This is a genomic window from Stutzerimonas zhaodongensis (assembly GCF_003696365.1).
Lineage (GTDB): Bacteria > Pseudomonadota > Gammaproteobacteria > Pseudomonadales > Pseudomonadaceae > Stutzerimonas > Stutzerimonas zhaodongensis.
In genome coordinates this window covers 1-57,118 of record NZ_RFFM01000001.1, presented here as the reverse complement: position 1 = coordinate 57,118, position 57,118 = coordinate 1, and the positions used below count along the sequence as shown (strand labels likewise).

Sequence of the window (57,118 nt, the reverse complement as noted above, 5' to 3'; positions counted from 1 at the left end):
CGTAGGTCGGCAGGATCAATTCGATGGCGGCCGTGTTGAAACCGATGCCGTGGTTGAGCGACTGCACCTTGTGTTTTTCGTAGATGCCGCGGATCGCCATCATCGCCATCAGCACGTGCACCGGCTTGATGTGGCGCGGGTCGCGGGTGAACAGCGGTTCGATGTAGAACGGCTTGTCGGCCACTACGACGAAGTCGACCCAGCTCGCCGGGATATCCACACGCGGCAGCTCGTCGACGATCTCGTTGACCTGAAAGATGACGATGCCATCGCTAAAGGCCGTTGGTTCAACAAGGGCTGGGGTGTCTTCGGTGCTCGGCCCGGTGTAGATGTTGCCGTGGCGGTCGGCCTGGAAGCCGGCGACCAGCGCGACATTGGGGATCAGGTCCACCAACAGACGTGAATAGAGTTCGATGTAGGTGTGGATGGCGCCGACTTCCAGCAGCCCGTCTTCTAGCAACTGGCTGATGCGCAGGCTCTGCGGGCCGGCAAAGGAGAAGTCGAGCTTGCGCGCGATCTGGCGCTCGAACAGATCCAGATGCTCGGCGCGACTGACGCTCGGCATGATCATGTGCAGATCGTGGAGTTTGCCGGGATCAACCTGGGCCAGGGAGCGCGAGAGGAAGTCCGCCTGCTTCTGGTTGTTGCCTTCGAGCACGACCCGATCACCGGGAGCGATCAGCGCTTCGAGCGCCGCAACGATCTTGTCAGTGGGCAACACGACGCCATCGGCGAGGTCGCGCACCTGATCGAGGCGCCGGGCTTTTTCAGCGCGACGACGCGACCACTGCGGCGGTGGGGATATTGTTGTTGTCATGCTGACTCCACAGTTTTCCGCTATGTGGAGCGCACAGTAGGGACCTGATCATGTGGTCATCAATCAAGCAGAGGGGCGCTTTGTTACGCTGAAGTTAACGATGCTGCTGCACTGCGTCACAACCAGCCGAGCGTGAGGCCGGCAAGAATCAGATAGCGTGCGCCCTTGGCCAGGGTAACCAGCAGCAGGAAGCTCCAGAGCGGCTCCCGCAATGTGCCAGCAATTACGGTCAGCGGATCGCCTATGATCGGCACCCAGCTCAGCAGCAGCGACCAGCGTCCGTACCGGTGGTAACGTCGCTGGGCGCGCTCCAACTGCTGATCGCTGACCGGGAACCAGCGTTTATGCCGCAACCGCTCGACGGAACGGCCCAGCAGCCAGTTGACCAGCGACCCCAGCACATTGCCCAGGGTTGCCAGGAACAGCAGAACGGCTGGCGAGTAGGCGCCATGCAGCAGCAACCCGACCAGCACGGCCTCGGATTGCGCCGGCACCAGCGTCGCCGCTGCGAATGCCGCGATGAACAGGCCGAAATAGGCAGACACGTCGAGCATGGAGGCTCTACTGGCGGATGGAAAACACGTCGGATTGAAGCGCTTTGTGCGCCGTCGAGCGGAAGCAAGGCTCAGCGAACGAAACGGTAACAGAGGATTTTGATGAAAGGCAGGTTGATCTATCTCATCGGCCCATCCGGCTCAGGCAAGGACAGCCTGCTCGATGCTGCTCGCGAGCGGCTGACCGCGCGCGGGGTGCGCATCGCACGGCGAGTCATCACGCGCTCTGCTGAGGCCGTGGGCGAGTCCGCCGAGGCCGTCAGCCATGACGAGTTCGACCGGCTTGAGCGCAGCGGTGCCTTTGCCATGAGCTGGCGGGCTAACGAACTGGCTTATGGCATTCCACTGCAGATCGACCAGTGGCTGGCAGCGGGCGAGGACGTGCTGGTCAATGGCTCACGCGCTTACTTCGAACAGGCGCGTCAGCGTTATCCAGATATGCTGACGGTGTTGCTCAGCGTTCGCCCCGAGGTGCTGCGCCAGCGCCTGCTCAAGCGCAACCGCGAAACGCCGGAGCAGATCGAGGCCCGTCTGGCGCGCAACGCCCGCTTCGAGGACTCACTCGACGAACTGTTCCTGCTGGACAACTCAGGCGATCTGCAGGAATCGGTGGATAAACTGTTGCGGCTCATCGACCGCTAGGCGTCAGCGCCCAGGCTGCGGATGAAACCCTGGCACGGCGCTCGGGCGCTCGATACGCGCAGCCGGCATGGTGCAGTTGAGGTCCCGGAAGGGCTGGCCGTTGAGCAGTTCCCAGCCATGTCCAGGCGACGTCTGCCGGCAGATTACCGTACCGTCAGCCTTGCTCTGCCACTGGTAATACGGCGCCGGCGCGGCTGAGGCCAGCAGGGGCAGGAGCAGGCTGAACGCAATGAGGACGTCACGCATAGGTCGGGCTTCGATGAAAGGCTGGCGCCACTTTAGCCGGATCGATTTACGACGCAAGCGCGTCCGGTCGGACGCTGTCACCGTCTTGGGCTTTATTACCCGACGAAGTGGGGGCAGTCGAAGGCAGGACGGTAAACTCGCCAGGAAGCTCTTATCTGCACAGCCGCCCCTGACTGCGCTGAAGACAGTCGCCAGATACTGGCTTTGCCCTTGAGCTGTCTGTCAAAACCAGACTTTCTGCGCCTCACGCATGAAGATCTCTACGGTTTTTGGCCCAACGCCCTCGAATTGCGCCAGACGCTTCTCCAGCTCCCTGCGATCCTCGCTCCGCTCGCGAATGGCACCGAGCGCTCCACCGTATTCACGATCGAGCCTCTCGCACAGCTTGATCAACCGGTCGGCAGTGGACTCGTCATAACGCACGTAACGCGCTTCGCCAAGCATGCCGACCAGTGCGCGTCGGCTACAGCTGCCAAGCTTTGTCGGTGTGTCACGACCATGCTTGTCGACGATGATGCGATAGGCCTCGGCGGCGATGTCACGCTGTATGCGCTTGCCGAACAGGAAGCTGGCGATGAACCATTTGAACAGCTCCTTTTCCCCTTTCTCGATCTCGATTCCCAAAGCCGTCGCGCCGATTTCCTCTGCCATACCCCACCCCTGCGATTAACCACTCCCTTGCGACGCCAGTCGAAGGCGCAGGTTTCATCAGGGAGTCGGCAAAAATCCGCCTACGCTATCTGCGGAGTAGGCGACTTTCCGCGCACGCACCGTGGTGCTCCGCAATGCGGCGCCGCGCCAGAGCCTTCATAAGCTGTGGCACGGCTCGTGCTATAGCGTCATAGCCCGATGCGATCAAAGACAAGAAAAGCCGCACAGCGCACCCCTGCTTTCCCAGCGAAAGCCATTCGTGTGTCTCCGTCCGTTCTTGTCCCGCTTGCAGCTCAACGGCTGCGACTGATCGTCTATCGTCAGTTCTGCAAAACCAATAACAATGAAATGGAGTGACACCATGAGAATGACCAAACGTTTCGCCCTGCTCGCTGCCGCAGCGGCCCTCACCGCCAGCACCGCAGCGGTGGCCGCGCCGACCTTCATCAACATCCTCACGGGCGGCACAAGCGGCGTGTACTACCCGATCGGCGTCGCTATCTCCCAGCTGTACAGCAAGGGCATCGAGGGGTCTAAGACTTCTGTACAGGCAACCAAGGCTTCGGTCGAAAACCTGAACCTGCTACAAGCAGGCCGTGGTGAGCTGGGCTTCGCCCTGGGCGATTCGGTCGCTGACGGCTGGAATGGCGTGGAAGAAGCCGGCTTCAAGGCGCCGCTGAAGAAACTGCGTGCCATCGGCGGCAGCTACCCGAACTACATCCAGATCGTTGCAAGTCAGGAATCTGGCATCAAGACCCTGGCTGACCTGAAAGGCAAATCGCTCTCCGTGGGCGCGCCGAAGTCCGGAACCGAGCTCAATGCTCGCGCCATCCTCAAGGCCGCGGGCCTGAGCTACGAAGATATGGGCAAGGTGGAATACCTTCCTTTCGCCGAGTCGGTCGAGCTGATCAAGAACCGTCAGCTGGACGCTACCCTGCAATCGGCCGGTCTGGGCATGGCTGCCATTCGCGACCTGGCTTCGACCATGCCGCTGAACTACGTCGAGATTCCGCAAGATGTAGTCGCCAAGATCAACAATGCCGCCTACCAGGCTGCGATGATCCCCGCAGGCACCTACGACGGCCAGGAAGCTGATGTCCCCACGGTCGCCATCACCAACATCCTCGTGACCCATGAAGGTGTGTCCGACGACGTTGCCTACCAGATGACCAAGTTGCTGTTCGAAAACCTGAATCAGCTGGGCAATGCTCACTCTGCGGCCAAGGACATCAAGCTGGAGAACGCTGCCAAGGATCTGCCGATCCCGCTGCATCCGGGTGCCGAGCGCTTCTACAAGGAAGCCGGCGCGCTGTGACGACGCCAGGGGCAGCGGCTGCGCTGCCCCTACTCTGACCAGTAGGCGCGCTCGCGCCACTGCTCCGCGAATCGAAATTGAAGAGGCGCTAGTAAAACCAGCGTGAACCCACGGCAGGTTTTGTTAGCGGCTCTACGCGACCACGCTTTCATCAGCTCGAGGCAATTCATGAGCGAACTACAACAAGAACAGGGCCTTGCAGGCAGTGCGGCCAATTGGCCAAAGGCGCTCTTCTACGTCGCCCTGCTGTTTTCCACCTATCAGATCATCATGGCGGCCTTCCATCCGGTATCGAGTCAGGTACTGCGTGCTGGTCACGTCGGCTTCCTGCTGATGGTGGTCTATCTGTGCTTTCCGGCGAAAGGCAATGGTCGCCCCTGGCAGCCGCTGGCGTGGGTCTTGGCGCTGGCAGGCATGGGCACTGCGTTCTACCAATGGTACTTCGAGGGCGATCTGATCCAACGCTCCGGCGACCTGACCACGCTGGACTTCTACGTCGGCATCGTGCTGATCGTGCTGGTGTTCGAGGCTGCCCGCCGCGTCATGGGCATCGCGCTCCCGATCATCTGTGCGCTGTTCCTGGCCTATGGTCTGCTCGGCCAGTATTTGCCAGGCGATCTGGCGCATCGCGGCTACGCTCTCGATCAGATGGTCAATCAGCTGGCATTTGGCACCGAGGGGCTTTACGGCACGCCAACCTATGTGTCGGCGACCTACATCTTCCTGTTCATCCTGTTCGGTGCATTTCTCGAACAGGCCGGCATGATCAAGCTGTTCACCGACTTCGCCATGGGCCTGTTCGGCCACAAGCTGGGCGGGCCGGCCAAGGTGTCGGTGGTGTCGTCGGCATTGATGGGCACCATCACCGGCTCCGGCGTGGCCAACGTGGTCACCACCGGGCAGTTCACCATCCCGCTCATGAAGCGTTTCGGCTATCGCCCCGCCTTTGCCGGTGGCGTCGAAGCCACCTCCTCGATGGGCAGCCAGATGATGCCGCCGGTGATGGGCGCCGTGGCCTTCATCATGGCTGAAACCATCAATGTCCCCTTCATCGAGATCGCCAAGGCGGCGCTGATTCCGGCCCTTCTCTACTTCGGCTCGGTATTCTGGATGGTCCATCTGGAAGCCAAGCGCGCCGACCTCAAGGGTCTGCCAAAGGAAGAGTGCCCAAGCGCCTGGGCCGCCGTGAGGCAACGCTGGTTCCTGCTGATTCCGTTGTTCGTGCTCGTTTACCTGCTGTTCTCGGGCCGCACACCGCTGTTCTCGGGAATGATCGGCCTTGCGCTGACAGCGATCGTCATCCTTGGCTCGGCGATCATTCTCAGGGTCTCGTCATTTGCGTTGCGCATTGCGTTCTGGATAGCCCTGGGTGTGCTCTGTGCCGGGTTCTTCCAGCTGGGCATCGGGGTGATTTTCGGAGTGATCGCCGCGCTGGTTGCAGTGTGCTGGTTCATCAAGGGCGGCCGGGACACGCTGGTGATCTGCCTGCATGCGCTGGTTGAAGGGGCACGCCACGCAGTCCCGGTTGGTATCGCCTGTACGCTGGTCGGCGTGATCATCGGTGTGGTCTCGCTGACGGGTGTGGCCTCGACCTTTGCCGGGTACATCCTGGCGGTCGGCGAGAACAACCTGTTCCTGTCGCTGATCCTGACGATGCTGACCTGCCTGGTGCTGGGCATGGGTATTCCAACCATTCCCAACTACATCATCACCAGCTCGATTGCAGCGCCGGCCCTGCTGGACCTGGGCGTGCCGCTGATCGTGTCGCACATGTTCGTCTTCTACTTCGGCATCCTCGCCGACCTTACGCCTCCCGTAGCGCTGGCCTGCTTTGCAGCGGCGCCCATAGCGAAAGAGACCGGGTTGAAGATCAGCATGTGGGCGGTGCGTATTGCCATTGCCGGGTTCGTGGTGCCCTTCATGGCGGTCTACAACCCGGCGCTGATGATGCAGGGCGACAGCCTGTGGATGACGGCTTACATGGTGCTCAAGGCAGGTTTCGCCATCTGCCTCTGGGGCGTCGCCACCATTGGCTACTTGCAACGCCCCTTGGCGTGGTGGGAGCGGATGCTGGCCTTTGCCGCCGGCGCGACGCTGATCATGGCGCTGCCGATCACCGATGAAATCGGCTTTGGCATCGGCATCCTGCTGCTTGCCCAGCACCTTATCCGCGCCCGCCGCGCGCGGCCAGCGCTGGCGTGATAGGCCTATGTCTGGGCTTGGCTGGGGTGGTGTGGGCAGAAGTGCCTACGGCCGAATTCACCCTGGCCTGGAACCACACGATCGAGAAGATCCGCTGGGAAGAAGATTACCGCGTGACGTCGGAGGGGCTGCTGCTCGGCGAAGCGCGGGTCAAGGGTTCAGGTGCCGGGATGGAAATTCCGGATGACGCCGAACTGCGTGACGGGGCCTGGCACTACCAGCGCCAGATGCCGCCGTTGCAACCGCTGCGCGTGGGGCGAACCCCCGAAGCAGGGGATTACCAACTGTGTTTCAACCAGCGTTGTCACGCCATGAGCGAATGGCTCGGTCCGCCAAAAGCGGAGCAGCCCGCGCTGGAACTCTGGAGCTGCGCCGCGCAAGCGGTCGGCTCCACCTAATTAATGATCGTGCAACCTGTGCTGAAGGCCTTGCCACGTACGGGATGCACAGGTCGCCTGGTGGATCGTTAAAGCGTGATCCACCCTACATGGCTCAGCGCCGAGAGCGGTTGTCAGATCGCCTGCAGCGCCTCTCTGCGTTTGCTCGCCGCCACGCGTCTGGCGCGCAGCTTGCGCCACCAGATCACCACGCCGGTCACCGACAGCCCTGCAATCACCACACCCAATAGCGCGATAAGAACGCGTCCCGGCATGCCGAGAATACGCCCGCCGTGTATAGCCGGCTGCAGCAGATGGAACCGCTCGCCCAAGGTGCCCTGCCCCGGAATCTCCTGCCCCAGCAGTTGCGTGCCGTCGCTGCCGTGGAAGAACAGCCAGGCGTTGCCCTGGTTGCTGTCGTGATCACCGAAACCGGCGCCGTAGAAGTTGTATTCGAAGCTGTAGTACAGCTCACCGATGGGTTCGCTCAAACCCAGGTCGGCGGCGTGCTGCATGGCGTAGTCGTAAGCTTGGTGGAAGTCATACCCAGTCACGCCCAGCTCATCCTTGGGCAACTTGCCACGTGCTGCGTAGACGCTCGGCTCGACCGCTGATACCAGCGACACTACCGGCTTGAACACCTGCTCAGGCAGGTTCATGGCGATGCTGCTGACCGCCACCGGGGTAAGCAGCAGCCACAACCACAAGCCACCGGCGCGATGCACGTCGTGGTTGAGCCGCTGGCGTTTGATCTTCCAGGCCGTCCTCCACTTGCCGAAGAAAGGTCGACCACGGGGGAACGTCAGCAGCAGCGAGACCAGGCAGTCCAGCACCCAGAAGATCGCAACGATGCCCATCAGCCAGATTCCCCAACTGCCCGGCAACGTCAGGTTGTAATGAAACTCCAGCAGGAAAGGCACCAGGTTCTGCCTGGAAAAACAGCACTCACCCCAGTGGCGTGTGCCGACCAGGTCACCCGTTACGGCATCGAGATACTGCACCACCGGCTTGTCTTCATAGGGTTTACCGGTAGCCGGGTCATTGCGCGGCACCAGCGCCAGCAGCGCGGCATGGCCGGGCTCGTCCGGGAACTCCATGTACCAGACCTGCATGCGCGGGTTGGCCTGCTGGACCCGCTCGACCAGCGTGCCCGGCGACAGCACCGCGCCCTCGCTGGAGGTGTGATAGAACACGGGGTTCAGCCACTCATCCAGCTCGTGATGAAAGGCCAGAACGCTGCCAGTGATGCCCGCCAGAAACAGGAACAGCGCCGTCGCCAGGCCAACGTAGCGGTGCAGAAGAACGAGGATGGGTCGCATCGCATCTACCAACTGTAAAAACACGAAAGCCGCCGGCATCGATGCCAGGCGGCTGGTAACAATTGCGAATCAGAACTCGTAGCTGACCGTCGCCGTTACGTTTCGCTCTTCTCCCATGTAGCAATAGCCGAGGCTGGCGCAGGACGCCACGTAGCGCTCATCGGTCAGATTGTTGGCGTTGAGGCGAACGTCCACACCGTGCAGGCCAACCCTGCCGAGGTCGTATCCCACTGACGCATCGAACAGCGTGTAGGACGGCACTCGAACGGTGTTTTCCGCATCGGCCCAGCCCTCACCTACGTAGCGAACCCCTGCCCCGCTGTTGAGCCCGTCCAGGCTGCCGCCTAGCACACGGTAATCTACCCAGAGCGAAGCCATGTGCTTTGCAGACTGCGGCGGGGTGTTACCCCGGTTGTCGAGGTTTTCCTGGCCGAACAGAGTGCTGAACGTAGTTTTCGAATATTCGATATCCGTATAGGTGTAGCTGCCAAGCAGGCGCAGGCTATCTGTCAGCTGCATGCGCGCTTCGAGCTCAAGACCTTGCGAACGCACCGCTCCGATGGGGCGATAGAAATCTTCCTGCGGCAGCTTGGAGGCCAGATTCTCCTGTTCGATGTGGAACAGCGATGCCGTGTAGAGATCGTCCGTCCCCACCGGTTGGTATTTCAGCCCCAGCTCCCATTGCTTGCCCTCCGTAGGTGCAAGCGGCTTGCCGTCGGCATCAGCGAAGGAATTTGGGTTGAACGACTCGGAATAGCTCAGGTACGGCGCCAAGCCGTTATCGAATAGATACAGCAGCCCGGCACGGCCAGTGAACTGGGTTGGGTCGGCCTCGGTCTTGCCACCATAGATCTCGTCCTCGTCACTGATCTCGACCCAGTCCTGACGCAGCCCAAGCGAAACGCGCCACCGGTCGATCTCCATGAGGTCCTGCAGGTAGAGCCCGGTCTGCTCGAGGCGCCGAGTGGAGCTGGACGACCACGCCGGGTTGAGCGTGACCGTTCCGCCGTAGACCGGATCGAAGGCGTCCAGGCTGCTCGCGGTGCCCGCGGTGTAATCGACCTTTGCCTTGCGTCTCTGGTAATCCAGACCCGTGACAACAGTATGCTGAGCGGCCCCGGTGTAGAACTCCGCCTGCAGCATGTTATCGATGATCCAGGAGTGGATGGCTTCGTCAGCGCCCGTGTAGGCACGGGCCAGCTCGGAAGCGCCTGAGCCCCAACCGGCGCTGTATACCTGCTCGCTCTCCACTGTGGAGTCCAGATAGCGGAAGTTCTGCCGCATCGACCAGACGTCATTGAAGCGATGCTGAAACTGATAACCCAGCATCTGCTGCGTACGCTCGAACTTCTCGGCGCCCGGCTCCCCCTCGAAGAAATCATCGGCGAGATAGCGACCGTTGCGTCGGTAGAGCGTGCCCTCGGCGGGCAGACCGCCGTGGTAGCCGCTTTCGGGGTCCTTCTGCAGATAGGCCTGCAGCGTCAACGAGGTATCGGGGCTGAACTCGATGCTCAGGGTTGGCGCCAGCGCATATCGCTTTTCTTCGACATGATCGAACTGAGTGTCAGCCTGATCCGCCAGGCCGATCAGGCGATAGCCGACACGTCCCTCTTCATCCAGCGGACCACTGAAGTCGAAACCCACGCCACGCTGATCGTTGTTTCCAACCGTCGCCTGCACCTGCCGGTACTGCTCCTGCGTAGGCTTCTTGCTGGTCAACGCAGCCAGGCCTCCCGGCAGGCTGCGGCCGTAGAGGACCGACGAGGGCCCTTTAAGGACATCGATGCGCTCCAGGAAATACGGGTCGATCTGCATGCTGCTGTAGGTGCCGCTGTCGCCCATCATCTTCAGCCCATCGAGGAAGATGTTGTCGACCGAGCCGTCATTGAAGCCACGTATCGCCAGGTAATCGTAGCGATGGGTGGCGCCGTACGGATTGGTCATGACACCAGGGGTGTAACGCATGGCCTGGGAAACGGTCTGCGCACCCTGGTCGTCCATCTGCTGACGCGTAACCACGGAGACCGACTGGGACGTTTCCAGCAAGGGCATACTGGTCTTGGTGGCTACGCTGCTGTGTGTTGCGTTGTAGCCTTCCATCGCACCCAATGCGTTACCCAGGGCAAAGCCTTCGACCACCATCGGCTTCAGCTCGACGGCTTGCGCCTGCTCGGCTGCACTGGTGGACGCCAGCGAATAGGCGCCGCGTGCGTCACGAACAGCCTGCAGACCACTGCCACGCAATAGGGTGTCGAAGCCGTCTTCCACACCATACTGGCCTCGCAACCCCTGTGACTGGCGGTCGCCGATGAGACTGCCATCGACTGACAGCATCACGCCCGCCTCACCAGCAAAACGGCTCAAGGCGCTGGAGAGCGGGCCTGCAGGTATCTCATAACTGCGCACCGCATGCTGGCTGGCAGTTTGAGCAAGCGCCACCGGTGCTGCGGCAATTGTGCCCAAAGGCAGACAGAACATGGCGGCGCGAATGGCCTGAGATAACGAGATATGACAGCGAAGCGGCAAAGCACTGGAGCGCATGATTCATCCTTTTTGCATGGGCAAAATCGTGATCGTTGCGGTTATGCCCAGCGATGCCGCTAAAAGGGGAACTGCAGATGAGAATATTTTCCGATTGATTTTTCAGACGCTCGCTTGCGCCGGCTCCAGGCTGACCCACCACGGCATCCGGCGGTTGACCCGCAGCCCCAGGGTGCTGGCAAGCACATCGAGCACGCGCTCAGTGTCGGCAAGTGGATAAGCCCCCACCACACGCAGGCCAGCAATGCGCGGATCACAGCCGAGATACCCTGGACGATAACGGCTGAGCTCCGCGACGAAATCGTCCAGCCGCAGGTTGTCTGCGAGCAGTACGCCGGTCGTCCAAGCCTGTCTTCCGGCCTGAGCCGGACGATCCAGCTGGACATCCCGACTGTCGAAACCAACCTGCTGCCCTTGTACCGCAATGCGCGGCCGCCCGGTGGTGGGCCGAACCTCGACCGTGCCCTCGAACACACTAAGCTGCGTGGCGCCGTCGCGCTGCATAACGGAAAAGTGCGCGGCATTACGGGTCTTGAGGCTGCCCTCGGCTGTTCGCAGAACCACTGGGCGTTGCTCATCCACTGCCTGGATCAGCAGTTCCCCGCGGTACAAGGCGATATTGCGAACGCCTGTTTCGAAGGCGACATCTACCGCGCTATCGGTGTTGAGCCAAAGCTGCGAGCCATCAGGCAGATGCCAGTCGCGCACCTCGCCAATAGCAGTACGCTGATCTGCCGTCCAGCTACGCCAGGGCGCGGCGCCCCCGGCCAGCGTCAGGACCCCTCCGCCCAACAGGACGGACAAGGCTTTCAATGCGCGGCGCCGACTCGGCTGGTGCTGAAGCAAGGCGCTGGCCTGGTGACCAAACGGATCACGAGCGATGGGCTCGAAGCGACCGCTGATCTGTTCCACGCGCTGCCAGGCTCGTGCGTGCTCAGGAACCTCGACCCAGCAGCGCCACGCCTGGCGGTCATCGTCAGAGACGCTTTCCGACTGCAGCACCGCGAACCACTGCGCCGCCGCCTGCAGGACTTGATAATCAAACCTCACCTATTCGTCCTCAAGCAGCGTCAGGCAGTGCAACATGGCTTGCGCCATGTACTTCTTGATCATCCTTTCAGACACGCCAAGTTCAATCGCGATGGTCGCATAGGTCATCCCGTGCAGCTGTGACAGCAGGAAAGCTTGGCGCACCTTGGCTGGCAGGCGCGCCAACATGGCATCGACCTGCATCAGCGTTTCGATGACCAGTGCCTGCTCCTCCGGCGAGGGCGCGACCGCTTCAGGTTGCAGAGCGATCACATCCAGATAAGCCTGCTCGATCTGCTTGCGGCGCCAATGGTTGATCAGCAAGCCTCGGGCAATGGTATGCAGATAGGCACGCGGCTCGTGGATGGCATCGAGCCCATTGCCCTTGGCCAGCAGACGTACGAATGTATCCTGAGCCAAATCCGCGGCCTTCTGGGTACAGCCGAGCTGCCGGCGAAACCAACCGTTCAGCCAGCCCTGATGATCGACATAAAGTCGATGCACCAGTTGGTGTTGCCGGACCACACCCTCGGTCGCCATCCATCATGCCCTTTGGTATTGCGAGTTGCTAATGCTAACGCTTCTCATAAACGCAAAGCTATGACCAGCAATCACGCCACTGCGTCAAACGCTGGCTGGGCTAGGCTGTGTTCAAATCGAATTGGAGCTTTGACATGAAATACACGATCTTCGCAGCTGCATTGCTGATTGCCTCAGCCCCTGCCTTTTCCTTGGAAATGCGACCCGGCCTCTGGGAAATCACCAGTGATGACATCCAGGTGAACGGCACCGAGATGCCAGGCATGGACGAAATGGTCGAACAAATGAAGGCGCTGCCGGCAGAGCAACGCAAGATGATGGAGGATATGCTCGCCGCACAAGGCGTTGAGCTGGGCACTGGCGGTATTCGTATGTGCCTGAGCGCTGCGCAGGTGAAATCGCGTCAGCTGCCATTTCAGGACGAAGCGGGCTGTCAGCAGGAGGTCACCAACCAGAAGGATGATCTATGGGAGTTCAGCTTCGACTGCCCTGATGCAACTGGCAAAGGCGAAACGCGACTGATCAGTGATCGCGAGGTCGTCAGTATCATCGATAGCCAATATCGCACCGGTACTCAGGAAGGCAGCAGCCGTATGCAATCACGCGGGAAGTGGATAAGCGATCACTGCGGTCAGCTGAAGCCGCTAAATCAATAGGGTTTCACGTGGAACCTCAGCAGGCACTACTCGACAGCCCATTCGCCTTTATTGGTCTGCTCGCACGCTGGCTGCAGAAAACGTGCATCCGACGCAATGCCGTAGTAATGGATATCCTGCCGGTAAGGCATGTTAGATACCTGCGCATTGCGGCACACACCGAAAGCGCCGGTGGGGCATTGATCGACGAAAGTGACTTCGACTTCCTGGCCTGGAAGCTCCGGCTGACAGAAGCCTGAGCGAAACAGCTCGGCGGGGATCGTACGGTTCTGCTGACAGAGCTTCACTTCGATACGTTCATCATGACTGTGGATGACGCAGCCCTCGGCCCACGCCTCTCCAGCCACGACTACAGCCAACAGCAAAATTCCACTAGCGCGCATCTTCAATCACCTTGACCTGTCCGCCGCGACTCTAGCATGCAGGACCTGAAATCGCTTTCATCTCACCGTCCGGATGCGCACCATAGCCAGATGCTGAATCAAATACCTACCCATATGATTAGCGGCCCGCTAGGGGCCGGCAAAACCAGCCTCATCCGTTCGTTGCTTGCACAAAAACCGGCAACCGAGCGCTGGGCTATTCTGATCAACGAGTTCGGCCAGATCGGGCTAGACGCCGCACTGTTGAGCACAGATGACACGGGGATCACCCTGGCTGAAGTGGCCGGGGGATGCCTGTGCTGCGTCAACGGTGTGCCCTTTCAGGTGGGCTTGAATCGGTTGCTGCGCAAAGCGCAACCGGATCGCCTGCTGATCGAACCCTCGGGGCTCGGCCACCCTGCGGAGCTGCTCTCTCAGCTGGACAGCCCACCCTGGCGCGGCATCCTGGCGTTGCGCCCCAGCGTGACGGTCCTTGACGCAGCGGCGTTGACGCGCGGCGAGCCCTTGCCAACCAGTCAGCTGCAAGCGCTCAAACACAGCGGGCTGTTGCTTTTGAACAAGAGCGAAAGCCTGACGCAGGCCGAACGCGATAGCGTAATCACCACCCTGCCGCCCTTACCGCTGCACTGGACCCGGCAAGGCGAGTTGCCGATCGTCCGACTGCCAGGTTTCGGAGCACCAGCCGGATTTGACCCAATACAGACGCCTCTACCGCCCACTACAGCCCCGGCGGCGTTGGGTGGCGTCTGGCTGGACCAGACCCAGCCATTCTGCATGAGCCAGGGAAATAGTGATGGCTGGAGCATCGGCTGGCGCTGGCACCCCAGTCAGCGTTTCGACCTGCAACGCATCGCAGACACCCTGAAGGGCATGGGCTGGAGGCGGGCGAAGATGGTCATGCATGGGGCCGAAGGCTGGCGTTCGGCCAACGCCCTGGCCAGCGATCCACTCTTGTTCAAGCCAAGCGAGTGGCGAAGAGATTCGCGCCTCGAACTGATATTCGACGATCCGCAGAACGAGAAGACGTTAGCGGCCGCGATCGGGACATGCCGACTTGGACCAGCAGCATCAGTCGTCGCGCCGACGCCAGTCATCCATCTGAATGATGCGACCTGAATCGAGTGGCTCCCGATAGGGATGTGCGTCCATTTCGATGGGCCCGGGGCGGCCGCCGAACATGACGACGCTGCCCTGATGCCGCTGTTCACCAGTCACGGTGAACTCGAACCCGTAGATACGCGCGAAACGGCGCTGCCCTCGCGTATCGCGGATCAAACCAAGGCGGCGGAATGCGACATTGCCGTCGAGGAGCTCGACATCCATCTTCTTGCAGTGGCGGCGTACTGCCGACAATGCGCGCTCACGTATGCCGTGTGAGTGCCAGAACCAGGCGGCAACCGCCATCAGCAGTAGGAATATGAACAGATTTCCGAGCGTTACCACGAGCGGTACTCCCCACCCGTAGCCTTTAAGTGCGGCAAGCACATAGCCGATACCTTGAGGATGTACCGGCAGACGCCTCCAAGCGAAGTGCTCAACTTTCCAGCCAGACGTCGCGCGCCCAATGCCAGACCGTCTCCCAGCTCTGGTCGGTCATCTCATGCTCACTGCCGTCGAACAGCTTGACCTCTCCCTCCAGATCAACGACGTAGTAGTCAGGGCCATCCTGACAGATTGGCAGCAGATCGCGCTCTACTCCGGCATCCCACGCGTTTGCGGCAACTTCCGGCAGGTAGGTATGAGATTGCGGATCCGCGGCGGTAACTGGCTCAAGGCGGCCGTACACGACATCGCTGACCGTCAGGAGAAATTCGCGCAGGCCAAACGGCAAGTTGATCAGCAGTTCCTCTTCGACCTCGACCAGTCGGTCGTCATCCGGTAATTCCAATGGCACAGGTACTGGCTCATTGAGTTCACGCAGTTGTTCGATCACTTCTTCCATGACTGCCCCCTTTCAATCGTCAGGAAATGCGCCGTTTATACAAGCCCCTGCATTGGCTAGCCAGTGGCAGTCGCGCTAAAGTGACTGCCGCTCGAAAATCCTGGTGTGCTATGCCTACCCAATGCAGCGCCTGACAGCCCCGCTGGCACCCGATGAGCGCGTGCAGGTCATACTGGCCGCTCGAGTTCGAAGCAGGAGTTATTTTGCAATCCATCGAAGAACACGACCGGCTAGAGGCGGCATTGGCACAGTGTGCCAGTGAGGCCATTCATATCCCCGGCGGCATTCAACCCCATGGCTTTCTGCTGGTGCTGCAGGAGCCACAGCTGACGGTTATCCAAGCCAGTGAGAATGTCGGGCAATGGCTGGGGGTCGAAGCGAACACGTTGCTTGGCCGCCCGCTGACTGAGCTGATTGGTCACTGCGGCTTTGCCGAAAGTCTGGCGCAGCTGGCTGACGACGACCACAACCCGTTCCACCTGAGCGATATCAAATTCAGCCTTCCGGAAAGCAGTGACCGCCCCTCGTTCGCGTTGTTAGCCCATCGTTACGACGGACAGCTGATCGTCGAATTCGAGACCGCCGGCAGTTCCAGCAAGGCATACGACACGCTCTACCCGTTGATGCGGACATTTGTCGTGCAGCTGCAGGAGGCCCAGGAGCTGGACCTGATCTGCCAGCTGGCCGTGCGCGAGGTCAAGCGCATCACCGGCTTTGGTCGGGTCAAGGCGTACCGATTCGATGCACAGGGCAACGGTCTGGTACTTGCCGAAGAGGCCGACGAGGGTTATCCGCGCTATCTCGGCTTGTGCTTCCCGGCTTCGGACATCCCTCCCCAGGCGCGGCAGTTGTACTGCAACAACCTGATCCGCGTGATTCAGGATGCCAACTACCGGGCCTCTCCGTTGGTCCCAGTGCTGAACCCAACGTCAGGTAAACCGCTGGATCTCAGCTTCGCCTCGCTGCGCAGCGTGTCGCCGATCCATCTGCAATACATGCGCAACATGGGCACCCTCGCGTCGATGTCCATCTCCATCGTGGTTCAGGGCAAGCTATGGGGGATGATTTCCTGCCATAACGCAGAGCCTAAAGCCGTGAGCTACCAGACCCGCACGGCCTGCGAACTGCTGGGTCGCATTCTTTCACTGCAGATCGAAGCCAAGGAAGCGGCTGTACTGGCTCAGCGCAAACTCGAGCTGCGTCGTCAGATCGTCGAACTGCTGTCGGCGATGGCCGACCGCGACAGCGTGATCGAGGGCTTTAAGACGTTACCCTCCGTCGTACTTGGTTTCGCTGGTGCCAATGGCGCGGCCATCGTTTCCGGCGAGCGTCATGAAGTGATCGGCGAGACACCACCTGCTGAATTGCTGACAAGACTGACGCAATGGTTGTCGCTTCAGCATGAGCGCGTGGTGTTCAGCAGTGATTGCGTTTCCCGTGACATCCCTGCTGTGCCAGAGCTGGCCGAGCATTGTGCTGGGCTGCTTGCAATCTCCATTTCACGGCTGCATCCGCATTACCTGTTGTGGTTTCGCCGCGAGCAGGTCAAGACGGTGGACTGGGCTGGGCACTCGGACAAACGAATCGATAGCCACGGTGCTCTGTCGCCACGCAACAGCTTCGAAAGCTGGCGTGAGACAGTGCGCGGTTACGCACCGCCCTGGCAGGAAGTGGAGCTGGATGGCGCCCTCGAGCTGCGCACCTCGGTCCTGGGTATCGTGTTGCGCAAGGCCGAGGAGATGGCACAGCTCGCCGGCGAATTGCGTGAGAGCAACAAAGAGCTCGAATCGTTCTCCTACAGCGTTTCCCACGACCTGCGTGCGCCGCTGAGGCATATCGCAGGCTACACCGAGCTGCTTGGGGAGCTTGAAGGCAGCAAACTGAGCGACAGAGGCCTGCGTTTTCTCGACAACATCGGCGATGCGGCGCGGTTCGCCGGCACCCTTGTCGACAACCTGCTGAGCTTCTCCCAGATGGGACGTGCGGCCTTGCGCCTCTCGGACGTCAATCTCCACGCCCTGGTCGAATCCATTCGTCAGGAAATGGCTCCGGATTGCGAAAACCGGGAGATAGAATGGCGAGTCTCCCCGATGCCAGTAGTAGTGGCCGATGCAGCCTTTATCCACATGGCGCTGCGTAACCTTATCTCGAACGCCATCAAGTACAGCCGCAAGCGCGAGCACGCGATCATCGAGATCGGCGCAGAGGAGCGGCCAGAGGAAATCATTGTCTTCATCCGGGACAACGGTGTGGGCTTCAACATGCAGTATGCCAACAAGCTGTTTGGTGTATTCCAGCGCCTGCACCGAATGGAGGAATTCGAAGGCACCGGTATCGGGCTGGCCAGCGTACGCCGCATCATCGAGCGGCATGACGGACAAGTCTGGGCCAACGGCGAGATCAACCAGGGCGCGACGTTCTTCTTTTCGCTGCCCAGACTGAGCTATGCGACATCCCTTTAGTACAGGACCCTAAATGCTCAAACCCATTCTGCTGGTCGAGGATAATCCTCGAGACCTGGAACTGACGCTGGTGGCGCTTGAACGCAGCCAGCTGGCCAACGACGTGATCGTCATGCGTGACGGCGCCGAGGCCCTGGATTATCTGCTGCGGCGGGGCGAGCATGCCGAGCGGGCGGACGGCAATCCAGCGGTCCTGCTGCTCGACCTCAAGCTGCCCAAGATTGATGGCCTGGAAGTTCTCAAGACCGTTCGCGAAACCACCGAGCTGCGCAGCATCCCTGTAGTGATGCTGACCTCTTCGCGCGAAGAGCCGGACCTGATGAAAGCCTATGAACTCGGGGTGAACGCTTACGTGGTCAAACCGGTCGAATTCCGAGATTTCGTGACGGCCATTTCCGACCTGGGTATTTTCTGGGCTGTGCTCAACGAACCGCCACCGGGCTCGTTACGGCTGCAGCGTCAGCGCCGGGACCGCAAAGGCGAAGAACAGCCGAGCTGAAACGCCGCGGCTCCGACTCATTCGAAAGCAACGTCCTTTCGAGCAGTGTGATATCCGTGACAGGATGGTTATGCCGGCGACAACACCTATCAGCGTCCTGTTCATCGAAGACAGCCCACACGATGCAGAATTAGCACTGCTGACCCTCGAACGTAGCGGCTATGCCATCGATGCCGAAGTGGTCTACGACCGGGCCGGTGTCACCGAGGCGCTGCAACGACGCAGCTTCGACCTGGTTCTTTCAGATTTCATTCTTCCTGGCTACTCGGGTAGCCAGGCACTGCAGGAAGCCGGGCAGCTGGCCCCTGACACACCATTCATATTCCTCTCCGGTGTCTTCGGAGAGGAGCATGCCGTGAACATGATGCGTTCCGGTGCCGTCGATTACGTACTCAAGCAAAACCTAGGCTTCTTGCCGAAAGCCGTCGAGCGCGCGCTTGGCGAGGTGCAAGAGCGCCGAGGTCGTCTGCGCGCCGAAACCGCATTACGCGAGGTGGAAGTTCGTGCGCGGCTGGCGATCGACGCGGCAGGATTGGGGATGTGGGATTACGAGCCGCAAAGTGGATCGATGATCATCGATCATCGATGCCGCAGAATGTTCGCACTCACCGACGATGCGCCTGTGGACATCGGCATGTTCGAATCGCTGTGTCACCCGGACGATCTGCCGCGTATTCGGGAACAGCTCTGGGGGGCGATCAACCACGACGGTGACAAGGATTTCACTGTTGATTTCCGCATTCTGTTGGATGACGGCCGGGTGCGATGGGTCGAAACCCGGGGTCAGGGCTTCTTTGAACGGGGTGTCTGCCAGCGCTTCATTGGCGTGGTGATGGATGTCACCGAACAGAAGATGGCCACCGAAGCCCTGAAACGCATGAACGAGACCCTTGGCGAGCGCGTCGAGGCCCGGACCCGCGAGCGCGACCGTACATGGGAACTGTCCCGCGACCTGCTTGCCGTAATGCACTTCGATACCAGGGTGCTGGCCCTGAACCCGGTCTGGGAAACCACGCTCGGCTGGCCCAGAGAGAAACTGCTCGATCAGCCGCTCTGGGCACTGGTGCACCCCGATGATCTGATTGCGACCCATGAAGAGACCGAACGGATCCGCCGCGGCAACGTCACCGACCGCTTCGTCAATCGGATGCAGCACAGTGACGGCAGCTACCGCTGGCTATCCTGGACCGCCGTTCCCGAGGCCGAAATGCTGTATGCCGCTGGACGCGATATCACCAGCGAAATCGCAGCGGTGGATCGGCTCGCAGCAGCCAATCGCGAGTTGACCGAGCAGATCAAGGAGCGTGAACGCATCGAGGCCACGCTCCAGCAGATGCAGCGTCTGGAAGCGGTGGGCCAACTCACCGCGGGCGTCGCCCACGACTTCAATAACCTGCTCACCGTCATCCTTACCAGTGCCAGCTTCCTGAAGAACGATCTGGAGCGCGGTGCGCCGGTGACAAAGGCGCTCAGCCGGCTTCAGTACATCCAGGAATCCGGCGAACGCGGAGCCACACTCACCAGCCAGCTGCTTGCCTTCGCCCGGCGTCAGCAGTTGGCGCCCAAGGCCATTGACCTCAACGACACGCTGGTGGGGCTGCTCAGCCTGTTGCACAGCACCCTCGGCGGCGCAGTCACTATCGAAACCGATACCTGCGGCGGGCTCTGGCATGCACTGGTCGACCCGACCCAGATCGAGATGATCATTCTCAACCTTGCGATCAACGCACGCGATGCCATGGGCTCCGGTGGGCGGCTGGTCCTCAGTACAGAGAATGCGGTGATCAATGTGCCCGCGCAGAGAGCGGAGGAGCCTGGGCCTGGCGAATACGTGGTGCTGTCCGTAAGCGATACCGGGACGGGCATGAGCAGTGAAGTCCTGCAAAAGGCATTCGAGCCGTTTTTCACCACCAAGGAAGTGGGCAAGGGCTCGGGACTTGGCCTGGCGCAGGTGTTTGGGTTCGCCAAACAGTCCGGCGGCGGCGCATGCATCGAGTCCGAAGTGGGTGTGGGCACGACCGTGAAGGTTTACCTCCCCCGCGCTCAGGCACCCGAAAAACCCATCGGACTACCGGAGTACGATCCGGGTACGCCAGTGGGGGATGCCTCCAATACGGTGTTACTGGTCGATGATGACAACAGCGTTCGAGAGGTAACCGCGCAGATGCTCGCCAACCTCGGTTACGCGGTGATCCAGGCCGACAGCGGCCGGTTGGCGCTGCAATTGCTGGAAGAAGGTACCCGTGTCGACCTGCTGCTGGCTGACTTTGCGATGCCTGGCATGAACGGTGGTGAGCTGGCGCGGGCCGTACTGTCCCGCTATCCAAAGCTGCCCGTGGTGTTCATTACCGGCTATGCCGAGCTGGGTGAGCTGGGCATGGGCACATCGACGATCATCCAGAAGCCGTTCCGCGAAGAGCAGTTGGCAGGCAAGTTGAGCATGGTACTCAAAGAGAACGCACTGGCTTGACGCACGATTCCCTACGTCAGAGGCTGAAAGCCGCCACGGCTGGCCAACATGAACGAGTGGACGTCGCCTTTTCCTCTTTCGACCTCGAAAGTATCAAGGGCTACCGCGCATTTCTCGGGGCGCATCTACAGGTGGTCCACCCGCTGGAAGTTGCCCTGGAAGCGGCCGGCATCGACAGGCTGATCCACGACTGGGCCAACCGTCAGCGACGCCACGCACTCATGGCGGATCTTCATGAACTGGGTGAGAACCGCATTGCTCTGCCCGCGCCGCTTGTCGTCGAACCTACACCGGGTTGGTGCCTGGGCGCGTGCTACGTCCTGGAAGGATCGCGACTGGGAGGCCGCCTGCTCGCCAGGCGGGTAGCTGCAGCCAACCCAGCGGCACCACTGAACTACCTGGCACACACGGATACCAGCCCGTCCTGGCCGGGTTTTCTTGAGGAGTTCGAACAAAGCGCTCGGCTCCAGCCATGGCAGGAACTGCTAGCCGGAGCGAGCGACTGTTTCGATCTGTTCGTCGCGGCTGCGGCAGGCCACTGACCGCCTGAAGCGAGGGCAGGCGTGCTGCGAAGCGGCCCTGGTCACTATCTGAAGCCTGCGGGGTCATTCGCTCAGTAGCGACGCGTACTGGTCAACTCGTCCAGCACCTGATTGACCACACGAAACGGCACCGACATGTGGTCTTCCCCTGCCACGACCTGGAAGTCCGTGCGCAATCCATATTGCGAAAGATCCTGCAGCCGCAGCTGCAGCGCGCGCGTGTCATGGATTGCCTGAGGCATCTCGCGGTCGCCGACCCACATCGTCAGGCTCTTGTGGACCAGATCCAGTTTCCCTTCCTGAGCCTGTTGGCTGAAGGCCCGTTCATGCTCCAGCAGAAAGCGGTCACGCCACCAAAGGCTCGGACTTATCGCCACCACGTGCTGAAACATCGTTGGCCGAGTGAACAGTGCGTAAAGGCTGAACATCCCGCCAAACGAGTGGCCCACCAGGCTGCGCTGGTCCTGATCGACCTCGAAGCGCTGGTCGACTTGAGGCATCAGGCGTTTCTCGATGAAATCGAGCAAGAGGTCTTGACCGCCTTGTGGCGGGTCATTGCGCTCGGCGAGTTGCGGTGGCGTCAAATCGAACGCGCGGCGCTCGAAGTCCAAGGGAGTATCGCTCGGGTAGCCGATGCCCACGAGGATCGTCGATTGCATCCGCTCCTGGGCGCGCTTGGCTGCATGAAAGGCCGGGAAATAGGCATTGGCATCGAGCAGGTAGATCACTCGATGGCCGCCGGTATAGGGCACCTCGCCCTCCGGCAGGCTGACCATGACTCGATATTCCCGGCCCTCGGCGCTTTTCATCATCCACTGCTCGGTGCCGTCCAATGGCACGGGCTCGGCATGGCCGGCATTCGCGGCGCCCAGCAGCAAAGCGCCGAGCATGGTGGCGCAGGTACGCAACCAGCCTCCGAAGAGGCTCACTCCACGGTTACCGACTTGGCCAGATTGCGCGGCTGATCGACGTCAGTTCCACGCAGAACCGCTACGTAATACGACAGGAGCTGCAAAGGCAGTGTGTAGAGAATCGGGGCAAGCACATCATGGATATGCGGCATGCTGACGATAAAGGTGCCCTCACCATCCTCGATGCCTGCTTCCCGATCGGCGAATACGATCAGCTCGCCGCCACGGGCTCGCACTTCCTGCAAATTGGATTTCAGCTTCTCCAGCAGTTCGTTGTTCGGCGCGACCGTAACCACCGGCATATCGGCATCGACGAGGGCCAGCGGACCATGCTTCAACTCGCCTGCCGGGTAGGCCTCCGCATGGATGTAGGAAATTTCCTTGAGCTTGAGCGCACCCTCCATCGCGACCGGATACTGCGCACCGCGCCCGAGAAACAACGTGTGGTGCTTTTCAGCGAAGTGCTCGGATATTTTTTCGACCGTCGCATCCATTGCCAGCGCTTCCCCTAGCCGGGTCGGCAGGCGTCGCAATTCGTCGACCAGTTCAGCCTCCAGCGCGGAGGAAAGCGTGCCGCGAACCTGTCCTAACGATAGCGTCAGCAGCAGCAGGCCCACCAGCTGCGTGGTGAAGGCCTTGGTCGATGCCACGCCAATCTCCGGACCAGCCTGGGTCAGCAAGGTCAGATCGGATTCACGCACCAGCGAGCTGATCCCGACGTTGCAGATCGCCAGGCTCGCCAGATAGCGCCCCTCTCCTTCGGTGCGCGCCTTGGCATTGCGTAGCGCTGCTAGGGAATCGGCGGTCTCGCCGGACTGGGAAATCGTGACGAACAGGGTGTCTGGCTGCACCACCACCTTGCGGTAGCGAAACTCGCTGGCAACTTCTACCTGACAAGGAATGCCGGCCAGCTCTTCCAACCAGTAACGGGCGACCATACCGGCGTGATAACTGGTACCGCAGGCAACTATCTGGACGTTGCGGACCTTGGCAAACAACTCGGCTGCCTGGGGACCGAACGCTTGCACCAGCACCTGACGATCACCGAGTCGGCCTTCGAGAGTGCGCTGCACGACCTTGGGCTGTTCGTGAATTTCCTTGAGCATGAAGTGGCGATATTCGCCTTTGTCGGCGGCCTCGGCGCCCTCGTGGTACTGCGCCGTCTCGCGCTCAACCAACTGACCGGCCGCGTCCCAGATCTGCACGCTGTCGCGGCGGATCTCGGCGATGTCACCCTCCTCCAGGTACATGAAACGGTCAGTGACTTGGCGCAACGCCAGTTGATCGGAAGCGAGGAAATTTTCGCCAAGACCCAGGCCGATCACCAACGGGCTGCCGCTACGTGCAGCCAGGAGGCGGTCCGGCTGTGCAGCGTTGATCACCGATAAGCCGTAGGCACCGTGCAACTCCTTGACCGCAGCCTTCAGTGCATCGGCCAGATCGCCGAACATCTTCAGTTTATGGTCCAACAGGTGGACGATGACTTCAGTGTCGGTCTCGGAGGTGAATACATAGCCAAGGCCTTTGAGCTGATGACGCAGGGCTTCGTGATTCTCGATGATGCCGTTATGCACAACGGCGAGCTCACCACCTGAAAAGTGCGGATGCGCGTTGCGCTCGCTGGGCGCACCGTGAGTCGCCCAGCGCGTATGGGCAATGCCCAGCCGCCCGGCCAACGGCTCCTGCTGTTGGGCCTGATCCAGCTCGGCTACCTTGCCGACCCTGCGCAGCCGTTGGAGAACGCCGTCATCGTCAATCACGGCGAAGCCTGCGCTGTCATACCCACGGTATTCGAGACGCTTGAGCCCCTCGATCAGGATTGCGGTGATGTTGCGTTCAGCGACGCCGCCAACGATGCCACACATGTCTAGATCTCCTGATGGTTTTCGACGGCCGCGCAGATCAGCTTGATCCCGCGGGCCTGAATGCTGGAACGCGCCTCGGCGGTAAGCCGGTCGTCCGTAATAAGGGTATGGATGTCGCCCCAGGGCAACTCCAGGTTGGGTATTCGCCGACCGATCTTGTCGGACTCCGCGAGCACGATGACTTCCCGTGCGACTTCAGCCATGACGCGCGACAGGCCAAGCAGCTCGTTGAAGGTGGTGGTGCCACGCTGAAGGTCGATGCCGTCAGCGCCTATGAACAATTGGTCGAAATCATAGGAGCGAAGCACCTGCTCGGCCACCTGCCCTTGAAAGGACTCGGAGTGAGGATCCCAGGTTCCACCCGTCATCAGCAGCGTAGGCTCATGCTCCAACTCACGCAGCGCATTGACCACACCCAGCGAATTGGTCATCACGAGCAGTCCGTGCTTATGACCGAGTTGAGGAATCATGGCCGCAGTTGTGGTGCCGCTGTCGATGATGATGCGGGCGTGCTCGCGAATGCAGCCAACCGCCGCTCCCGCGATCGCTTGCTTCCAAGGGGAGACAGGTTGCACGCCGTCGCCGATCAATTCTTGTGGAAGAGGGACCGCCCCGCCATAACGTCGCAATAACAAGCCGTTTTTTTCGAGCGCGGCAAGATCCTTGCGGATGGTGACTTCAGAGGTTTCGAAACGCTTCGACAATTCGTCCACGCTCACCTCTCCTTGCTCGCTGAGCAAGGAAAGAATGGCATGACGACGCTGCGGTGTGTTGCGTTTCGACATTCTTAAGTTTCGATTCGAAAGTAAAGTTCGCGAATCAAAACCTAATCGCTCGCGGCAGTCAACTCCTGATCTATGTCAGACGCGGAAATAGCCCATCAGGTCCTGCTGATGATTAGCGAGCTGATTGAGTGACTGGCTGACCCTGGCTGATTCCTCTGCCTGACCGGATAGCGATTCGGTCACGTCACGAATGCCGGCGACGTTGCGGTTGATCTCCTCGGCAACGGCGCTCTGCTCCTCGGCCGCGCTGGCTATCTGAAGGTTCATGTCGGATATCACCGCAACCGCATCACCAATTCTTTGCAGGGCCGCGACAGCATTCCCCACTTGATCGACGCTGCCTTGGGCCTGGTCGCGGCTGCCTTGCATCGCCGTCACCACATCGCGGGTCTCGTTCTGCAGCCGTTCGATGACCTGGCGAATTTCCTCGATGGACTCCTGCGTACGTCGCGCCAAACCTCGTACCTCATCGGCAACCACCGCAAAACCACGCCCAGCCTCCCCGGCGCGCGCGGCCTCGATAGCGGCGTTGAGCGCTAGTAGATTGGTCTGTTCGGCTATCCCGCGGATCACCTCCAGAACCGATCCGATCTGCATGCTGCTGTCAGCCAGGCTTTCGACCTGCGTCATGGCCTGATTCAGCTCACTGGCGAGGCTGCCGATGCTACGGGTGGTCTGATCGATAATGGTCAGCCCTTCGTGCGTCGCCTGATCCACGTCGCGTGCCGCTTCAGCGGCTTGTGCTGCATTGCGTGCCACATCCTGCGCGGTTGCGCTCATTTCCTGTGAAGCCGTGGCGACCTGGTCGACTTCGCGGAACTGCTGCTGCATGCCGGCGCTGGTCTGACTGGCGATCGCGGCCGACTGATCAGCGCTGCTACGCGCGTCCTGCACCGAGCGTTTGACATCGGCGATGGTGGGCTGAAGCTTGTCCAGGAAGCGATTGAACCAGCCGGCCAGCGCTCCCAGTTCATCATCACGAGAATAGTCCAGGCGACGAGTGAGATCGCCTTCGCCGCTGGCGATATCCTTGAGCATTGCCGCAACGCCTTCGATTGGCCGGGTGACGCCACGTGCCGTCAGCCACATCAGCGCCAACCCCCCCAGAACCGCTGCAAGCCCGAGGGCCAGAGCAATCATGCTGTCCTTGTGACTTTGATCCTGAAGCTCCTGTTCGAGGCGTAACGCAGGCGCGAGCAGCACCTGCCGTGGTACTTCAAGCAGGATCGCCCATGGTGCAAGGTCGGGGATCGCCCGCACCGGCTGCAGAACACGGAGCATGTCGCCGTCTTCGAGCATCACTTTCTGTCCTGCGGCAACGGCGCGACTGATCGCGTCGGTCTCCGAGCCGAATGCAGCCCCCAGCGGCTTGCCCAGCAACCCTGCATCACGGCTGTAACCACCCAGCAGCCTGGCAGGACTGATGACGCTCAAGTGGCCCTCGCCCTGATACAGCTCATGGTGAGCCTGCTCGCTAAGTTGCTGGAGCGACGCCAGGCTGATGTCGACCCCAACCACTCCTATGACCTTCCCATTCTCAATCAGCGGGAATGCAACGCTGGTCATCAGCAATGGGCGGCCTTCAACCTCATCGAAATAGGGATCGAGGAGACAGACCTTCGCGCCGTTAAGGGGGCAGCTGTACCAGGCGTTGTACGGCGCACCGCTGATGCCCGGCGTGGCATCGGCAAGATCTTCCTCGTCCATGATCTCTGCGCTCAGCTGTCCCGGGGTTCGCTGAGACCAGTACAGAGAAAATCTACCCGTGTCGTTGCCGCCCATTTCTGAATTGCCGACGAACATGCCGTCCTTGTCGTCCAAGGCATCCGTTTCGAACACGACATAGAGGCCGATCAGGTCCGGATTTGCCTGCAGTGCGTTTTTGGCCTGGCGATGCAGGTCCTCACGCAGTTCGAAGGCGTTATACATCCGCTCGATCGCCTGCTCACGCAGCGACAGCACCTGACGAGTGAAGCCCAGACCGTACTGGTAGGCATCATTGAACTGACGCTCGATGCGCAGGGCTTGAGCCTGACCAAGCGCGTGCAGATTCTCGCGGGCGGACGCTTCAAGCATCTTTCCGCTGGAAGCGCTGACGAGGGCAACAGTCTGACGAGACTGAAAGAGCGAGGCTCCAATCAGCAGGCAGACGATCAAAAGCAGGCAGAGGCCAGCCAGTAGAGTGAGTTTCCACTGGATGGATAGACGGATTACGGCGGGCATGGTCGCGTCCTTCTTCGGTATGCCCTGTAGATCGGCGGAAGATAGGATCTCTTGAACGCCGCCTGAGCAGGCGGCTTACCGAGTGAGGGTCGGACGCTCCCAAAGCATTTCTACTTGGGCCTTTTTTGCGGCCGCTGCCAACCCTGGATCAACGCCTGCCGTGCACGCCCCAAGGCCAGAGTACCGGCCGGGACGTCTGCCGTGATCACTGAACCCGCTCCGGTTGTCGCTCCATCGCCCAGCGAGACCGGCGCGACGAGCGAACTGTTGGAGCCAATGAACACATCTTCACCCATGACCGTACGAGACTTGTTGGCGCCGTCGTAATTGCAGGTGATGGTGCCGGCACCGATATTGGTCCGCGCACCAATTTCCGCGTCGCCTAAATACGCCAGATGACCAGCCTTGGCCCCCTCACCCATCCGCGTATTCTTCACCTCGACGAAATTGCCGACATGTGCTTTTTCCCCCAGCAGGGCACCGGGGCGCAGACGCGCAAACGGCCCGCAATCAGCGCCCTCACCCAGCTCTGCCCCATCCAGATGGCTATTGGCTTTGACCACCGCGCCGCGGCGGAGGGTGCTGTTAATGATGACGCAGTTGGGGCCGATCTCGACGCCATCCTCGATCACGACTTTCCCTTCAAGGATCACGTTCACGTCGATCAGCACGTCACGTCCCACGGTAACCTCGCCGCGAAGGTCGAAGCGAGCGGGATCGCGCAGCGTGACACCCTGGGCCATAAGACGATGGGCGGCGCGCTGCTGATAGTGACGCTCAAGCTCGGACAGCTGAATCCGATCATTCGCGCCCTGCACTTCCATTGCATGCAACGGTAGTTCGGTCGCGACCACCAGACCGTCGGACACGGCCATGGCGATCACGTCGGTCAGGTAATACTCACCCTGCGCATTGCTGTTGGACAGCCGGCCCAGCCAGTCGCCCAGCCGCGCACCTGGAACGGCCAGAATGCCAGTATTGCCTTCCGCTATGAGCCTTTGCTCGGGCGTAGCATCCTTGTGTTCGATGATCGCCTGAACCACGCCCTGCTCATCACGTACGATGCGGCCATAGCCGGTCGGATCGGTTAGCTTCACGGTCAGAAGCGCTAGCTGATCAACGCTGACCCTTTGCAGGAGTCGCTCGAGTGTCGCCAGTTCGATCAGCGGAACGTCGCCATAAAGGATCAGCACTCGCTCCGCGGTAATTGACGGGAGCGCCTGCGCAACCGCATGCCCGGTCCCCAACTGCTCGGCTTGCACCACGAAATTCAGATCATCCGCCGACAGCCGTTCACGAACTCGCTCCGCACCATGACCAATCACTACGTGTATGGCTTGCGGCTTTAGCTCGCGAGCCGTATCGATGACGTGCCCAAGCATGGATTTTCCAGCAACTGGGTGGAGAACCTTGGGTAGTGCGGAACGCATACGCGTGCCCTGACCAGCAGCGAGAATGACGATATCGAGAGACATGACGGGTCCTGAACAGAGTTGGCTTTGTGTTGCCTAGGCGAGACGTTGTGCCAAACGCAAAAAAAAGAAAAGGGTAGCCAAGGCTACCCTTTTACTCATCAGCGATGAAACCGTTAGCGGATCAACCGCGACCGTACTTCTTGCGCATTGCCTCGATGGTCCGCAGCTGCGCTGCAGCTTCGGCCAGACGCGCAGCAGCGGAGCCGTAATCGAACTCTGCTCCTTTCTCATGCAGCGCTTTTTCAGCAGCTGTAACCGCAGCCTGTGCGGCCGCTGCATCCAGATCCTTGGCGCGCGTAGCGGTATCGGCAAGCACCTTCACCATGTTCGGCTGGATTTCAATGAAACCGCCGGAAATGTAGAAGATGTCCTCCTCACCGCCTTGCTTGATGACACGGACCGGACCGGGCTTGAGATCGGTCAGCAGAGGGGCGTGGCCCGGCAGGATACCCAGGTCGCCCAGGTGTCCATGAGCGACAACCATCTCTACCAGCCCCGAGAACAGCTCTTCTTCCGCACTGACGATGTCGCAGTGGACTGTCATAGCCATACATATGCCTCGGTAATCAGCCCGGCTGTTGGCACACGCCTCCGGCCGGGCTTATTGGCGCCCGCGAGCGGGCGCGCAGTTACAGTTTGTTGGCTTTCTCGATGGCTTCGTCGATGCCGCCAACCATGTAGAACGCCTGCTCCGGCAGATGATCGTAATCACCGTTGAGGATGCCGGCGAAGCCACGGATGGTTTCTTTCAGCGAGACGTATTTGCCAGGCGAGCCAGTGAAGACCTCGGCCACGAAGAACGGCTGGGACAGGAAGCGCTGAATCTTACGAGCACGGGATACAAGCTGCTTGTCCGCTTCGGACAGTTCATCCATACCCAGAATCGCGATGATGTCCTTCAGCTCCTTGTAGCGCTGCAGCACGTACTGAACGCCGCGAGCGGTGTCATAGTGCTCCTGACCAATCACGTTGGCATCCAGCTGGCGCGAGGTGGAGTCGAGCGGATCGACCGCCGGGTAGATACCCAGAGAAGCGATGTCACGCGACAGAACCACGGTAGCGTCCAAGTGGGCGAAGGTGGTCGCCGGGGACGGGTCAGTCAGGTCGTCCGCAGGTACGTATACGGCCTGAACGGAGGTGATCGAACCGCTCTTGGTGGAGGTGATGCGCTCCTGCAGAACGCCCATTTCCTCGGCCAGTGTCGGCTGATAACCCACCGCGGACGGCATACGGCCCAATAGGGCGGATACTTCAGTACCGGCCAGGGTGTAGCGGTAGATGTTGTCGACGAACAGCAGAACGTCCTTGCCTTCATCACGGAACTTCTCAGCCATGGTCAGGCCGGTCAGTGCTACACGCAGACGGTTTCCTGGTGGCTCGTTCATCTGGCCATATACCAGAGCAACTTTGTCCAGAACGTTGGAGTCCTTCATCTCGTGATAGAAGTCGTTACCTTCACGAGTACGCTCACCCACACCGGCGAACACGGAATAACCACTGTGTTCCATCGCGATGTTACGGATCAGCTCCATCATGTTTACGGTCTTGCCCACACCGGCGCCACCGAACAGACCGACTTTACCGCCTTTGGCGAACGGGCAGACGAGGTCGATAACCTTGATGCCAGTCTCCAGCAGCTCGTTGCCACCGGCTTGCTCGGAATAGCTCGGAGCGGCGCGGTGGATACCCCAGCGCTCTTCTTCGCCAATGGGGCCGGCTTCGTCGATAGGGTTGCCCAGCACGTCCATGATCCGGCCCAGCGTGGCAGTGCCCACAGGTACGGAGATGGCAGCACCAGTATTGCTGACGTCCAGGCCACGCTTGAGGCCTTCGGTCGAGCCCATGGCAATGGTACGGACAATGCCGTCGCCCAGCTGCTGCTGGACTTCCAAAGTGGTTTCGGCGCCCGTGACTTTCAGCGCGTCATAAATGTTCGGTACCACATCGCGCGGAAATTCCACGTCGATAACGGCGCCGATGATTTGAACGATACGTCCGCTACTCATGTTTGGTTCCTCTGAATATTTGAACCGTTCTTAAACCGCGGCAGCGCCGCCGACGATTTCCGAAATTTCCTGGGTGATCGCAGCCTGACGGGCCTTGTTATAGACCAGTTGCAAGTCGCTGATCAGCTCACCGGCATTGTCGGTTGCGTTCTTCATGGCGATCATCCGGGCGGCTTGTTCAGCTGCACCGTTCTCGACCACAGCCTGGTAAACCTGGGACTCGACGTAGCGAACCAGCAACGCGTCCAGCAACAAGCGAGCGTCGGGTTCGTATAGGTAATCCCATTGACCTTTCGGCGCGGTCTGATCGTCACTCGCGGCCAACGGTAGCAATTGCGCCACGGTAGGCTTCTGCGTCATGGTGTTGATGAACTTGTTCGACACCAGGTAAAGACGGTCCAGACGGCCCTGATCGAAGGCATCCAGCATGACCTTGACGCTACCGATCAGATCATTGATCGATGGCTCTTCGCCAAGCCCATTGACTGCCGCGACCACATTGCCGCCGAAGCTGCGGAAGAAGCTCGCGCCCTTGTTGCCGATCACGCACAGATCGGCTTCGACCTTGCTGTCGTGCCATTCCTTCATGCTCTTGATCAGCACCTTGAACAGGTTAGTGTTCAAGCCGCCGCACAGGCCACGATCGGAAGACACGACGATGTAGCCGACGCGCTTGACCGAACGCTCCACCATGAACGGGTGGCGGTACTCCGGGTTGGTATTGGCCAGATGGCCGATTACCTGCTGGATCCGCTCCGCATAGGGACGGCTGGCAGCCATACGCATCTGTGCCTTGCGCATCTTGCTGACCGCCACCTTTTCCATGGCGCTGGTGATCTTCTGCGTGCTTTTGATGCTCGCAATCTTGCTGCGAATCTCTTTTGCGCCTGCCATTTGACACCTATCGGGTTAGCAAGCGAGAGCCTTGCGGCTCTCGCTGCGGCTTACCAGGATTGGGTGGCCTTGAACGACTCGATACCGGCTTTGATGCCCGCGTCGATTTCGTCGTTGAAGTCGCCCTTCACGTTGATCTTGTCCAGCAGAGCGACGTGCTCGTGATGGAAATAGGCAATCAACGCCTGCTCGAAGGCGCCAACCTTGGCCACTTCGATGTCCTGCAGATAGCCACGCTCGGCTGCATACAAGGACACCGCCATGTCGGCAATGGACATCGGCGCGTACTGCTTCTGCTTCATCAGCTCGGTAACGCGCTGACCATGCTCGAGCTGCTTGCGGGTCGCTTCGTCCAGATCAGAAGCGAACTGGGCGAATGCCGCCAGTTCACGATACTGAGCCAGCGCGGTACGGATACCACCGGACAGCTTCTTGATGATTTTGGTCTGAGCAGCACCACCCACACGAGATACCGAGATACCGGCGTTAACGGCCGGACGGATACCTGCGTTGAACATGGACGACTCGAGGAAGATCTGACCGTCGGTGATCGAGATCACGTTGGTCGGAACGAACGCAGATACGTCACCAGCCTGGGTTTCGATGATTGGCAGAGCGGTCAGGGAACCCGTCTTGCCAGTCACGGCACCATTGGTGAACTTCTCGACGTACTCTTCGGAAACGCGCGATGCACGCTCCAGCAAGCGGCTGTGGAGATAGAACACGTCGCCGGGATAGGCTTCACGTCCCGGCGGACGGCGCAGGAGCAGGGAAATCTGGCGGTAGGCCACGGCCTGCTTGGACAGATCGTCATAAACGATCAGGGCGTCTTCACCACGGTCACGGAAGTACTCGCCCATGGTGCAGCCGGCGTAAGGAGCCAGGAACTGCAGCGCAGCGGATTCAGATGCCGAAGCAGCAACGATGATGGTGTTAGCCAGGGCGCCGTGCTGCTCGAGCTTGCGAACTACGTTGGCGATGGTCGACTGCTTCTGACCGATCGCGACGTAGACGCATTTGATGCCGCTGTTGCGCTGATTGATGATGGCGTCGATGGCCAGAGCCGTCTTACCGATCTGACGGTCGCCGATGATCAGCTCGCGCTGACCACGACCAACAGGGATCATGGCATCGACCGACTTGTAACCGGTCTGGACCGGCTGGTCGACCGACTTACGCCAGATCACACCAGGGGCGACCTTCTCAACCGCGTCAGTTGCCTGCGCGTTGACCGGACCCTTGCCGTCAACCGGGTTACCCAGTGCGTCGACTACGCGGCCCAGCAGTTCCGGACCAACCGGTACTTCTAGAACGCGACCAGTGCACTTGGCGCTCATGCCCTCGGTCAGGCTCTGATAGGCGCCCAGTACCACGGCACCCACGGAGTCCTGCTCCAGGTTCAGGGCCATGCCGAAGACGCCGCCAGGAAATTCGATCATTTCCCCGTACATCACATCGGCCAGGCCATAGATGCGAACGATACCGTCAGAAACGCTGACGATGGTGCCTTCGTTACGCGCTTGAGCAGACACGTCGGAACTACCGATGCGCTGCTTTATGATTTCACTAATCTCGGAAGGATTCAGTTGCTGCATGCCACGACCCTCAAATCAGGATTTCAACGATTCGGCCAACTGGCTCAGTTTGCCGCGGACCGAACCATCGACAACCACATCGCCGGCGCGGATGACAACGCCGCCGATCAGCGCAGGGTTCACGACCTGCTGGGGGTTGACGGTACGATCTAGCCGCTTCGACAAGGCGGCAGCCAAAGTTTGGAGTTGCGCAGGAGTCAGCTCAAAAGCTGTCTGCACTTCAACGTCGAGTGTCTTTTCAGCTTCAGCCTTGAGCTCCTCGAACAGCTCCCGAATCATCGGCAACACGTCCAGGCGATCGTTATCGCCCAGGGTGGAGACGAAGTTTCGGAACGCTTCATCGATGTCGCTACCGAATAGCTGTACCAGCGTCTTGACCTTGCTTTCGCTGGTAAGACGCGGGTTCTTCAGCAGTTCGGCAACTTGGGGAACGTCAACGGCGACCGCAGCCAGGCTCAACATGCCCGACCAGGCATCAATCCGGCCAGCAGCACTGGCGAATTCGAAAGCGGCCTTTGCATAGGGCCGAGCAAGCGTCTGGGTATTGATCATCGCTTGCCTCGCTTAGAGTTGGGAGGCCAGTTTTTCGACCAGATCGTTGTGCGCCTTGGCGTCCACTTGGGACTCCAGGATCTTCTCCGCACCCATGACAGCCAGTACGGCTACCTGGTTACGCAGTTGCTCCTTGGCACGATTCACTTCCTGCTCGATTTCGGCACGGGCGCCAGCTACCAGTCGCTCGCCTTCAACGCGCGCCTGTTGCTTGGCTTCCTCAACAATGGCGTTGGCCTGCTTGTTAGCCTGCTCTAGGATCTGGGCAGCTTGCCCTTTGGTCTCACGGAGGGTGTTGGACACCTTTTCCTGAGCCAACTTTAGGTCTTGCTGCGCACGGCCTGCGGCGTCCAGACCTTCGGCAATTTTCTTCTGGCGTTCTTGCATGGCCTTGGTGATTGGCGGCCATACGTACTTCATGCAGAACCAGACGAAAATAGCGAAAGCGAACGTTTGACCGAACAGCGTCAAGTTAATGTTCACAGCGATATACCTCGTGCTATCTCGTTCGACGCGGTTGTCAATTCCACGGCAACGGGGCTCGGCAGGCGAACCCCATCAGGAACCGGAAAAGTCTTAAGCAGCGACAACGAAGATGAGGTACATCGCGATACCAACACCGATCATCGGTACGGCGTCGAGCAGACCAGCCATGAGGAAGGTCTTGGTTTGCAGTTGCGGAGCCAGCTCGGGTTGACGAGCAGTGGATTCCAGCAACTTGCCGCCCAGCAGGGCGAAGCCGATGCCAGTGCCCAGGGCACCCAGACCGATCATGATGGAGGCGGCGATGTAGACGAGTTCCATGTAAAGCTCCTGAAGCTAAGGGTTAAGGTTTTCTTGGTTGAAGCGAAACAGTTTGAACCGGTTCAGCGGTTACGGCGTGAGTTCGGCATGACCGTGATCTTCATGCGCAGAGCTCAGATACACCACGGTCAGAACCATGAAAATGAACGCCTGTAGCGGTATCACCAGAATATGGAAGATCGCCCAGGGCACATTCAGGGTCCACTGCACGTAGAACGGCAGCAGCGCGATAAGGATGAACACCACCTCACCGGCATACATGTTGCCGAACAGTCGCAGAGCCAGGCTCAGCGGCTTGGTCAGCAGACCGAGGATTTCGAGGAACAGGTTGAATGGAACGAGCGACCAATGGTTGAACGGCGTAAAGGCCAGTTCCTTGGTGAAACCGCCGACACCCTTTACCTTGAAGCTGTAAAACAGGATCAGGATAAACACACCTAGCGACAGACCAAAGGTGCCATTCGGGTCGGCGGTTGGGACGATCTTGAAGTACGGTAGACCAAGCAGACTTGCCAGGCCCGGGATGTAGTCGACCGGAATCCACTTCAGACTGTTCATCAAGAACACCCAGACGAAGATGGTCAGAGCCAGAGGTGCGATCAGCGCGTTGCGGCCATGGAACGTATCCTTCACCACGCCTTCAACAAACTCGACGCACATTTCCACGAAGTTCTGCAGGCGTCCCGGAATACCGGCGGTGGCGCCTTTGGCGGCCATGCGGAAAACCAGGATGAAGATCAGGCCCATGAACAGCGACCAACCAAGCGTATCGAGGTGGACTGCCATGAAGCCCATATCTCGGGCTTCCAGACCGGACTGAGCAATGGTCCAGGTGGCCTGATCGACCACGGAGCCATCTGCGCGAACGTAGCCTTCCGGCAGTTTTCCGTAAGTCAGATTCTGCAGGTGATGCTGGATGTATTCCGCCGGGGTACTCGCCATAAACGCCTCAGTGCTCAATGCTTCGGATTATTTTTCATCAGCAGGAGGGCGCTCGCTCCGGCGCCAAGAACCACCAGGTAACCGACAAATAGAGCTGCCGGCTGCAGCGGTTTCACTCCCACAAACACCAGCGCGAATAGCGCTGCTGCCAGAATCTGTTTACCCATTTCGCCAGCCCAGAGGGACTGAACGATGGCCTTGGCTGACCGCGCTCCAAAATAGCGAAACGCCTTGAAGGCAAAGTACGAATTAGCCGTAAAAGCGATCAGCCCACCCAGCAAAGCCGAATAGCCCGCAACCATACCAAAAATCAAACCACATGAAACGCCGGCGCTCACTGCGACCAAAGCCTGAACGAGCAGTACTCGCATGACTGGTAGCCGATGGAGAGGTGTCTTGTTGCGTATGTTCACCGTGCATCCATAGCTAAAACGCGTCTGCCGTCCACATTGACTGCAGTCAAAAAAGCGCCGCGAGTATAGGAGCAGCCCACACCGCATTCAACCAGCAGGTAGCAGTTTCTGACCGGCACTACATAAACTTTGTATCAACGAATGTGCGCAAGCACGCCCTGCAGCTCATCCAGCGAATTGTAGCGGATCACCAGCTGTCCTTTGCCCTTTTCGCCGTGCTTGATCTGAACCGGCGAGCCCAATCGCTCAGCAAGTCTTTGCTCCAGCCGGACGATATCCGGGTCACTTTTTGGCTGCTCCTTGGTGCGCTCGGAACTGTTCAACCATTGCCGTACCAGTGCTTCGGTCTGGCGTACGGTTAGCCCGCGTGCGACAACATGCCGCGCCCCTTCAACCTGCTGATCCGCTGGGAGTCCTAGCAATGCGCGCGCATGGCCCATCTCCAGGTCCCCGTGGGAAAGAAGCGTTTTGATCTCTTCAGGCAGCGCGATCAGTCGCAACAGGTTGCTGATGGTTACACGAGACTTGCCTACAGCATCGGCTACCTGCTGCTGCGTCAGCTGAAATTCCTGCTGGAGGCGTTGCAACGCCACTGCCTCCTCAATGGGGTTCAGGTCTTCGCGCTGGATATTCTCTATCAGCGCCATGGCGATTGCGGCTTCGTCGGAAACGTCCTGCACCAATGCTGGGATCTTGTCCAGGCCAGCCTGTTGACTGGCGCGCCAGCGGCGTTCGCCTGCGATGATTTCGTATCGACCCGAGCCGATCGAACGAACGACGATAGGTTGCATGACGCCTTGGCTGCGGATCGAATGCGCCAGTTCTTCCAGAGTCACCGGATCGATATCGCGCCTAGGCTGATATTTACCGCGTTGTATGACATCAAGCGGCAACTGTTGCAGCTCGCGCTCATCAAGTTGAGCGGTGCTTTCCTGCGTAGTCGCCACGTTAGCGCCACCGAGCAGGGCATCCAGTCCGCGTCCTAGGCCTCGTTTTTTGGTCGCCATGAATATTCCTTATGCGGTTACGCTGCGGGCGGATCGACGCTGGCGGCGCGATAACTCACCCGCCAACGCCAGATAGGCCAAGGCGCCTTTCGATTGCTTGTCATAGACCAGTGCCGGCATGCCATGACTCGGTGCTTCGGCAAGCCGTACATTGCGGGGGATCACCGTGTCGTAGAGCTTTTCGCCAAAATGGGTCTTGAGCTGTTCGGTGACATCGTTCGTAAGACTGCTACGCGGATCGTACATCGTCCGCAATAGCCCCTCGATCTTCAGGGATGGGTTAAGGGCCTGCCCGATTCGCTGAATAGAGTTGACCAGATCGGTCAATCCTTCCAGGGCGTAGTATTCACACTGCATCGGTATGATCACGCCGTCAGCTGCCGTCAGCGCGTTGATCGTTAACATCGAAAGGGAAGGCGGGCAGTCGATCAAAATGTAATCGTAGTTCTCTCGAACCGGTGCAAGGGCCTCGCGAAGCCGATGCTCTTTGGTCGGCAGTTTCAAAAGCGCGACTTCCGCTGCCGTCAGATCTCGGTTGGCGGGCAACAACTGATAACCGCCGTGTTCGGAATACTGCATGGCATCGACCAGGCTGCATTCACCGATCAAAACATCATAGATCGAATATTCGAGACTCAACTTATCCACACCACTGCCCGTAGTGGCATTGCCCTGAGGATCGAGGTCGATGAGCAGCACCCTTCGGCGCGTCGCTACAAGCGAAGCGGCCAAATTGATGCAGGTGGTGGTCTTGGCGACACCGCCCTTCTGGTTGGCGATGGCAAATACTTTAGCCATGGTCAGTGTCTGTCCGGGTCATGAGGTGCGGCGCAGTATCAACAGGTGGCGTTGCCCTTGGCAACCGGGAACCTTGAGGACCACACAGCGCTCGAGTTGGAAATCGACCGGTAACGCTTGCAGCTCGTCGTCAGGCTGAATGCCTTTCATGGCGAGCCAGCAGGAATCAAGATCGCCCAGATGACGTGTCCAGCTGGTGAAATCTTCAAGAGAGCTGAACGCCCTCGACGTGATTCCGTTGAAGGGCTGAGCCGGCTTGAATTGCTCGACGCGGCTGTGGACAACTTCGAGATTGGCGAGTTTCAGTTCAAGTTTAACTTGAGTAAGAAAGCGTGTTTTTTTCCCATTGGAATCGAGCAGTGTGAAATGCCGCTCCGGAAATAGAATAGCCAGCGGAATCCCGGGCATCCCTCCCCCGCTACCCACATCGAGCCAGCGCGAACCACCGGGCTGAACATGGGGTGCAACGCTCAGGCTATCGAGCAGATGGCGGGAAACCATTTCAGCCGTATCGCGAACAGCCGTTAGGTTGTAGGCCTTGTTCCACTTGCTGAGCAGCGCGAGATAGGCGAGCAACTGGTCTCGCTGATTATCGCTGAGCACGACACCTAGCTGTTGTGCCCCCTCCTTAAGTTCCTCGGCGTAACCTGCGTATTCAAGGTCCATCAAGCACTCTGCTCCAGCTTCTGACCGGCGCCGCGTTTTTTCAGATGAATCATCAGAAGCGATACAGCCGCTGGCGTTACGCCAGGAATCCTGGAGGCTTGTCCGAGGGTTTCGGGGCGGGCAAGGGAGAGCTTGTGCTGGATCTCCTTGGATAACCCGGATATCGAGGAATAATCCAGTTCCATCGGTAGCGCGATGTCCTCACTGGCACGAAGACGGGCAATCTCTTCCTGTTGCCGATCGATGTAGCCAGCGTACTTGGTTTTTATTTCGACCTGCTCGGCAACCTGCGCATCCTCGACGCCTTCACCAGTGAGTGCAACCAGGCTTCGGTAATCGATTTCCGGTCGCGCCAGGAGGTTGAGCAAGTTGTACTCGTGCGTCAGAGGCGTACCGAAACGTTGAGCTATGGCATCGCCTTGGGGCGTTGATGGGCGGACCCAGGTGCTCTTAAGGCGTTGCTCTTCCTGCACGATAGCTTCGCGCTTGCGTTCGAATGCGGACCACCGGACATCATCCACCAAACCCAACTCGCGGCCTTTTTCGGTGAGTCTGAGATCGGCGTTGTCCTCCCTGAGAATCAACCGATATTCGGCCCGGGAGGTGAACATCCGATAAGGCTCCTGAGTCCCGAGCGTGATCAGGTCGTCGACCAACACACCCAGATAAGCCTCGTCGCGCCGAGGACACCAGCTGTCCTTACCTTGCGAGCGCAAGGCAGCGTTGGTTCCGGCTAGCAACCCTTGAGCGCCCGCTTCTTCATATCCGGTCGTGCCGTTGATCTGGCCCGCGAAGAACAGCCCGGCGATAACCTTGGTTTCCAGGCTGTATTTCAAATCGCGCGGATCGAAATAGTCGTATTCGATGGCATAGCCTGGACGCACAATATGTGCCTGCTCCATTCCACGGATGCTTTGCACGATCTGCAGCTGTACGTCGAAAGGCAACGACGTGGAGATTCCATTGGGGTAAAGCTCATGGGTAGTCAGCCCTTCAGGTTCAATGAAAACCTGATGGCTGTCTTTATCGGCGAAACGATGAATCTTGTCTTCGATCGATGGGCAATACCGCGGGCCTACCCCTTCGATAACCCCCGAGTACATCGGCGAACGATCAAGATTGGCCGCGATGATTTCATGTGTCCGAGCGTTGGTATGGGTAATCCAGCAGCTCACTTGCCTTGGATGCTGGGCAGCGTGGCCGAGAAATGACATTGGGGGGATAGGTGTATCGCCTGGCTGTTCGGTCATCACCGAAAAATCGACGGTTCGCCCATCGATTCTCGGTGGGGTACCTGTCTTGAGACGACCCACCCGCAGCGGCAGCTCTCGCAAACGTCTAGCCAATGCAATGGATGGCGGATCTCCAGCGCGCCCACCTGAATAGTTCTCCATACCTATGTGGATAAGTCCACCCAAGAAGGTACCGGTCGTCAGCACAACGGAATCGGCGAAAAACCGCAGCCCCATCTGAGTAATGACGCCTTTGACCTCCTCGCCTTCAACGATCAGGTCATCTGCGGCTTGCTGGAATATCCACAGGTTCGCCTGGTTTTCCAGAGTCTCCCGGACAGCCGCCTTGTACAAGATCCGGTCCGCTTGGGCACGAGTAGCGCGAACAGCCGGCCCTTTGCGGCTGTTCAGTACACGAAACTGAATACCGCTCTTGTCCGTTGCAGCGGCCATCGCTCCGCCTAATGCGTCGATTTCCTTGACCAGATGACTTTTGCCTATCCCACCGATGGCGGGATTGCAGCTCATCTGCCCAAGGGTTTCCACATTGTGGGTAAGCAGCAATGTCTTCACGCCGATTCGTGCTGCTGCCAAAGCAGCTTCGGTACCGGCATGGCCACCGCCGATAACGATGACATCAAAACGGGAAGGGAAATCCACCACGCACCTCGTGCCTGTTCAGATGAGTTTGGGGAAACGCGCAAGTATAGGGGCTTAGGCCCCTGTAAAGAAGGGCTCTGCACAAAAATTGATCAACCACCAATAGAGGAGAATCAGCTTTATAAATAAAGAGAAATATATAAAGAGCTTGTAGATATGTTTGTTAATGGTGGTGCGGGTATCTGTGGATAACTTAACGGACGCCAAGCCCTGAAAGGGTTCTAGGGTTTCAAAAGCCTGTGCTGCGCCTGGGCGGATCCAGTTAGGATCAGGTGATTTAGCTGTTGATAACAGGAGGAGTTATGCACAGGTGAGTTATGCAGGCCCTTCGACCCCCGGTTATCTACCTATCTTAAGCGCAGTTATCTACAGGGCTTGGAGGCGGGAAACGACCATATTTTCATGGTGTTCGAGTTGTGAAGAAGCATCAGTAACGTTTTTTTGAATGCTGTTCGGCCTGCGCCAGGCTTTCGTCGAGCGTGATAGGGCTGCGTTCAAGTACGCCTTCAAGCGCGTCCTTGCCATGCAAGCCTTCGAGGCGGGCTCCGGATACATAGGCGGCACGGCCAAGGAGGTGGCCGGCGATTGGAATGGTAAGCATCAGAAATACCACCGTAGCTGATCCAATGAAAATCGCCTGTACATCCCCCATATGGATCATGACGCCGACCAGAATCAGGCCTGCACCTACAGTTCCGGATTTGGTCGTGGCATGGATTCGCTGCAGTGGGTCGGCGAAACGCAGTAGGCCGAACACTGCGGCGAACAGGAAAATCACGCCAGCCAGCATGAAAACTACCGCCAGGACATCTGTCATTGCTTACTCCTCCCCTTGCGCATGATGAAAACCGCAAAGGCGCAGGTTCCAACAAAACCGATCAGCCCGAGTCCGAACCCGACGTCGAGAAATTCTCTACGTCCGGTCATGGCCGCTACGAGCGCGGCGATGGCCACGCCTACTCCGGTCAGCATGTCCAGTGCTACAACCCGGTCTACAAGCGTTCGGGCAACGATCATGCGCCACAGGGTCAGCCCTAACGGCAGCATGACCAGCATCAACAGTGTTTCGATCATGCTTACCACCTCTCGATGCGCGCAATGCGACGCTCGAAGACATCGCGGATCGATTTGATGATCTGCTCTGGAGCGCGACCATCAAGCGCGTGAACATACAGCAGGCGGCGATCATCACTGACGTGCAGCGCGCAGTTTCCCGGTGTCAGCGATACCAGGCTGGCCAGCACGGAAATGCCCATGTCGGTACGCAGTTCGATCGGCACCGCGATGATCGAGCTGCGCATGTTCGGGGATCTCGAGAACGCGGCGCGAGCGACCGCCACCGAGGAGACGATCAGTTCATAGAGATAGATCCCCAGCAATTCAGCTACATCGATGACGCGTCGCAGGATGCCTGTCTTCATGGGCGAGCCTCCAGAATCGGGTCAGGGGTTAGTACCGCCGACACGTAGGCAGTGGGCTCCAGCAGCGCGGCAGCTGCTGCTTGCGAGAACTGGATCAGTGGTTGAGGCATGAAGCCGATCACCAGCGTTAGTGCGCCAAGTGTGGCGATGGCCAGGAGCATCGGAAGCGGTACCGGACGGGCCTCCCTTCTAGGCAATACGGGTTTCTTCCAGAACGCTTCCATCCAGATCTTGGTCATCGAATAAAGCGTCAGCAGGCCGACGAACAGCGCCAGTCCGGCCAACCAGTATTCACTTGCACGAAAGCTTGCATCGATTACCAGAAACTTAGCCCAGAAGCCGGAGAGCGGCGGCAGGCCCGCCAGCGATAACGCCGGCACAAGAAACAGTGCCGCCAATAGCGGATTGCGGTACATCAGGCCCCCGCTCTTGCGCAGGTCGAAGGTCCCGGACGCGCGATGTATGGCCCCGGCGAGCAGGAACAGGTTCGCCTTAACAATGATGTGGTGAATGATGTAGAAGATCGCTCCCGCCAGTGCTGCCTGTGTGGAAATTGCCAGACCCAGCAGCATGTAGCCGATCTGACTGACGATGTGGAATGACAGAATCCGCCGCACATCCCACTGAACCGCGGCGCCAAATACGCCGAACAGCATGGTGCCAGCGGCCAGCACAGCGACGATTTCACGGATGCCGCTGTCCTCGACGCTGAAGATCAGAGTGAAGACCCGGAAGCAGGCATATACCCCTACCTTGGTCAGCAGGCCGGCGAATATCGCAGAAACGGTGATGGAAGCCGTGTGATACGAAGCCGGTAGCCAGAAAAACAGTGGGAAATAACCAGCCTTGATGCCAAAGCCACAGAGCAGGAGCAGCGCCGACAGCGTCAGGTTGATTGACGGTTCGGTTTCGGGCAACACCCTGGCCAGATCGGCCATGTTCAGCGTTCCAGTTGCCCCATAGAGCAGCGCGACGCCAGTTAGAAAGAGCAATGTTGAAAAAAGGTTGAGCACCGCATAACGCACTGTCGCATCGAGCCGGGCGCGGTTGCGACCAATGGAAAGCAGCCCCATCGCGGTGATCAGCATCACCTCGAACCAGACATACAGATTGAAGATGTCCCCGGTGAGGAAGGCGCCGTTGACCCCTGCAAGCATGCCTAGCAGCAAGGGATAGAACCCCGCCTGCTCCTCCCGCCGACGGATGTCCGCCACGCCGAAGATCATCACTGCCGCAGCCAGGATACCGGTGATAGCCACCATCGCCGCAGCCAGAGCGTCGGCGACGAAAACCACGCCAAAGGGGGCGTCCCAACCTCCGAAACGAATCGCAAGAACACCCGGCTGCTGAACCGCGACGAGTAGCAGCACCGAGGCGGCCAACAGCAATGCGATGAAAATTGCGTTGACGATCCTCTGAGCGCGGCGCTGCTTCCAGAAACAGGTCGTCAGTCCGGCGCCAAGGATGGGCAACAGAACCGGCCAAAGTGGTGCATGTAGGGTCAGAAAACCGATCACGTGTGATCCTTAGTTGACGTAAATGGCGAACCCAGGCGCTCGGCGGCGCCGATGTCACGTGTATCGACGCTGCCAAAACTGCGATAGGTTTGAAGCGCCAGCGCAGCAAAAAAAGCGGTCAGCGAAAATCCGATCACGATGGCTGTGAGCACCAGTGCCTGTGGCAATGGGTTGGCCGCGTCAGCCGTCAGGCTGCTCTCTCCGGCTCGAATGACCGCCGGCACATTGGATACGATCCGCCCGGACAGAAAGATCACCAGGTTGATCGCCGCCGAAAGCATGGTGACGCCCAGGAGAATTCGCACGATGTGCCGGGACAGGATCAGGTACAGACTGCAGCCAGCGATCACGGCAATAGCGAATGCGAAGAGCAGATGCATGTCAGAGGCCCTCGTAGAAGCGCAGGATCAGGGAAAGAATGCCGCCCAGCACCACCAGGTAAACGCCGATATCGAACAGCAACGTGGTGCCGATGTGGAAGCTGCCTAAGATTGCCCACTGGTGTGTCAGGAACGAGCCGTCCAGCCAGAGGCCGGACAAACCGCTAAACAGCGCGGCGAGGATGCCGAGGCCGATAACCGTCATGGGTTCGAATCGTAGGGCGGCGCGAGCCGCTTCGACGCCGCGGGCCAGCGCCAGGGTGGCGAACCCGGCAGCTGCAATCAGCCCACCGACGAAACCGCCTCCGGGCTCGTTGTGTCCCCGGTAGAGCACGAAGATCGAAACGACGAGCATCAGGCCAAAGAGGATCCGCGAGAAGGTAGCGAAGATCAGCGAATTCATGGCGTGGTCCTCCTGCGCGGTAATGCCCGTAGAAGTCCCCACACACTCATGGCTGCGAAGGCCACCACAATGACTTCGCCCAGGGTATCGATGGCCCGGTAATCGACCAGTACCACGTTGACCACGTTGCGGCCATGGGCTTGCAGGTAACTGGTAGCGGCGTAGAAATCGGAAATGGTGCTGTCCAGTGGCAGCGTGATCGTGGCGGCCAGCGCAACGAACACCACTATCGCGAACCCGACCGCGAGCACGATATCAAAGCGTTTTTCCCCAGGCTGACGGGTCGACGCTGCGCGCTCCGGCACGCGCAGCAGCAGCGCCACCAGGATCAGCACCAGCAGAACCTCGACAGAAAACTGTGTAAGCGCTACATCCGGGGCCCCATTGAGCAGGAAGATCAGGGCCGAACCAAAGCCCACCACACCGACTGCAATCATAGCCCGCAGCAGCGATGGCGTGCGGGTAGCAGCGATGGCACCCACGCACATCAACAGCAGTACGACGGCCGAAGGCATGTCGAAGCGCCCACCATTAAGGGTAAATACCGGGTGGGTGCCGCTGGCAAGAACGCCGTAGCCAATGATCAACAGCACTGCTGCAGCTACTGTGGAGGTATAGCGATGCTGGTCTCCGTTCTGCAGGAGCCGTGTGCAGCGCTCGGCCAGGCGCAGGGTGGCAGCGAATAGCGCATTGAAACCAAAGTCACCAAGCACGCGTGCCAACCGTTTGTTCAGCGAAAGCGCATAGTGGATGCGGTGCCAGTAGGCAATAAGCCCGCCCGCGAAAGCGACCACGGTCGCGCTGAGCGCAAGCATCGGTGTGAAGCCGTGCCAGAGCGAAAATGACAGGTCTACCGTGTGCCCGACCAGTACGTCGTTGGCTGGCTGAATAAGGCCGCGCACCAGAAAATCCGGGGCTAGACCAAACATGAATCCCAGCCCGCCCAGAACCAGCGGACCGAGATACAGCCCTGGGGTCTCGGGGTGCTTGATTTCACTGCGCGTCTTGCCAAGGTAGTAAGGGCGGATCGCCGCGACCCCGGCGATCGCCGCGAACACCGCATTGACCAGTACCGCAACGGCCACTATCACCCAGCCAGAAGACGCGTTGAGTTGGCTCTCGAATAGGTATTCCTTGGTAATGAATCCCAGCGTCGGCGGAAGCCCGGCCATGGAGATCGCAGCCATCCCGGCCGCTACGGTAGTCACCGGCAAGCGTCGCGCCAGCCCGCCGATGCGGCTCAATCTACTCTCGCCTACCGCATGGATCGTGGTACCGGCGCAGAAGAAGAGCGCAGCCTTGTACAAGGCATGCGCAATGATGAAAGCAATCAGCGCCGTCACCGAATAGTCACCATCCAAGCCGATCAACATCACCAGGACGCCAAGTGAGCCCACTGTTGAATGCGCCAGGACATCCTTGAAACCATCTGTGGAAAGGGCCCGTACGGCCGCCAGCAGCATGGTCAGGCAACCAATCGTGACCAGGGTCGTATTGAATGCCGGTACGCCTTCGAAAATCAGATCGAAGCGCGCCAGCAGGTAGACGCCGAGCTTGACCATGGTGGCCGAATGCAGAAATGCGGAAGCTGGCGCTGGAGCTTCCATGGCTTGAGGTAGCCAGAAATGGAACGGGAATTGTGCTGATTTGGTGAACGCACCCAGCATGATGAGGATCATTGCAGGAATGGCGAGCGGGCTGGCCAACAGCTCGGGCGCACGCAGCGCCACCTCAGACAGCGAGTAGGTGCCAAGTGCGATGCCGATCAGCAAGATACCGCCGAACAAGGCCAGCCCGCCCCCGCCGGTAACCACCAGTGACTGCAACGCTGCCTTGCGAGCTTGCGGACGGCTGGAGTTGAAGCCGATCAACATGAACGACAACAGGCTGGTTGCTTCCCAGAACACGAACATCACGATGAGATTGTCGGACAGTACAGTCCCCAGCATCGCGGTCATGAACAGCAGAATCAGAGACAGGAAGCGGGCGCCCTCCTCACGTGGCGAATGCGAAAAGTAGGCGCCTGCGTAGATCGTCACGAGCGTGCCAATGCCGGTGATCAGGAGTACGAAAAGCAGCGCGAATCCATCGAGTCGCAGGCTCAGCGAGATACCCAGCGCTGGAACCCAGTTCAACGTTTCACTAATGACAGGGGTTTCGCCCAGGGCTGCGCCCTGCGTCAGAAAGAATACGAACAGCCCCGCCGGCAGCAACGCAGCGATCCAACCCCCATGGGGAAAGGTGCGGCTAACGAGGAACCTGGCGAAAATTGCGCCCAGGAACGATACAAACATTGCGGCAAGCACGGCGCCATCCTTTTTGTCGTGGTGCTGTGGAAACGGCTGAGCCGATAGCGAGTGTTTTGATGACAAAGGTAGTTCAAGGATTCGCCGAGGCCTGTTACCGGCTGTTTCAGGCGCAACGGGGCGTCAGCTGTCAGACGTATCAAGCAGAGGATGCTAAACAAGCTACGCAACTCAGGGAGCGCCGCATTTCGCGGGCTTGAGCGTTTGGTTTGTTAACCAGGAGGGAGAATTGGCTTCCGTCCGAACAGGATTGCCCGGACGGTTCTGCAATTGTTACTTGCCTATGCAGAAGCTCGAAAAGATGCGTCCTAACAGGTCATCGGAGCTGAATGCACCAGTGATTTCGCCGAGAGCCTGCTGCGCCAGGCGAAGATCTTCGGCGAGCAGCTCGCCCGCCCCGGCCAGGGTCAGTTGCTCATAGCCGTGCAGCAGGTGCTGTTCAGCCAGGCGCAACGCATCCAGATGTCGACGGCGAGCGCTGAAACTGCTCTCAGCAGTTTGCTCGTAGCCCATGCACTGTTTGAGATGCTCGCGCAGCAGTTCGATACCTTCACCTGAGCGGGCAGACATATTCAGGACAACCTGACCCTCCGGACTGATGCTCAGTGCGATTGCTTCGCCACTCAGGTCGGCTTTGTTTCGGATCAATGTCACCTTTTTCGGATCCGGATTGAAATCCAGAAACTCAGGCCACAGCGCAAGCGGATCTCGCGCTTCAGGTGCACTGGCATCGACCATCAACAGAATGCGGTCGGCATCGCTGATTGCACTAAGGGCCCGTTGCACACCGATGCGTTCCACCTGGTCTTCGGTGTCCCGCAGGCCTGCTGTATCCACTACGTGCAACGGCATGCCGTCGATGAGAATGTGTTCGCGCAAAACATCGCGGGTCGTGCCAGCGATATCCGTCACGATTGCAGCCTCTCGTCCAGCCAATGCGTTGAGCAGGCTGGACTTGCCGGCATTGGGACGACCCGCGATCACCACGCTCATTCCATCACGCAACAAGGCGCCTTGCCCCGCCTCGCGCTGCACTGTGGATAACTCTGTTCGTACGCCATCCAATTGAGCCAGGACATGCCCGTCGGCAAGAAAGTCGATCTCCTCCTCAGGGAAATCGATCGCTGCCTCGACGTAGATCCGCAGTTGAATCAGTTTTTCGGTCAACTGATGAACGAGCCGCGAGAAATCGCCTTGCAGTGATCGAACCGCGTTGCGGGCCGCTTGAGCAGAGCTCGCCTCGATCAGATCGGCGATCGCCTCCGCCTGAGCGAGATCGAGCTTGTCGTTAAGGAAGGCGCGCTCGCTGAATTCGCCAGGGCGCGCCAGGCGTGACCCAAGTTCGACACAACGCTGCAACAGCATGTCCATGACAACCGTGCCGCCGTGCCCCTGCAGTTCGACGACGTCCTCACCGGTGAACGAATGTGGACCCGCGAAGAACAACAGCACACCCTCGTCGATCACTTCACCATCGTCGGCATGAAACGCACCGTAGTGCGCATGACGTGGCGTCGGCTCGCGGCCGGTCAGGGTGATCGCGATCGCCTTCGCGCGTGGTCCTGACACTCGCACGATACCCACCCCTCCACGTCCGGGGGCGGTAGCGACGGCAGCAATGGTATCGATAGCTGCGTTCATGGGGGCCTCCTGTCAGGTAACAGATAGCAAAACGCCCCAGTCAAGGGGCGTTCTGTGTGAGCGGTTGAGGTGTCAGGCGGTCTTCGCTGCAGCCTCGATCTTGCGGGTAATGTACCACTGCTGCGCGATGGACAGGACGTTGTTCACGACCCAGTACAGCACCAGACCTGCAGGGAACCAGAGGAAGAAGAAGGTGAAGATAATTGGCAGCAACTTCATCACCTTGGCCTGCATCGGATCCGGTGGCGTCGGGTTCAACTGCTGCTGGATGAACATGGTCAGGCCCATGATGATCGGCAGGATGAAGAAAGGATCCTTGATCGACAGGTCAGTGATCCAGAACATCCAGGGCGCCTGGCGCATCTCGACGCTTTCCAGCAAGACCCAGTAGAGCGCAAGGAAGACCGGCATCTGCACGAGGATCGGCAGGCAGCCACCCAACGGATTGATCTTCTCTTTCTTGTAGAGCTCCATCATCGCCTGGGACATCTTCTGGCGGTCATCGCCAAACTGTTCCTTGAGCGCCTGCATCTTCGGCGAGACGGCGCGCATGCGGGCCATCGACCTGTAACTCGCTGCCGAAAGCGGGAAAAACGCCAGCTTGATGACGATGGTCAGCACGATGATCGACCAGCCCCAGTTACCCAGCAGGGCATGGATATTCTGAAGCAACCAGAAAATCGGCTGAGCAATGAACCAGAGAATGCCGTAGTCGACTGTCAGGCGCAGGCCTGGCGAAAGTTCTTCCAGCTCGTCCTGGCTCTTGGGGCCCGCATAAAGCGTGGCGTAAGTTTCACCCTGGCTGCCAGGCGCGACCGTAACGCCAGGGCCGGTGAAGCCGATGATGTAATTGCCCTGGCTATCCTTGCGGGTTTGAACCTGATTGGTCTGGCCCGGTGCTGGAATCCACGCGGTTACGAAGTAATGCTGTAGCCAGGCGATCCATCCGCCTTCAACAGTCTTCTTCAGGCTCTTGTCGTCCATGTCGCCCATGGAGACCTTCGTGTAGGGCTCGTCCTTCGTCCAGAGCGCCGCACCCAGATAGGTAGCCGTGCCGGTGGCAGTACTGGATGAGGGGTCGCCGCTGCTATCGCGCTTTAGCTGACCGAACATGTATCCAGTCCAGGGTGTGTCGCTCTGGTTATCAATGAGATAGCTGACGCGCAGATCGTAATTGCTTCGATCGAACGTGAAACGCTTGATGTAATTGACGCCGTTCTCGCTGTGTTTCAGGTCGACGACCAGCTGGTCCTGGCCATCGGCAAGCTGATATTGCTGCTGCTCGGTAGTGTAAAGAGGTCTGCCACTGGACTTATCCGGGCCGTCACCAATCAAGCCGCTCTGGGCTTCATAGGTGCGCTCTGCGCTACGCTCGAAAAGCTGGAACGGAATATCAGGACGATCCTGGCGGCGAGGAAATTCCGGCAAGCGCAGGTCGATGATGTCACCACCGCGTGGGTCGATCGCAACGTCCAGAACATCGGTTCGAACGCGGATCAGTTGGGTGGTCGCTTGGGTGTCAGGAAGCGCGCTTGTGGGCTGTTCACCACCGACGGCAGGTATATCGCTCTGCACGCCTTCAGAAGTCTGTGTCGTTGGCGTTTCCGGTAGTTGAGCGTTTGCGGACTGTTCCCGACTTGTCTCGGCAGGCAATGCTGCCTGTCCGTAGTCCTGATTCCACTGAAGAACCAACAGGTAGGCAACGACTGCCAAGGCGACAAGCAGAATCGAGCGTTTGATATCCATGGTTACTCGGTCATCGAAGATGAATTGGAGGTGTGGTTGGAAGGCACCGGATCATAACCGCCGGGGTTCCATGGATGGCAACGGCCGAGCCTGCGCAGGCTCAGCCAGCCACCGCGCAGCAGGCCATGTTGTTCAATGGCCTCTTGTGCGTAGCAGGAGCAGCTGGGGTAGAAACGACAATGGCTCGCCATCATTGGACTGATGGCGTACCGGTAGAACTTGATCGGGAGCACAGCCAACTTACGCATGAGCGGATTTGGCCTGTTCCGTCTTTGTGTCGTTCTGGGAGGGGGTGCGAGACAACCGTCTCCAGAGCTTGGCAAATTGCTTAGCCAGTTCGGCATTGTCCAGATCTGCCAAGCCCTTGCGTGCGATGACCACGATGTCCCACCCCGTCAGATCCACCTGGTGGAGACGAAAGGTTTCACGCAGTTGCCGCTTGATGCGATTGCGCTCTACCGAGAGCTTGACGCTCTTCTTGCCGATCACCAACCCGATCCGGGGATGAGGCAATCCGTTTTCGCGCACCAGTAACAGGACGTTCCTGCCCGGTAACTTGCCAGAGGGGGAGTCGAAGACTGCTTTGAACTGACTCGGGGTAAGCAGCCGCTTTTCCCGACCGAAGTCTCGACTCACTACCTTTTCTGACGTGTTCAGACTGCCAGGCGCTTGCGACCTTTGGCGCGACGACGCGACAGGACTGCACGACCGTTCTTGGTGGCCATGCGAGCACGGAAACCGTGAGTACGAGCGCGCTTCAGGGTGCTGGGTTGAAAAGTGCGTTTCATGATGCGGTACCTGGTAATCGGTTGCGGACCGGAATGGCCCCCTTTTAAGAGACCGGCGATTGTAGAGAAGCCGTGAGGCCAGGTCAATTTCCAACCAGCCTCATCTGCAGAGAAATTTAAATAAGAAAGAAAGATTAAAGCTCTTCTTAAAACTGTGTTTATAGATGGTGACACGGATTTCTGTGGATAGAGTGCTAGAGCCCAACAGCTGTGCAGCTTTCAGCGGATAGAAAACCTCTGACGAACCGGTGCGCCCACGGTGTAGATCCGTTGAGCAAGCTGTGGATGAATCATCTACTTATCAACAGACGCCTAAATCACTATGTTATGCACAGCCTTTTCCATATGGGTCAGTTTGGCTTATCAACAGGGTTAAATGCGTCGGGTACAGGAAAAGTTTTGGATTCTTCTGCTTCGTTTCATTCGTATGGGGCTTTGATTGTGGATAACTGCTCAACTCAAGCGCTACAATGGGCGCCATTTTGCAGCTGCTACAGCTAGGAGTACTCGTGTCGGTGGAACTTTGGCAGCAGTGCATTGACCTCTTGCGAGATGAACTGCCAGCCCAACAATTCAACACCTGGATTCGCCCGCTTCAGGTCGAATCTGATGGCGACGAGTTGCGGGTTTATGCCCCCAACCGGTTTGTTCTGGATTGGGTCAACGAGAAGTATCTGTCCCGTTTGATCGAGCTGTTGTCTGAGCGATCCACAGGGGTTACTCCATCCCTTTCCCTATTGATAGGAAGTAGGCGCACGCCAGGCCAGCAGATAGCGGGAAGCGTTCCGCGCCCTCAGACACCGGCCGGCGCACCTGCTGCCGCTGCGCCACCGGCTGCGCCGCACTACGAGCCTCAGTCTGCAAGTACTACTCCTGAGCCGGCCGCTCCTGTGCCTTCTCGCTCACCCGAGCGTACCGTTCAGGTCGAGGGTGGGCTCAAGCACACGAGCTACCTCAACCGAACATTTACCTTCGAGAACTTCGTCGAAGGTAAATCGAACCAATTGGCGCGCGCAGCAGCCTGGCAGGTTGCTGACAACCCCAAGCATGGCTACAACCCGTTGTTTCTTTACGGCGGAGTCGGCTTGGGTAAAACGCACCTGATGCACGCGGTTGGCAATCATCTGCTCAAGAAAAACCCCAATGCGAAGGTGGTATACCTGCACTCTGAGCGGTTCGTGGCGGATATGGTCAAGGCTCTGCAACTCAATGCCATCAACGAGTTCAAGCGCTTTTATCGCTCTGTCGACGCGTTGCTGATCGACGACATTCAGTTTTTCGCCAAGAAAGAGCGGTCTCAGGAAGAGTTTTTCCACACCTTCAACGCGTTGCTCGAAGGGGGTCAGCAGGTGATTCTGACCAGCGATCGCTACCCCAAGGAAATCGACGGCCTGGAAGAACGTCTCAAGTCCCGGTTCGGCTGGGGTCTGACTGTCGCGGTCGAGCCTCCGGAGTTGGAAACCCGGGTGGCGATCCTGATGAAGAAGGCGGACCAGGCCAACGTCGATCTCCCCCACGACGCAGCGTTCTTCATCGCCCAGCGTATTCGCTCCAATGTCCGCGAGCTGGAAGGCGCTCTGAAGCGCGTCATCGCTCACGCTCATTTCATGGGCAGGGACATAACGATCGAACTTATTCGAGAATCGTTGAAGGATTTGCTCGCGCTTCAAGACAAGTTGGTAAGCGTTGACAACATCCAGCGCACTGTCGCCGAATACTACAAGATCAAGATTTCTGACTTGCTGTCCAAGCGGAGGTCACGCTCCGTTGCGCGCCCTCGTCAGGTTGCGATGGCGTTGTCCAAAGAGCTCACCAATCACAGCCTTCCTGAAATCGGCGACGCTTTTGGAGGGCGGGATCACACGACGGTGCTTCACGCCTGTCGTAAAATTGCCGAACTTCGCGAATTAGATGCGGATATCCGCGAAGATTACAAAAATCTGCTGCGCACTTTGACAACCTGAACAGACTGCGGCCAATTAATAGGCAAGGGACCAGACCATGCATTTCACTATCCAGCGCGAAGCCTTGTTGAAACCTCTGCAGTTGGTTGCCGGCGTCGTTGAGCGTCGCCAGACGCTACCGGTGTTGTCCAACGTTCTGTTGGTGGTGCAGGACCATCAACTGTCGCTCACCGGCACGGATCTCGAAGTCGAGCTGGTTGGTCGTGTCACTTTGGAAGATGCGTCAGAGCCCGGCGAGATAACAGTTCCGGCACGCAAGCTGATGGATATCTGCAAGAGCCTGCAGCCCGATGCACTCATCGACATTCGTCTCGATGATCAGAAGGTCGTTATCAAATCAGGTCGTAGCCGTTTCTCTTTATCGACCCTGCCGGCAAACGACTTTCCCACGGTTGAGGAGGGCCCCGGCTCGCTGAACTTCAGTGTTAATCAGGGCAAGATGCGCCGCATGATCGAGCGCAGCAGCTTCGCCATGGCCCAGCAGGACGTACGCTACTACCTGAATGGAATGCTGATCGAAGTTTCCAGCGGCATGCTGCGTGCGGTTGCCACCGATGGACACCGCCTTGCGATGTGTTCGATGCAGGCTGGCATCGAACAACCGGACCGGCATCAGGTCATCGTCCCACGCAAGGGTATTCTGGAGCTTGCACGTCTGCTGACGGATCAGGATGGCGAGGTCAGCATCGTGCTGGGTCAGCATCACATCCGAGCTACGACGGGTGAATTCACCTTCACGTCCAAGCTCGTCGACGGCAAGTTTCCCGACTACGAACGCGTTCTGCCACGCGGCGGAGACAAGCTGGTGGTGGGCGAGCGTCAGACTCTTCGAGAGGCTTTCAGCCGCACCGCAATTCTTTCCAACGAAAAGTACCGCGGTATTCGCTTACAGCTCGAAAGTGGACTGTTGAAGATTCAAGCCAACAACCCCGAGCAGGAAGAGGCTGAAGAAGAAGTGGCGGTCGATTATTCGGGTGGTTCGCTGGAAATCGGCTTTAACGTCAGTTATTTGCTCGATGTGCTAGGTGTTATGACCACCGACCAGGTGCGTCTGATTCTTTCCGATGCCAATAGCAGCGCGCTGGTACAGGAATTCGACAACGACGACTCGGCGTATGTGGTCATGCCGATGCGTCTGTAATAGTCATTGAATGTCGCTTAGCCGTATCGCCGTCACCGGTGTTCGCAATCTGCAGCCGGTGACGCTTCACCCCTCCCCTCGGATCAATATCCTCCACGGGGACAACGGCAGCGGGAAGACCAGTCTCCTCGAAGCCATTCATATCCTCGGGATGGCTCGTTCCTTCCGAAGCGTTCGATTGAACCCGATAATCACGCACGAACAACCCAGTTGTACGGTGTTCGGCCAGGTTGAGTTAGGGGAAAACCAGTCAACTGCTTTGGGAATCTCCCGTGAGCGTAGTGGCGATGTGCGTATTCGTATTAATGGCGAGAGTGTGCGCAGCGCGGCGGAACTTGCCGACACCCTGCCGCTACAGTTGATCAACCCCGATAGTTTCCGGCTGCTAGAAGGCGCGCCCAAGCTTCGCCGTCAATTTCTAGATTGGGGAGTGTTCCACGTGGAACCCCGCTTTCTACAAGCTTGGCAGCGCCTGCAGCAGGCCTTGAAGCAACGGAACTCGTGGCTGCGACATGGTACACTGGATGCCGCTGCGCAAGCGGCCTGGAGTCGCGAGCTTAGCGCTGCGAGCGACGAGATTGACGGTTATCGTCGCGCATATATTCAAGCGTTGAAGCCAGTTTTTGAACGTACGTTGTCGTCGTTGCTTACACTCGACGGTTTTCAACTGAGCTACTACAGGGGCTGGGACAAGGAGCGGTCTCTAGCTGAGGTCTTGGCCACGTCAATCGAGCGTGACCGCGCGATGGGGCATACGCAGGCGGGTCCGCAACGTGCTGATCTTCGGTTAAGAATCGGCAGCCATAACGCGGCGGAAATTCTGTCCCGTGGTCAACAGAAGCTCGTGGTGTGTGCGTTGAGAATTGCGCAGGGTCATTTGGTTAGCGAGTCCAAGCGCGGCCAGTGTATCTATTTGGTAGACGACCTACCGTCCGAACTGGATGATCAGCATCGGCTGGCGTTATGCCGTTTGCTGGAACAACTGAATTGCCAGGTATTCATCACCTGTGTCGATTCAAAAGTATTGCTGGAGGGCTGGCGAGAAGATACGCCGGTCTCAATGTTTCACGTGGAACATGGAGCGATAGCACCGGACCACGGCCCCTCGGGAGTGAAGGCATGAGCGAAAATCACATTTACGATTCGTCCAGTATCAAGGTCCTAAAAGGTCTTGATGCCGTGCGGAAGCGTCCCGGCATGTATATCGGCGACACCGACGATGGAACCGGTTTGCACCATATGGTCTTTGAAGTTGTCGATAACTCAATCGACGAGGCGCTTGCCGGCCATTGCAGCGACATAAGCATCACGATTCATGTCGATGAATCCATCAGCGTCCGCGATAACGGCCGCGGTATTCCAGTGGATATCCACGAAGAGGGTGTCTCGGCAGCAGAAGTTATCATGACCGTGCTTCATGCCGGCGGTAAATTCGATGACAACTCCTACAAGGTATCCGGGGGGCTCCACGGGGTTGGTGTTTCCGTAGTTAATGCCCTGTCAGAAGAACTGATCCTGACGATACGACGCGAAGGAAAGGTGTGGGAACAGACCTACATCCACGGCGTTCCACAGGCTCCACTCGTCGCAGTTGGTGAGACGGAAGATTCCGGCACACAGATTCACTTCAAGCCTTCAGCGGAGACTTTCCAGAACATTCATTTCAGCTGGGACATTCTGGCTAAACGTCTCCGCGAACTGTCGTTCTTGAATTCGGGCGTTGGTATCGTGCTGCGTGACGAGCGTAACGCCAAGGAAGAGCTGTTCAAATACGAGGGCGGGCTTAGCGCGTTCGTGGCCTATCTCAACACCAACAAGACGCCCGTGAACGAGGTGTTTCACTTCAACGTCCAGCGTGATGACGGGGTTGGCGTTGAGGTAGCGCTGCAGTGGAACGACAGCTTCAACGAGAACCTGCTCTGCTTCACGAACAACATCCCTCAGCGTGACGGCGGAACGCACCTGGCTGGATTCCGTTCGGCCCTTACCCGAAATCTAAACAACTATATCGAGCAGGAAGGTCTAGCCAAAAAGCACAAGGTCGCCACCACCGGCGACGATGCCCGTGAAGGTTTGACTGCAATCATCTCGGTGAAGGTGCCTGACCCTAAGTTCAGTTCACAGACCAAGGACAAACTCGTGTCCTCCGAGGTCAAGACGGCCGTCGAGCAAGAAATGGGCAAGCATTTTGCCGACTTCCTGCTCGAGCATCCCAATGAAGCGAAGGCTGTAGTTGGAAAGATGATCGATGCAGCACGTGCACGTGAAGCAGCGCGTAAAGCACGTGAAATGACCCGGCGCAAGGGTGCTCTGGATATCGCCGGCCTGCCAGGCAAACTCGCCGACTGCCAGGAAAAGGACCCTGCCCTTTCCGAACTCTACATAGTGGAGGGTGACTCCGCGGGCGGTTCTGCAAAGCAGGGTCGTAACCGAAGAACTCAGGCCATTCTTCCGTTGAAGGGCAAAATCCTCAACGTAGAGAAAGCTCGATTCGACAAGATGATTTCCTCCCAGGAGGTGGGCACCCTGATCACCGCACTCGGTTGCGGTATCGGACGTGATGAGTACAACATCGACAAGTTGCGCTATCACAACATCATCATCATGACCGACGCTGACGTCGATGGCTCGCACATCCGCACCTTGTTGCTCACCTTCTTCTTCCGCCAGCTTCCGGAACTGATCGAGCGAGGCTACGTGTATATTGCGCAGCCGCCTCTGTACAAGGTCAAGCGAGGTAAGCAGGAACAGTACATCAAGGACGACGAGGCGATGGATGAATACCTCACTCAATCGGCCCTTGAAGACGCTAGCCTTCATGTGAACGAACATGCGCCTGGCCTTTCTGGAGAAGCGCTGGAGCGTCTGGTCAACGATTACCGCACCGTAATGAAGACGCTTCAGCGTTTATCTCGACTCTATCCTCAGGAGCTGACAGAGCACTTCATCTACCTGCCTCGCGTAAGCGTAGAGCAATTGGCTGACCGGGCAGCGATGGAAGCTTGGCTTGAACCTTATGCGGCGTTGCTCAAAGGAGTTGAGCGATCGGGCCTGGCCTACAAGGCAAGTCTTCGGGAAGATAAAGAGCGCCACCTCTGGTTGCCTGAGGTTGAAATCATTTCTCATGGTTTGGCCAGCTACATCACTTTCAATCGTGATTTCTTCGGCAGCAATGATTACAAGACAGTCACGGTACTGGGTGAGAAGCTGAATAGCCTGCTTGAAGACACTGCTTACGTTCAGCGTGGTGAGCGCAAGAAGCCGGTGTCCACCTTCAAGCAGGCGCTTGACTGGCTGATGCATGAAGGCACGCGCCGTCACAGCGTGCAGCGCTATAAGGGGCTGGGCGAGATGAATCCGGACCAGCTATGGGAGACCACCATGGATCCGGCAGTAAGGCGGATGCTCAAGGTCACCATCGACGATGCAATCGGTGCAGACCAGATCTTCAACACGCTGATGGGAGATGCGGTCGAGCCTCGGCGAGACTTCATTGAATCCAATGCATTGGCAGTGTCCAACTTGGATTTCTAATGATCCGTTAGTAGTTGGATAATCCGCTGCTGCGGATGGAATTGAAAACCCGGCGCAAGCCGGGTTTTTTGTTCCACGTGGAACGTCATAGTGATACTCCATGACGACCCTTCGTTTAATCAATTTTCAAGAGTAGGCGTTGAGCTCTAGTATCTCCCCTATCAAAGATTCTCAATCTTCAGCGCTCTTATATAGAGCGCATCAATTCCGGGGAAAAATTCATGCTCGACTCCAATCTCAAAGCGCAACTGAAAACCTACCT

55 protein-coding genes (1 of these 55 cut by a window edge) are annotated in these 57,118 nt (G+C 58.8%); 14 read left to right on the top strand and 41 right to left on the bottom strand.

What is annotated here, in order from left to right; all coding sequences use genetic code 11:
• Window positions 1-817: the 5' end (the start) of a malonate decarboxylase subunit alpha gene (gene mdcA, locus EA797_RS00275; protein ID WP_122163133.1), read on the bottom strand. The gene continues 851 nt to the left of window position 1, outside the view; 817 of the gene's 1,668 nt are visible here — the first part of the coding sequence; its start codon is at window positions 815-817; the stop codon falls past the left edge of the window.
• 116 nt (window positions 818-933) lie between these two features.
• A complete protein-coding gene (locus tag EA797_RS00270) occupies window positions 934-1,371 on the bottom strand; it encodes a YqaA family protein (RefSeq protein ID WP_122163131.1) in 438 nt (145 codons plus the stop codon).
• Window positions 1,372-1,473: 102 nt separating this feature from the next.
• On the opposite strand from EA797_RS00270, the gene phnN reads away from it, so the two are divergent.
• Window positions 1,474-2,013, top strand: a complete 540-nt coding sequence (gene phnN, locus EA797_RS00265) for a phosphonate metabolism protein/1,5-bisphosphokinase (PRPP-forming) PhnN (protein ID WP_122163129.1) — start codon at window positions 1,474-1,476, stop codon at window positions 2,011-2,013.
• 3 nt (window positions 2,014-2,016) lie between these two features.
• On the opposite strand, the gene EA797_RS00260 is transcribed toward phnN, so the two are convergent.
• Together EA797_RS00260 and EA797_RS00255 are read right to left on the bottom strand one after the other, a co-directional pair.
• On the bottom strand, window positions 2,017-2,259 hold the full coding sequence (locus tag EA797_RS00260) for a hypothetical protein (RefSeq protein WP_122163127.1): 243 nt from the start codon (window positions 2,257-2,259) through the stop codon (window positions 2,017-2,019).
• A gap of 222 nt (window positions 2,260-2,481) precedes the next feature.
• Complete coding sequence (locus EA797_RS00255; protein ID WP_122163125.1) at window positions 2,482-2,910, bottom strand: DNA methylase; 429 nt, start codon at window positions 2,908-2,910, stop codon at window positions 2,482-2,484.
• 361 nt (window positions 2,911-3,271) lie between these two features.
• On the opposite strand from EA797_RS00255, the gene EA797_RS00250 reads away from it, so the two are divergent.
• The 3 genes from EA797_RS00250 to EA797_RS00240 all read left to right on the top strand — a co-directional run bounded on the left by EA797_RS00250 (window position 3,272) and on the right by EA797_RS00240 (window position 6,825).
• The gene (locus EA797_RS00250) at window positions 3,272-4,225 is read left to right on the top strand and encodes a TAXI family TRAP transporter solute-binding subunit (protein ID WP_122163123.1); all 954 of its coding nucleotides are present in this window, start codon (window positions 3,272-3,274) and stop codon (window positions 4,223-4,225) included.
• Window positions 4,226-4,393: 168 nt separating this feature from the next.
• Window positions 4,394-6,427 carry a TRAP transporter permease gene (locus tag EA797_RS00245; RefSeq protein WP_122163121.1) on the top strand — a complete coding sequence of 678 codons (2,034 nt, stop codon included), beginning with the start codon at window positions 4,394-4,396 and terminating at the stop codon, window positions 6,425-6,427.
• The gene (locus EA797_RS00240; protein ID WP_122163119.1) at window positions 6,424-6,825 is read left to right on the top strand and encodes a DUF1850 domain-containing protein; all 402 of its coding nucleotides are present in this window, start codon (window positions 6,424-6,426) and stop codon (window positions 6,823-6,825) included. The genes EA797_RS00245 and EA797_RS00240 overlap by 4 nt, the downstream gene beginning before the upstream one ends.
• Window positions 6,826-6,938: 113 nt before the next feature.
• On the opposite strand, the gene EA797_RS00235 is transcribed toward EA797_RS00240, so the two are convergent.
• The 4 genes from EA797_RS00235 to EA797_RS00220 form a co-directional block, all read right to left on the bottom strand.
• Window positions 6,939-8,123 (bottom strand): PepSY-associated TM helix domain-containing protein, encoded by a 1,185-nt coding sequence (locus EA797_RS00235; protein ID WP_122164624.1) that lies wholly within the window; start codon window positions 8,121-8,123, stop codon window positions 6,939-6,941.
• Window positions 8,124-8,192: 69 nt separating this feature from the next.
• Window positions 8,193-10,664, bottom strand: a complete 2,472-nt coding sequence (locus EA797_RS00230; protein ID WP_122163117.1) for a TonB-dependent siderophore receptor — start codon at window positions 10,662-10,664, stop codon at window positions 8,193-8,195.
• A 102-nt stretch (window positions 10,665-10,766) separates the two neighbouring features.
• Window positions 10,767-11,714 carry a FecR domain-containing protein gene (locus EA797_RS00225; protein ID WP_122163115.1) on the bottom strand — a complete coding sequence of 316 codons (948 nt, stop codon included), beginning with the start codon at window positions 11,712-11,714 and terminating at the stop codon, window positions 10,767-10,769.
• Entirely contained in the window at window positions 11,715-12,233 is a 519-nt protein-coding gene (locus tag EA797_RS00220) for a sigma-70 family RNA polymerase sigma factor (RefSeq protein WP_122163113.1), read from the bottom strand.
• A gap of 134 nt (window positions 12,234-12,367) precedes the next feature.
• Between EA797_RS00220 and EA797_RS00215 the strand changes: the two genes are divergently transcribed.
• Window positions 12,368-12,889, top strand: coding sequence for a DUF3617 domain-containing protein (locus EA797_RS00215; protein WP_122163111.1), 522 nt, complete (start codon window positions 12,368-12,370; stop codon window positions 12,887-12,889).
• A gap of 26 nt (window positions 12,890-12,915) precedes the next feature.
• On the opposite strand, the gene EA797_RS00210 is transcribed toward EA797_RS00215, so the two are convergent.
• Complete coding sequence (locus EA797_RS00210; RefSeq protein ID WP_122163109.1) at window positions 12,916-13,272, bottom strand: NADH:ubiquinone oxidoreductase; 357 nt, start codon at window positions 13,270-13,272, stop codon at window positions 12,916-12,918.
• Between the two features lie 90 nt (window positions 13,273-13,362).
• Between EA797_RS00210 and EA797_RS00205 the strand changes: the two genes are divergently transcribed.
• Complete coding sequence (locus EA797_RS00205) at window positions 13,363-14,388, top strand: CobW family GTP-binding protein (RefSeq protein ID WP_122163107.1); 1,026 nt, start codon at window positions 13,363-13,365, stop codon at window positions 14,386-14,388.
• Here EA797_RS00205 and EA797_RS00200 read toward each other — a convergent pair.
• Complete coding sequence (locus EA797_RS00200; protein ID WP_122163105.1) at window positions 14,341-14,715, bottom strand: DUF3301 domain-containing protein; 375 nt, start codon at window positions 14,713-14,715, stop codon at window positions 14,341-14,343. The genes EA797_RS00205 and EA797_RS00200 overlap by 48 nt on opposite strands.
• A 91-nt stretch (window positions 14,716-14,806) precedes the next feature.
• Window positions 14,807-15,214, bottom strand: a complete 408-nt coding sequence (locus EA797_RS00195; protein ID WP_122163103.1) for an SMI1/KNR4 family protein — start codon at window positions 15,212-15,214, stop codon at window positions 14,807-14,809.
• A gap of 203 nt (window positions 15,215-15,417) precedes the next feature.
• On the opposite strand from EA797_RS00195, the gene EA797_RS00190 reads away from it, so the two are divergent.
• The 4 genes from EA797_RS00190 (at window position 15,418) to EA797_RS00175 (ending at window position 21,187) form a co-directional block, all read left to right on the top strand.
• Complete coding sequence (locus EA797_RS00190; RefSeq protein ID WP_244214040.1) at window positions 15,418-17,676, top strand: ATP-binding protein; 2,259 nt, start codon at window positions 15,418-15,420, stop codon at window positions 17,674-17,676.
• A 13-nt stretch (window positions 17,677-17,689) separates the two neighbouring features.
• On the top strand, window positions 17,690-18,175 hold the full coding sequence (locus EA797_RS00185; RefSeq protein WP_122163099.1) for a response regulator: 486 nt from the start codon (window positions 17,690-17,692) through the stop codon (window positions 18,173-18,175).
• Window positions 18,176-18,245: 70 nt separating this feature from the next.
• On the top strand, window positions 18,246-20,645 hold the full coding sequence (locus EA797_RS00180) for a hybrid sensor histidine kinase/response regulator (RefSeq protein WP_122163097.1): 2,400 nt from the start codon (window positions 18,246-18,248) through the stop codon (window positions 20,643-20,645).
• Window positions 20,642-21,187, top strand: a complete 546-nt coding sequence (locus EA797_RS00175) for a biliverdin-producing heme oxygenase (RefSeq protein ID WP_122163095.1) — start codon at window positions 20,642-20,644, stop codon at window positions 21,185-21,187. The genes EA797_RS00180 and EA797_RS00175 overlap by 4 nt, the downstream gene beginning before the upstream one ends.
• 71 nt (window positions 21,188-21,258) lie before the next feature.
• On the opposite strand, the gene EA797_RS00170 is transcribed toward EA797_RS00175, so the two are convergent.
• The 30 genes from EA797_RS00170 to rpmH all read right to left on the bottom strand — a co-directional run bounded on the left by EA797_RS00170 (window position 21,259) and on the right by rpmH (window position 50,217).
• Window positions 21,259-22,116 carry an alpha/beta hydrolase gene (locus EA797_RS00170; RefSeq protein WP_244214039.1) on the bottom strand — a complete coding sequence of 286 codons (858 nt, stop codon included), beginning with the start codon at window positions 22,114-22,116 and terminating at the stop codon, window positions 21,259-21,261.
• Window positions 22,113-23,963 (bottom strand): glutamine--fructose-6-phosphate transaminase (isomerizing), encoded by a 1,851-nt coding sequence (gene glmS, locus EA797_RS00165; protein ID WP_122163093.1) that lies wholly within the window; start codon window positions 23,961-23,963, stop codon window positions 22,113-22,115. Before glmS ends, EA797_RS00170 begins: the two co-directional genes overlap by 4 nt.
• A 2-nt stretch (window positions 23,964-23,965) precedes the next feature.
• Window positions 23,966-24,748 carry a DeoR/GlpR family DNA-binding transcription regulator gene (locus tag EA797_RS00160; RefSeq protein WP_122163091.1) on the bottom strand — a complete coding sequence of 261 codons (783 nt, stop codon included), beginning with the start codon at window positions 24,746-24,748 and terminating at the stop codon, window positions 23,966-23,968.
• A gap of 75 nt (window positions 24,749-24,823) precedes the next feature.
• Window positions 24,824-26,971 carry a methyl-accepting chemotaxis protein gene (locus tag EA797_RS00155; RefSeq protein ID WP_122163089.1) on the bottom strand — a complete coding sequence of 716 codons (2,148 nt, stop codon included), beginning with the start codon at window positions 26,969-26,971 and terminating at the stop codon, window positions 24,824-24,826.
• Window positions 26,972-27,081: 110 nt separating this feature from the next.
• Window positions 27,082-28,446 carry a bifunctional UDP-N-acetylglucosamine diphosphorylase/glucosamine-1-phosphate N-acetyltransferase GlmU gene (gene glmU / locus EA797_RS00150; RefSeq protein WP_122163087.1) on the bottom strand — a complete coding sequence of 455 codons (1,365 nt, stop codon included), beginning with the start codon at window positions 28,444-28,446 and terminating at the stop codon, window positions 27,082-27,084.
• Between the two features lie 121 nt (window positions 28,447-28,567).
• Window positions 28,568-28,996 (bottom strand): F0F1 ATP synthase subunit epsilon, encoded by a 429-nt coding sequence (locus EA797_RS00145; protein WP_122163085.1) that lies wholly within the window; start codon window positions 28,994-28,996, stop codon window positions 28,568-28,570.
• Window positions 28,997-29,075: 79 nt separating this feature from the next.
• Complete coding sequence (atpD, locus tag EA797_RS00140) at window positions 29,076-30,452, bottom strand: F0F1 ATP synthase subunit beta (protein WP_122163083.1); 1,377 nt, start codon at window positions 30,450-30,452, stop codon at window positions 29,076-29,078.
• Window positions 30,453-30,482: 30 nt separating this feature from the next.
• Window positions 30,483-31,346, bottom strand: coding sequence for a F0F1 ATP synthase subunit gamma (gene atpG / locus EA797_RS00135; protein WP_122163081.1), 864 nt, complete (start codon window positions 31,344-31,346; stop codon window positions 30,483-30,485).
• Between the two features lie 50 nt (window positions 31,347-31,396).
• Window positions 31,397-32,941 carry a F0F1 ATP synthase subunit alpha gene (atpA, locus tag EA797_RS00130; RefSeq protein ID WP_122163079.1) on the bottom strand — a complete coding sequence of 515 codons (1,545 nt, stop codon included), beginning with the start codon at window positions 32,939-32,941 and terminating at the stop codon, window positions 31,397-31,399.
• Between the two features lie 15 nt (window positions 32,942-32,956).
• Entirely contained in the window at window positions 32,957-33,493 is a 537-nt protein-coding gene (locus EA797_RS00125; protein WP_122163077.1) for a F0F1 ATP synthase subunit delta, read from the bottom strand.
• Between the two features lie 12 nt (window positions 33,494-33,505).
• The gene (locus EA797_RS00120; protein ID WP_122163075.1) at window positions 33,506-33,976 is read right to left on the bottom strand and encodes a F0F1 ATP synthase subunit B; all 471 of its coding nucleotides are present in this window, start codon (window positions 33,974-33,976) and stop codon (window positions 33,506-33,508) included.
• A gap of 93 nt (window positions 33,977-34,069) precedes the next feature.
• Window positions 34,070-34,297 carry a F0F1 ATP synthase subunit C gene (gene atpE, locus EA797_RS00115; protein WP_019340921.1) on the bottom strand — a complete coding sequence of 76 codons (228 nt, stop codon included), beginning with the start codon at window positions 34,295-34,297 and terminating at the stop codon, window positions 34,070-34,072.
• A 69-nt stretch (window positions 34,298-34,366) separates the two neighbouring features.
• Window positions 34,367-35,239 (bottom strand): F0F1 ATP synthase subunit A, encoded by an 873-nt coding sequence (gene atpB / locus EA797_RS00110; RefSeq protein ID WP_122163073.1) that lies wholly within the window; start codon window positions 35,237-35,239, stop codon window positions 34,367-34,369.
• Window positions 35,240-35,253: 14 nt separating this feature from the next.
• Complete coding sequence (locus EA797_RS00105; RefSeq protein ID WP_244214038.1) at window positions 35,254-35,652, bottom strand: F0F1 ATP synthase subunit I; 399 nt, start codon at window positions 35,650-35,652, stop codon at window positions 35,254-35,256.
• A 134-nt stretch (window positions 35,653-35,786) separates the two neighbouring features.
• A complete protein-coding gene (locus EA797_RS00100; protein ID WP_122163069.1) occupies window positions 35,787-36,659 on the bottom strand; it encodes a ParB/RepB/Spo0J family partition protein in 873 nt (290 codons plus the stop codon).
• A gap of 9 nt (window positions 36,660-36,668) precedes the next feature.
• Window positions 36,669-37,457 (bottom strand): ParA family protein, encoded by a 789-nt coding sequence (locus tag EA797_RS00095; protein WP_122163067.1) that lies wholly within the window; start codon window positions 37,455-37,457, stop codon window positions 36,669-36,671.
• A gap of 18 nt (window positions 37,458-37,475) precedes the next feature.
• On the bottom strand, window positions 37,476-38,123 hold the full coding sequence (rsmG, locus tag EA797_RS00090; RefSeq protein ID WP_122163065.1) for a 16S rRNA (guanine(527)-N(7))-methyltransferase RsmG: 648 nt from the start codon (window positions 38,121-38,123) through the stop codon (window positions 37,476-37,478).
• Entirely contained in the window at window positions 38,123-40,015 is a 1,893-nt protein-coding gene (gene mnmG, locus EA797_RS00085; RefSeq protein ID WP_122163063.1) for a tRNA uridine-5-carboxymethylaminomethyl(34) synthesis enzyme MnmG, read from the bottom strand. The genes rsmG and mnmG overlap by 1 nt, the downstream gene beginning before the upstream one ends.
• 427 nt (window positions 40,016-40,442) lie before the next feature.
• On the bottom strand, window positions 40,443-40,832 hold the full coding sequence (gene mnhG / locus EA797_RS00080) for a monovalent cation/H(+) antiporter subunit G (protein WP_122163061.1): 390 nt from the start codon (window positions 40,830-40,832) through the stop codon (window positions 40,443-40,445).
• Window positions 40,829-41,089, bottom strand: a complete 261-nt coding sequence (locus EA797_RS00075; protein ID WP_122163059.1) for an MrpF/PhaF family protein — start codon at window positions 41,087-41,089, stop codon at window positions 40,829-40,831. The genes mnhG and EA797_RS00075 overlap by 4 nt, the downstream gene beginning before the upstream one ends.
• 2 nt (window positions 41,090-41,091) lie before the next feature.
• A complete protein-coding gene (locus EA797_RS00070) occupies window positions 41,092-41,436 on the bottom strand; it encodes a Na+/H+ antiporter subunit E (protein ID WP_122163057.1) in 345 nt (114 codons plus the stop codon).
• Window positions 41,433-42,953, bottom strand: coding sequence for a proton-conducting transporter transmembrane domain-containing protein (locus tag EA797_RS00065; RefSeq protein ID WP_122163055.1), 1,521 nt, complete (start codon window positions 42,951-42,953; stop codon window positions 41,433-41,435). Before EA797_RS00065 ends, EA797_RS00070 begins: the two co-directional genes overlap by 4 nt.
• Window positions 42,950-43,333, bottom strand: a complete 384-nt coding sequence (locus EA797_RS00060; RefSeq protein WP_122163053.1) for an NADH-quinone oxidoreductase subunit K — start codon at window positions 43,331-43,333, stop codon at window positions 42,950-42,952. The genes EA797_RS00065 and EA797_RS00060 overlap by 4 nt, the downstream gene beginning before the upstream one ends.
• Window position 43,334: 1 nt before the next feature.
• Window positions 43,335-43,736 (bottom strand): MnhB domain-containing protein, encoded by a 402-nt coding sequence (locus tag EA797_RS00055; RefSeq protein ID WP_122163051.1) that lies wholly within the window; start codon window positions 43,734-43,736, stop codon window positions 43,335-43,337.
• Complete coding sequence (gene mbhE / locus EA797_RS00050; RefSeq protein ID WP_122163049.1) at window positions 43,733-46,042, bottom strand: hydrogen gas-evolving membrane-bound hydrogenase subunit E; 2,310 nt, start codon at window positions 46,040-46,042, stop codon at window positions 43,733-43,735. Before mbhE ends, EA797_RS00055 begins: the two co-directional genes overlap by 4 nt.
• A gap of 273 nt (window positions 46,043-46,315) precedes the next feature.
• The gene (gene mnmE / locus EA797_RS00045; protein ID WP_122163047.1) at window positions 46,316-47,683 is read right to left on the bottom strand and encodes a tRNA uridine-5-carboxymethylaminomethyl(34) synthesis GTPase MnmE; all 1,368 of its coding nucleotides are present in this window, start codon (window positions 47,681-47,683) and stop codon (window positions 46,316-46,318) included.
• Window positions 47,684-47,755: 72 nt separating this feature from the next.
• Entirely contained in the window at window positions 47,756-49,429 is a 1,674-nt protein-coding gene (yidC, locus tag EA797_RS00040) for a membrane protein insertase YidC (RefSeq protein ID WP_122163045.1), read from the bottom strand.
• A gap of 2 nt (window positions 49,430-49,431) precedes the next feature.
• Complete coding sequence (yidD, locus tag EA797_RS00035) at window positions 49,432-49,677, bottom strand: membrane protein insertion efficiency factor YidD (RefSeq protein WP_122163043.1); 246 nt, start codon at window positions 49,675-49,677, stop codon at window positions 49,432-49,434.
• On the bottom strand, window positions 49,670-50,065 hold the full coding sequence (gene rnpA, locus EA797_RS00030; RefSeq protein WP_122163041.1) for a ribonuclease P protein component: 396 nt from the start codon (window positions 50,063-50,065) through the stop codon (window positions 49,670-49,672). The genes yidD and rnpA overlap by 8 nt, the downstream gene beginning before the upstream one ends.
• 17 nt (window positions 50,066-50,082) lie before the next feature.
• Complete coding sequence (gene rpmH, locus EA797_RS00025) at window positions 50,083-50,217, bottom strand: 50S ribosomal protein L34 (protein WP_019340723.1); 135 nt, start codon at window positions 50,215-50,217, stop codon at window positions 50,083-50,085.
• 509 nt (window positions 50,218-50,726) lie between these two features.
• Here rpmH and dnaA point away from each other — a divergent pair.
• The 4 genes from dnaA to gyrB are packed head-to-tail and all read left to right on the top strand — an operon-like array spanning window position 50,727 to window position 56,856.
• Window positions 50,727-52,181 carry a chromosomal replication initiator protein DnaA gene (gene dnaA / locus EA797_RS00020; protein ID WP_122164622.1) on the top strand — a complete coding sequence of 485 codons (1,455 nt, stop codon included), beginning with the start codon at window positions 50,727-50,729 and terminating at the stop codon, window positions 52,179-52,181.
• Window positions 52,182-52,218: 37 nt separating this feature from the next.
• Window positions 52,219-53,322: a DNA polymerase III subunit beta gene (gene dnaN, locus EA797_RS00015; protein ID WP_122163039.1), complete on the top strand. Its 1,104-nt coding sequence runs from the start codon at window positions 52,219-52,221 to the stop codon at window positions 53,320-53,322.
• A gap of 10 nt (window positions 53,323-53,332) precedes the next feature.
• Window positions 53,333-54,445, top strand: coding sequence for a DNA replication/repair protein RecF (gene recF, locus EA797_RS00010; RefSeq protein ID WP_122163037.1), 1,113 nt, complete (start codon window positions 53,333-53,335; stop codon window positions 54,443-54,445).
• Window positions 54,442-56,856 carry a DNA topoisomerase (ATP-hydrolyzing) subunit B gene (gyrB, locus tag EA797_RS00005; protein WP_122163035.1) on the top strand — a complete coding sequence of 805 codons (2,415 nt, stop codon included), beginning with the start codon at window positions 54,442-54,444 and terminating at the stop codon, window positions 56,854-56,856. The genes recF and gyrB overlap by 4 nt, the downstream gene beginning before the upstream one ends.
• Window positions 56,857-57,118 lie beyond the last annotated feature (262 nt).

What these genes read in the sequence shown, in the direction of transcription:
- EA797_RS00270 (WP_122163131.1), bottom strand. Translation starts at nt 1,371, where the DNA reads ATGCTCGACGTGTCTGCCTATTTCGGCCTGTTCATCGCGGCATTCGCA.
- phnN (WP_122163129.1), top strand. Translation starts at nt 1,474, where the DNA reads ATGAAAGGCAGGTTGATCTATCTCATCGGCCCATCCGGCTCAGGCAAG.
- EA797_RS00260 (WP_122163127.1), bottom strand. Translation starts at nt 2,259, where the DNA reads ATGCGTGACGTCCTCATTGCGTTCAGCCTGCTCCTGCCCCTGCTGGCC.
- EA797_RS00255 (WP_122163125.1), bottom strand. Translation starts at nt 2,910, where the DNA reads ATGGCAGAGGAAATCGGCGCGACGGCTTTGGGAATCGAGATCGAGAAA.
- EA797_RS00250 (WP_122163123.1), top strand. Translation starts at nt 3,272, where the DNA reads ATGAGAATGACCAAACGTTTCGCCCTGCTCGCTGCCGCAGCGGCCCTC.
- EA797_RS00245 (WP_122163121.1), top strand. Translation starts at nt 4,394, where the DNA reads ATGAGCGAACTACAACAAGAACAGGGCCTTGCAGGCAGTGCGGCCAAT.
- EA797_RS00235 (WP_122164624.1), bottom strand. Translation starts at nt 8,123, where the DNA reads ATGCGACCCATCCTCGTTCTTCTGCACCGCTACGTTGGCCTGGCGACG.
- EA797_RS00230 (WP_122163117.1), bottom strand. Translation starts at nt 10,664, where the DNA reads ATGCGCTCCAGTGCTTTGCCGCTTCGCTGTCATATCTCGTTATCTCAG.
- EA797_RS00220 (WP_122163113.1), bottom strand. Translation starts at nt 12,233, where the DNA reads ATGGCGACCGAGGGTGTGGTCCGGCAACACCAACTGGTGCATCGACTT.
- EA797_RS00215 (WP_122163111.1), top strand. Translation starts at nt 12,368, where the DNA reads ATGAAATACACGATCTTCGCAGCTGCATTGCTGATTGCCTCAGCCCCT.
- EA797_RS00210 (WP_122163109.1), bottom strand. Translation starts at nt 13,272, where the DNA reads ATGCGCGCTAGTGGAATTTTGCTGTTGGCTGTAGTCGTGGCTGGAGAG.
- EA797_RS00205 (WP_122163107.1), top strand. Translation starts at nt 13,363, where the DNA reads ATGCTGAATCAAATACCTACCCATATGATTAGCGGCCCGCTAGGGGCC.
- EA797_RS00195 (WP_122163103.1), bottom strand. Translation starts at nt 15,214, where the DNA reads ATGGAAGAAGTGATCGAACAACTGCGTGAACTCAATGAGCCAGTACCT.
- EA797_RS00185 (WP_122163099.1), top strand. Translation starts at nt 17,690, where the DNA reads ATGCTCAAACCCATTCTGCTGGTCGAGGATAATCCTCGAGACCTGGAA.
- EA797_RS00180 (WP_122163097.1), top strand. Translation starts at nt 18,246, where the DNA reads ATGCCGGCGACAACACCTATCAGCGTCCTGTTCATCGAAGACAGCCCA.
- glmS (WP_122163093.1), bottom strand. Translation starts at nt 23,963, where the DNA reads ATGTGTGGCATCGTTGGCGGCGTCGCTGAACGCAACATCACCGCAATC.
- EA797_RS00160 (WP_122163091.1), bottom strand. Translation starts at nt 24,748, where the DNA reads ATGTCGAAACGCAACACACCGCAGCGTCGTCATGCCATTCTTTCCTTG.
- EA797_RS00155 (WP_122163089.1), bottom strand. Translation starts at nt 26,971, where the DNA reads ATGCCCGCCGTAATCCGTCTATCCATCCAGTGGAAACTCACTCTACTG.
- glmU (WP_122163087.1), bottom strand. Translation starts at nt 28,446, where the DNA reads ATGTCTCTCGATATCGTCATTCTCGCTGCTGGTCAGGGCACGCGTATG.
- EA797_RS00145 (WP_122163085.1), bottom strand. Translation starts at nt 28,996, where the DNA reads ATGGCTATGACAGTCCACTGCGACATCGTCAGTGCGGAAGAAGAGCTG.
- atpD (WP_122163083.1), bottom strand. Translation starts at nt 30,452, where the DNA reads ATGAGTAGCGGACGTATCGTTCAAATCATCGGCGCCGTTATCGACGTG.
- atpG (WP_122163081.1), bottom strand. Translation starts at nt 31,346, where the DNA reads ATGGCAGGCGCAAAAGAGATTCGCAGCAAGATTGCGAGCATCAAAAGC.
- atpA (WP_122163079.1), bottom strand. Translation starts at nt 32,941, where the DNA reads ATGCAGCAACTGAATCCTTCCGAGATTAGTGAAATCATAAAGCAGCGC.
- EA797_RS00125 (WP_122163077.1), bottom strand. Translation starts at nt 33,493, where the DNA reads ATGATCAATACCCAGACGCTTGCTCGGCCCTATGCAAAGGCCGCTTTC.
- atpE (WP_019340921.1), bottom strand. Translation starts at nt 34,297, where the DNA reads ATGGAACTCGTCTACATCGCCGCCTCCATCATGATCGGTCTGGGTGCC.
- atpB (WP_122163073.1), bottom strand. Translation starts at nt 35,239, where the DNA reads ATGGCGAGTACCCCGGCGGAATACATCCAGCATCACCTGCAGAATCTG.
- EA797_RS00100 (WP_122163069.1), bottom strand. Translation starts at nt 36,659, where the DNA reads ATGGCGACCAAAAAACGAGGCCTAGGACGCGGACTGGATGCCCTGCTC.
- EA797_RS00095 (WP_122163067.1), bottom strand. Translation starts at nt 37,457, where the DNA reads ATGGCTAAAGTATTTGCCATCGCCAACCAGAAGGGCGGTGTCGCCAAG.
- rsmG (WP_122163065.1), bottom strand. Translation starts at nt 38,123, where the DNA reads ATGGACCTTGAATACGCAGGTTACGCCGAGGAACTTAAGGAGGGGGCA.
- mnhG (WP_122163061.1), bottom strand. Translation starts at nt 40,832, where the DNA reads ATGACAGATGTCCTGGCGGTAGTTTTCATGCTGGCTGGCGTGATTTTC.
- EA797_RS00075 (WP_122163059.1), bottom strand. Translation starts at nt 41,089, where the DNA reads ATGATCGAAACACTGTTGATGCTGGTCATGCTGCCGTTAGGGCTGACC.
- EA797_RS00070 (WP_122163057.1), bottom strand. Translation starts at nt 41,436, where the DNA reads ATGAAGACAGGCATCCTGCGACGCGTCATCGATGTAGCTGAATTGCTG.
- EA797_RS00060 (WP_122163053.1), bottom strand. Translation starts at nt 43,333, where the DNA reads ATGCATCTGCTCTTCGCATTCGCTATTGCCGTGATCGCTGGCTGCAGT.
- EA797_RS00055 (WP_122163051.1), bottom strand. Translation starts at nt 43,736, where the DNA reads ATGAATTCGCTGATCTTCGCTACCTTCTCGCGGATCCTCTTTGGCCTG.
- mnmE (WP_122163047.1), bottom strand. Translation starts at nt 47,683, where the DNA reads ATGAACGCAGCTATCGATACCATTGCTGCCGTCGCTACCGCCCCCGGA.
- yidC (WP_122163045.1), bottom strand. Translation starts at nt 49,429, where the DNA reads ATGGATATCAAACGCTCGATTCTGCTTGTCGCCTTGGCAGTCGTTGCC.
- yidD (WP_122163043.1), bottom strand. Translation starts at nt 49,677, where the DNA reads ATGCGTAAGTTGGCTGTGCTCCCGATCAAGTTCTACCGGTACGCCATC.
- rpmH (WP_019340723.1), bottom strand. Translation starts at nt 50,217, where the DNA reads ATGAAACGCACTTTTCAACCCAGCACCCTGAAGCGCGCTCGTACTCAC.
- dnaN (WP_122163039.1), top strand. Translation starts at nt 52,219, where the DNA reads ATGCATTTCACTATCCAGCGCGAAGCCTTGTTGAAACCTCTGCAGTTG.
- recF (WP_122163037.1), top strand. Translation starts at nt 53,333, where the DNA reads ATGTCGCTTAGCCGTATCGCCGTCACCGGTGTTCGCAATCTGCAGCCG.
- gyrB (WP_122163035.1), top strand. Translation starts at nt 54,442, where the DNA reads ATGAGCGAAAATCACATTTACGATTCGTCCAGTATCAAGGTCCTAAAA.